45 protein-coding genes, 2 tRNA genes, 2 rRNA genes and 1 other RNA gene (1 of these 50 running past the window's edge) are annotated in these 47,478 nt (G+C 71.1%); 19 read left to right on the forward strand and 31 right to left on the reverse strand.

Annotation, left to right across the window (positions count from 1 at the left end; all coding sequences use genetic code 11):
* Together GA0070213_RS26135 and leuA are read left to right on the forward strand one after the other, a co-directional pair.
* Positions 1-806, forward strand: the 3' portion of a protein-coding gene (locus tag GA0070213_RS26135; protein ID WP_091070326.1) for an MFS transporter. 469 nt of this gene lie to the left of the window's left edge; the window shows 806 of its 1,275 coding nt (coding positions 470-1,275); the start codon falls outside the window, past its left edge; it ends in the stop codon at positions 804-806.
* Positions 807-1,043: 237 nt separating this feature from the next.
* The gene (gene leuA / locus GA0070213_RS26140) at positions 1,044-2,786 is read left to right on the forward strand and encodes a 2-isopropylmalate synthase (RefSeq protein ID WP_091070328.1); all 1,743 of its coding nucleotides are present in this window, start codon (positions 1,044-1,046) and stop codon (positions 2,784-2,786) included.
* Positions 2,787-2,918: 132 nt separating this feature from the next.
* Here the strand turns inward: leuA and GA0070213_RS26145 are convergent, their stop codons facing one another.
* The gene (locus GA0070213_RS26145; RefSeq protein WP_091070429.1) at positions 2,919-4,364 is read right to left on the reverse strand and encodes an MFS transporter; all 1,446 of its coding nucleotides are present in this window, start codon (positions 4,362-4,364) and stop codon (positions 2,919-2,921) included.
* A gap of 108 nt (positions 4,365-4,472) precedes the next feature.
* Here GA0070213_RS26145 and GA0070213_RS26150 point away from each other — a divergent pair, with 108 nt between their 5' ends.
* Together GA0070213_RS26150 and GA0070213_RS26155 are read left to right on the forward strand one after the other, a co-directional pair.
* Entirely contained in the window at positions 4,473-5,132 is a 660-nt protein-coding gene (locus GA0070213_RS26150) for an HNH endonuclease family protein (RefSeq protein ID WP_091070330.1), read from the forward strand.
* The gene (locus GA0070213_RS26155; RefSeq protein ID WP_091070332.1) at positions 5,114-5,620 is read left to right on the forward strand and encodes a hypothetical protein; all 507 of its coding nucleotides are present in this window, start codon (positions 5,114-5,116) and stop codon (positions 5,618-5,620) included. Before GA0070213_RS26150 ends, GA0070213_RS26155 begins: the two co-directional genes overlap by 19 nt.
* Before the next feature lie 47 nt (positions 5,621-5,667).
* Here GA0070213_RS26155 and GA0070213_RS26160 read toward each other — a convergent pair whose 3' ends face one another.
* From GA0070213_RS26160 to ffs, 10 genes are all read right to left on the reverse strand, one after another.
* A complete protein-coding gene (locus tag GA0070213_RS26160; protein WP_175441500.1) occupies positions 5,668-6,774 on the reverse strand; it encodes an ABC transporter ATP-binding protein in 1,107 nt (368 codons plus the stop codon).
* Entirely contained in the window at positions 6,771-7,757 is a 987-nt protein-coding gene (locus GA0070213_RS26165; protein WP_091070335.1) for an ABC transporter ATP-binding protein, read from the reverse strand. The genes GA0070213_RS26160 and GA0070213_RS26165 overlap by 4 nt, the downstream gene beginning before the upstream one ends.
* 43 nt (positions 7,758-7,800) lie before the next feature.
* Complete coding sequence (locus GA0070213_RS26170; RefSeq protein WP_091070337.1) at positions 7,801-8,841, reverse strand: ABC transporter permease; 1,041 nt, start codon at positions 8,839-8,841, stop codon at positions 7,801-7,803.
* Positions 8,838-9,845 (reverse strand): ABC transporter permease, encoded by a 1,008-nt coding sequence (locus GA0070213_RS26175; RefSeq protein ID WP_091070339.1) that lies wholly within the window; start codon positions 9,843-9,845, stop codon positions 8,838-8,840. The genes GA0070213_RS26170 and GA0070213_RS26175 overlap by 4 nt, the downstream gene beginning before the upstream one ends.
* Positions 9,846-9,949: 104 nt before the next feature.
* Positions 9,950-11,620: an ABC transporter substrate-binding protein gene (locus GA0070213_RS26180; protein WP_091070342.1), complete on the reverse strand. Its 1,671-nt coding sequence runs from the start codon at positions 11,618-11,620 to the stop codon at positions 9,950-9,952.
* 196 nt (positions 11,621-11,816) lie between these two features.
* Entirely contained in the window at positions 11,817-12,410 is a 594-nt protein-coding gene (gene recR, locus GA0070213_RS26185) for a recombination mediator RecR (RefSeq protein WP_013289050.1), read from the reverse strand.
* Positions 12,411-12,418: 8 nt separating this feature from the next.
* Positions 12,419-12,727, reverse strand: coding sequence for a YbaB/EbfC family nucleoid-associated protein (locus tag GA0070213_RS26190; protein ID WP_217628661.1), 309 nt, complete (start codon positions 12,725-12,727; stop codon positions 12,419-12,421).
* Positions 12,728-12,848: 121 nt separating this feature from the next.
* Positions 12,849-14,180 (reverse strand): TolB family protein, encoded by a 1,332-nt coding sequence (locus tag GA0070213_RS26195; RefSeq protein ID WP_217628659.1) that lies wholly within the window; start codon positions 14,178-14,180, stop codon positions 12,849-12,851.
* A 143-nt stretch (positions 14,181-14,323) separates the two neighbouring features.
* On the reverse strand, positions 14,324-17,140 hold the full coding sequence (locus tag GA0070213_RS26200; RefSeq protein WP_091070347.1) for a DNA polymerase III subunit gamma and tau: 2,817 nt from the start codon (positions 17,138-17,140) through the stop codon (positions 14,324-14,326).
* 108 nt (positions 17,141-17,248) lie between these two features.
* Positions 17,249-17,339, reverse strand: an RNA gene (gene ffs, locus GA0070213_RS26205) — signal recognition particle sRNA small type.
* A gap of 81 nt (positions 17,340-17,420) precedes the next feature.
* Here ffs and GA0070213_RS26210 point away from each other — a divergent pair.
* Positions 17,421-17,505 (forward strand) — tRNA-Ser (locus tag GA0070213_RS26210).
* Positions 17,506-17,554: 49 nt separating this feature from the next.
* Here GA0070213_RS26210 and GA0070213_RS26215 read toward each other — a convergent pair.
* Positions 17,555-18,118, reverse strand: a complete 564-nt coding sequence (locus tag GA0070213_RS26215) for a CGNR zinc finger domain-containing protein (RefSeq protein WP_175441501.1) — start codon at positions 18,116-18,118, stop codon at positions 17,555-17,557.
* Between the two features lie 55 nt (positions 18,119-18,173).
* Here GA0070213_RS26215 and GA0070213_RS26220 point away from each other — a divergent pair, with 55 nt between their 5' ends.
* Entirely contained in the window at positions 18,174-19,472 is a 1,299-nt protein-coding gene (locus GA0070213_RS26220) for an MFS transporter (RefSeq protein ID WP_091070351.1), read from the forward strand.
* 165 nt (positions 19,473-19,637) lie between these two features.
* The gene (locus GA0070213_RS26225; protein WP_091070353.1) at positions 19,638-21,413 is read left to right on the forward strand and encodes a glycosyl hydrolase; all 1,776 of its coding nucleotides are present in this window, start codon (positions 19,638-19,640) and stop codon (positions 21,411-21,413) included.
* Positions 21,414-21,473: 60 nt separating this feature from the next.
* On the opposite strand, the gene GA0070213_RS26230 is transcribed toward GA0070213_RS26225, so the two are convergent.
* The 4 genes from GA0070213_RS26230 to GA0070213_RS26245 are packed head-to-tail and all read right to left on the reverse strand — an operon-like array spanning position 21,474 to position 24,968.
* Positions 21,474-22,118, reverse strand: coding sequence for a response regulator transcription factor (locus GA0070213_RS26230; protein WP_091070436.1), 645 nt, complete (start codon positions 22,116-22,118; stop codon positions 21,474-21,476).
* Positions 22,119-22,132: 14 nt separating this feature from the next.
* Complete coding sequence (locus GA0070213_RS26235) at positions 22,133-23,458, reverse strand: sensor histidine kinase (protein WP_091070356.1); 1,326 nt, start codon at positions 23,456-23,458, stop codon at positions 22,133-22,135.
* Positions 23,459-23,475: 17 nt separating this feature from the next.
* The gene (locus GA0070213_RS26240) at positions 23,476-24,246 is read right to left on the reverse strand and encodes an ABC-2 transporter permease (protein WP_091070358.1); all 771 of its coding nucleotides are present in this window, start codon (positions 24,244-24,246) and stop codon (positions 23,476-23,478) included.
* The gene (locus GA0070213_RS26245) at positions 24,243-24,968 is read right to left on the reverse strand and encodes an ABC transporter ATP-binding protein (RefSeq protein WP_091070361.1); all 726 of its coding nucleotides are present in this window, start codon (positions 24,966-24,968) and stop codon (positions 24,243-24,245) included. The genes GA0070213_RS26240 and GA0070213_RS26245 overlap by 4 nt, the downstream gene beginning before the upstream one ends.
* 163 nt (positions 24,969-25,131) lie before the next feature.
* Here GA0070213_RS26245 and GA0070213_RS26250 point away from each other — a divergent pair, with 163 nt between their 5' ends.
* The 4 genes from GA0070213_RS26250 (at position 25,132) to GA0070213_RS26265 (ending at position 27,536) form a co-directional block, all read left to right on the forward strand.
* Positions 25,132-25,746: a hypothetical protein gene (locus tag GA0070213_RS26250; RefSeq protein WP_091070363.1), complete on the forward strand. Its 615-nt coding sequence runs from the start codon at positions 25,132-25,134 to the stop codon at positions 25,744-25,746.
* Positions 25,747-25,778: 32 nt separating this feature from the next.
* The gene (locus GA0070213_RS26255) at positions 25,779-26,273 is read left to right on the forward strand and encodes a hypothetical protein (RefSeq protein ID WP_425412864.1); all 495 of its coding nucleotides are present in this window, start codon (positions 25,779-25,781) and stop codon (positions 26,271-26,273) included.
* A gap of 70 nt (positions 26,274-26,343) precedes the next feature.
* On the forward strand, positions 26,344-26,955 hold the full coding sequence (locus tag GA0070213_RS26260; RefSeq protein WP_091070368.1) for a permease-like cell division protein FtsX: 612 nt from the start codon (positions 26,344-26,346) through the stop codon (positions 26,953-26,955).
* Positions 26,952-27,536: a SigE family RNA polymerase sigma factor gene (locus GA0070213_RS26265; protein ID WP_245716554.1), complete on the forward strand. Its 585-nt coding sequence runs from the start codon at positions 26,952-26,954 to the stop codon at positions 27,534-27,536. Before GA0070213_RS26260 ends, GA0070213_RS26265 begins: the two co-directional genes overlap by 4 nt.
* Positions 27,537-27,838: 302 nt before the next feature.
* On the opposite strand, the gene GA0070213_RS26270 is transcribed toward GA0070213_RS26265, so the two are convergent.
* Positions 27,839-28,432 (reverse strand): hypothetical protein, encoded by a 594-nt coding sequence (locus GA0070213_RS26270; protein WP_139128725.1) that lies wholly within the window; start codon positions 28,430-28,432, stop codon positions 27,839-27,841.
* Positions 28,433-28,743: 311 nt separating this feature from the next.
* Here GA0070213_RS26270 and GA0070213_RS26275 point away from each other — a divergent pair, with 311 nt between their 5' ends.
* Positions 28,744-29,643 (forward strand): hypothetical protein, encoded by a 900-nt coding sequence (locus GA0070213_RS26275; RefSeq protein ID WP_139128726.1) that lies wholly within the window; start codon positions 28,744-28,746, stop codon positions 29,641-29,643.
* A 759-nt stretch (positions 29,644-30,402) separates the two neighbouring features.
* Positions 30,403-30,603, forward strand: a complete 201-nt coding sequence (locus GA0070213_RS26280; RefSeq protein WP_139128727.1) for a ScoMcrA-related endonuclease — start codon at positions 30,403-30,405, stop codon at positions 30,601-30,603.
* 69 nt (positions 30,604-30,672) lie between these two features.
* On the opposite strand, the gene GA0070213_RS26285 is transcribed toward GA0070213_RS26280, so the two are convergent.
* From GA0070213_RS26285 to GA0070213_RS26295, 3 genes are all read right to left on the reverse strand, one after another.
* Positions 30,673-31,767 carry a three-Cys-motif partner protein TcmP gene (locus GA0070213_RS26285; RefSeq protein ID WP_091070379.1) on the reverse strand — a complete coding sequence of 365 codons (1,095 nt, stop codon included), beginning with the start codon at positions 31,765-31,767 and terminating at the stop codon, positions 30,673-30,675.
* Positions 31,768-31,849: 82 nt separating this feature from the next.
* Positions 31,850-32,626 (reverse strand): DUF5131 family protein, encoded by a 777-nt coding sequence (locus GA0070213_RS26290; protein ID WP_091070381.1) that lies wholly within the window; start codon positions 32,624-32,626, stop codon positions 31,850-31,852.
* Positions 32,627-32,897: 271 nt separating this feature from the next.
* Positions 32,898-32,984, reverse strand: a tRNA-Ser gene (locus GA0070213_RS26295).
* Positions 32,985-33,059: 75 nt separating this feature from the next.
* Between GA0070213_RS26295 and deoD the strand changes: the two genes are divergently transcribed.
* Positions 33,060-33,767, forward strand: a complete 708-nt coding sequence (gene deoD / locus GA0070213_RS26300) for a purine-nucleoside phosphorylase (protein ID WP_091070383.1) — start codon at positions 33,060-33,062, stop codon at positions 33,765-33,767.
* Between the two features lie 105 nt (positions 33,768-33,872).
* On the opposite strand, the gene GA0070213_RS26305 is transcribed toward deoD, so the two are convergent.
* The 4 genes from GA0070213_RS26305 to GA0070213_RS26315 all read right to left on the reverse strand — a co-directional run bounded on the left by GA0070213_RS26305 (position 33,873) and on the right by GA0070213_RS26315 (position 35,755).
* Positions 33,873-34,316: a nucleoside deaminase gene (locus tag GA0070213_RS26305; RefSeq protein ID WP_175441510.1), complete on the reverse strand. Its 444-nt coding sequence runs from the start codon at positions 34,314-34,316 to the stop codon at positions 33,873-33,875.
* A gap of 154 nt (positions 34,317-34,470) precedes the next feature.
* Positions 34,471-34,995, reverse strand: coding sequence for a tRNA adenosine deaminase-associated protein (locus tag GA0070213_RS26310; RefSeq protein WP_091070390.1), 525 nt, complete (start codon positions 34,993-34,995; stop codon positions 34,471-34,473).
* A 121-nt stretch (positions 34,996-35,116) separates the two neighbouring features.
* Positions 35,117-35,287, reverse strand: coding sequence for a hypothetical protein (locus GA0070213_RS31695; RefSeq protein ID WP_175441502.1), 171 nt, complete (start codon positions 35,285-35,287; stop codon positions 35,117-35,119).
* Positions 35,288-35,359: 72 nt separating this feature from the next.
* Entirely contained in the window at positions 35,360-35,755 is a 396-nt protein-coding gene (locus GA0070213_RS26315) for a hypothetical protein (protein WP_175441503.1), read from the reverse strand.
* Positions 35,756-35,990: 235 nt separating this feature from the next.
* Here GA0070213_RS26315 and GA0070213_RS26320 point away from each other — a divergent pair, with 235 nt between their 5' ends.
* Together GA0070213_RS26320 and GA0070213_RS26325 are read left to right on the forward strand one after the other, a co-directional pair.
* Positions 35,991-36,620 (forward strand): M23 family metallopeptidase, encoded by a 630-nt coding sequence (locus tag GA0070213_RS26320; RefSeq protein ID WP_425412865.1) that lies wholly within the window; start codon positions 35,991-35,993, stop codon positions 36,618-36,620.
* Positions 36,621-36,676: 56 nt separating this feature from the next.
* Positions 36,677-37,747, forward strand: a complete 1,071-nt coding sequence (locus GA0070213_RS26325; RefSeq protein WP_091070394.1) for a PHP domain-containing protein — start codon at positions 36,677-36,679, stop codon at positions 37,745-37,747.
* 4 nt (positions 37,748-37,751) lie between these two features.
* Here the strand turns inward: GA0070213_RS26325 and GA0070213_RS26330 are convergent, their stop codons facing one another.
* Positions 37,752-38,729, reverse strand: a complete 978-nt coding sequence (locus GA0070213_RS26330) for a DMT family transporter (protein ID WP_175441504.1) — start codon at positions 38,727-38,729, stop codon at positions 37,752-37,754.
* Between the two features lie 49 nt (positions 38,730-38,778).
* Here GA0070213_RS26330 and GA0070213_RS32600 point away from each other — a divergent pair, with 49 nt between their 5' ends.
* Positions 38,779-38,913, forward strand: a complete 135-nt coding sequence (locus GA0070213_RS32600; protein WP_281182329.1) for a hypothetical protein — start codon at positions 38,779-38,781, stop codon at positions 38,911-38,913.
* A 52-nt stretch (positions 38,914-38,965) separates the two neighbouring features.
* Positions 38,966-40,636, forward strand: coding sequence for a DUF885 domain-containing protein (locus GA0070213_RS26335; RefSeq protein ID WP_091070399.1), 1,671 nt, complete (start codon positions 38,966-38,968; stop codon positions 40,634-40,636).
* A 75-nt stretch (positions 40,637-40,711) separates the two neighbouring features.
* Here GA0070213_RS26335 and GA0070213_RS26340 read toward each other — a convergent pair whose 3' ends face one another.
* The 3 genes from GA0070213_RS26340 to nudC all read right to left on the reverse strand — a co-directional run bounded on the left by GA0070213_RS26340 (position 40,712) and on the right by nudC (position 44,244).
* Positions 40,712-42,238: a DUF6114 domain-containing protein gene (locus GA0070213_RS26340; RefSeq protein ID WP_091070401.1), complete on the reverse strand. Its 1,527-nt coding sequence runs from the start codon at positions 42,236-42,238 to the stop codon at positions 40,712-40,714.
* 80 nt (positions 42,239-42,318) lie between these two features.
* A complete protein-coding gene (locus tag GA0070213_RS26345) occupies positions 42,319-42,906 on the reverse strand; it encodes a DUF6230 family protein (protein ID WP_091070403.1) in 588 nt (195 codons plus the stop codon).
* A gap of 414 nt (positions 42,907-43,320) precedes the next feature.
* Positions 43,321-44,244 (reverse strand): NAD(+) diphosphatase, encoded by a 924-nt coding sequence (gene nudC / locus GA0070213_RS26350; RefSeq protein WP_245716555.1) that lies wholly within the window; start codon positions 44,242-44,244, stop codon positions 43,321-43,323.
* Positions 44,245-44,430: 186 nt separating this feature from the next.
* On the opposite strand from nudC, the gene GA0070213_RS26355 reads away from it, so the two are divergent.
* Positions 44,431-46,245 (forward strand): VanW family protein, encoded by a 1,815-nt coding sequence (locus GA0070213_RS26355; RefSeq protein WP_175441505.1) that lies wholly within the window; start codon positions 44,431-44,433, stop codon positions 46,243-46,245.
* Positions 46,246-46,301: 56 nt separating this feature from the next.
* Here the strand turns inward: GA0070213_RS26355 and GA0070213_RS26360 are convergent, their stop codons facing one another.
* From GA0070213_RS26360 to GA0070213_RS26370, 3 genes are all read right to left on the reverse strand, one after another.
* Complete coding sequence (locus GA0070213_RS26360; protein ID WP_091070444.1) at positions 46,302-46,928, reverse strand: NADPH-dependent F420 reductase; 627 nt, start codon at positions 46,926-46,928, stop codon at positions 46,302-46,304.
* Positions 46,929-47,138: 210 nt separating this feature from the next.
* A 5S ribosomal RNA gene (gene rrf, locus GA0070213_RS26365) occupies positions 47,139-47,255 on the reverse strand.
* An 83-nt stretch (positions 47,256-47,338) separates the two neighbouring features.
* A 23S ribosomal RNA gene (locus GA0070213_RS26370) occupies positions 47,339-47,478 on the reverse strand; the annotation flags it as partial.

Consider the following 47,478-nt stretch of genomic DNA (forward strand, 5'->3'; position numbering starts at 1 on the left):
TCGGGCTGGGCGCGCTGATCAGCGGCCTGGTGCTGGCCGTCGACACGATCTGGGCGTACCGGGGCATGGTCTTCTTCATCGCGGCGGTATACCTGGTGACCGCCGGCTTCGTGCGGCGGCTGCCCCGGCTGCCGCAGGTGACCCGGCCGACCGAGCCGATGAGCCGGCTCGCGGTGCTGCGGGACCGCCCGTTCATGGCCGTCTCGCTGCTGTCCGGGCTGCTCAGCGCGCACCAGACGCTCTACCTCACGGTGATGCCGCTGTGGATCCTCACCCACACCGACGCGCCGAAGACGATCATCGCCGCGCTGGTGCTGCTCAACACGGTGCTGATCGTGCTGCTCCAGGTCCGGGCCAGCCGGGGCGCGGACACCGCGCCGGGCGCGGCCCGGGCGTCCCGCCGGGGCGCACTGCTGATCTCCCTGTTCTGCGTGGTCCTGCCGATCTCCGGGCAGACCCGGGGGCTGCTCACCGTCGGGGCGCTGGTGGTCGCCGCGACGCTGCTCATCCTGGCGGAGCTGATCGAGTCGGCGGGCACCTGGGGGCTCACCGCCACGCTTCCGCCCGCCGCCCAACGCGGCGCGTACGTGGGCGCGTTCGGGCTCGGCTCACAACTCCAGTTCCTGATCGCGCCGGCGGGGCTGACCGCGCTCGGGGTGAGCACCGGCGGCTGGGGCTGGTACCCGGCGGCGGGGATCTTCGTGCTGGTCGGGCTGGCGATCGTGCCGGCGGTGGCCCGGGCCGAGCGGACGCCCCGGCTGGGCGAGGCGCCCGAGGCCACCCGCACGGTGACTCCGGTCCCATAGTCCGGACCGGCCTTCCCACCACCCGTCCCACCACGTAGGGTGACTCTGTCATGTGGCAGGCGTCTCTTCTCCTTGGCTGCCGCGACGAGGCCTGACCGGCCGGCACCTCGTCGCGGAGTTGAACCGCGCCGTCCAGCACATCCGAACTTCCCCTCGGCACCGCCGCGCACCGTCGCCCGGCACCTCGCCGACACCTTCCGATCTGCTGACGCCACATGTTCCAGGGAGCACTCCGAGATGGCTCAACCCGTCACCGAGACCGATCCGTTCGCCCGGCAGCGCCCGAGCCGGATGCCGGTCCACCGCTACCTCCCGTACGACAGGCAGTTCCGCGTCGAACTGCCGGACCGCGCCTGGCCGACCCGCCGCGTCGAGGCCGCGCCCCGCTGGTGCGCCGTCGACCTCCGCGACGGCAACCAGGCGCTGATCGACCCGATGTCGCCCGAGCGCAAGCGCCGGATGTTCCAGCTGCTGGTGCAGATGGGCTACAAGGAGATCGAGGTCGGCTTCCCGTCGGCCAGCCAGACCGACTTCGACTTCGTCCGCCAGCTGATCGAGCAGGACCTGATCCCGGAGGACGTCACCATCCAGGTGCTGACCCAGTGCCGGGAGCACCTGATCGAGCGGACGTTCGAGTCGCTGCGCGGCGCCCGCCGGGCCATCGTGCACTTCTACAACTCGACCTCCACGCTCCAGCGCCGGGTGGTCTTCGGCCTCGACCGGGACGGCATCACCGACATCGCCACCCAGGGTGCCCGGCTCTGCACCAAGTACGCGGAGATCCACACCCCGGACACCGACATCCACTACGAGTACTCGCCGGAGTCCTACACGGGCACCGAGCTGGACTACGCGCTGGAGGTCTGCGCGGCGGTGATCGAGGTGATCGACCCGACGCCGGACCGCAAGCTGATCGTCAACCTGCCGGCCACGGTCGAGATGGCGACGCCGAACGTCTACGCCGACTCGATCGAGTGGATGCACCGGCACCTGCCCCGGCGGGACAGCCTGGCGCTGAGCCTGCACCCGCACAACGACCGGGGCACCGGCGTGGCCGCCGCCGAGCTGGGGCTGCTGGCCGGCGCCGACCGGATCGAGGGCTGCCTGTTCGGCAACGGCGAGCGCACCGGCAACGTCGACCTGGTCACGCTGGGCCTGAACCTGTTCTCCCAGGGCATCGACCCGATGATCGACTTCTCGAACATCGACGAGGTCCGGCGCGCCGTCGAATACTGCAACCAACTGCCGGTGCACGAGCGCCACCCGTACGCGGGCGACCTCGTCTACACCGCGTTCTCCGGCTCCCACCAGGACGCCATCAACAAGGGCTTCGCCGCGCTGCACGCCGACGCGGCAGCGGCGGGGGTGCCGGTCGACGACGTCACCTGGGCGGTGCCCTACCTGCCGGTCGACCCGAAGGACCTGGGTCGCACCTACGAGGCGGTCATCCGGGTCAACTCGCAGTCCGGCAAGGGCGGCGTCGCGTACATCATGAAGTCCGAGCACCAGCTCGACCTGCCGCGCCGCCTCCAGATCGAGTTCTCCGGCGTGGTGCAGGCCGTCACCGACCACGACGGCGGCGAGGTCGAGCCGGGCACCATGTGGGAGATCTTCGCCCGCAACTACCTGGTCGACCACCAGGTCGACCCGGCGGTCACGCTGGCCGGCTACACCATCGGCACCGTCGACGGCAAGGTCGAGATCGACGCCCGGGTCGGCTTCGACGGCGCGACGCGGGCGCTCACCGCGGTCGGCAACGGCCCGATCGACGCGTACGTCAACGCGTTGCAGTCGCTGGGCGTCGCGGTCCGGGTGCTCGACTACCACGAGCACGCGCTCTCCTCCGGCGGTGACGCGCAGGCGGCCGCGTACGTGGAGTGCGAGGTGGACGGCCGGACGGTGTGGGGCGTCGGGGTGGACGCCAACATCGTCACCGCCTCGATCAAGGCGGTCACCAGCGCCGTCAACCGTACCCGCTGACGTGAAAGGCGGGGGCCCCTCTTAACGCCTGAGGTATAGGAGGGGGCCCCGCTTAACACCGCACGCCCGCCCGCTGCCCACGCCGCCCGCGTCGCGTGGTGTTAACAGGGGGCCCCTCCTCTACCTCAGGCGTTAAGAGGGGGCCCCGCCTTTCGCCGGCGGGCGGTGGATGAGCACGGCGGCGAGCAGGGCACCGGCGAGCAGCAGCCCGGCGCACCACGCCAACGCGCCCCGGTAGGCGTCGGCCAACGCGCCCTTCTGCTCGTACCCGGTGCCGGAGAGCCCGACCAGCAGCGGCAGCGCGGCCACCGCGAGCAGGCCGCCGGCCCGGGAGGCGGCGTTGTTGAAGCCGCTCGCCACCCCGGCGAAGCGGTCCGACACGGCGCCGAGCACCGAGGTGGTCAGCGGCGCGACCACCAGTGTGAGCCCGGCGCCGAACAGCACCACGCCGGGCAGTACGTCCACCCAGTACGACGCGCCCGGCCCGACCCGGCGCAGCAGCAGCAGACCGGCCGCGGCGATCACCGGGCCCACGGTGAGCGGCAGCCGGGGGCCGATCCGGGCGGAGAGCGCGCCGGCCCGAGGCGAGCCGACCAGCAGCAGCAGCGTCATCGGCACCGTGGCCAGGCCGGTGAGCAGCGCCGACCAGCCGACCACGTTCTGCAGGTAGACGGCGAGGAAGAAGGTGAACCCGCCGAGCGCCGCGTACACCACCACGGTGAAGACGTTGAGCACCGAGAAGAGCCGGCTGGAGAACAGGCCGGTGGGGAGCATCGCGTGGTCGCCGCGCCGCCGCTCGACCAGCACGAAGACCACCACGGCGGCCAGCCCGACCACCGCCGCGGCGAGCACCGCCGGGGCGGCGCCGTGCGCCGGGGCGTCGATCAGCGCGTACGTGACGCCGCCGAGCGCCAGCGCGCCGAGCAACGCGCCGGCCACGTCGAACCCGTGGTGCTTCCCACCGGTACGCGAGATCGACTCGTCCCGGCTCTCCGGCACCCAGCGCATCGCGGCGAGCACCACGCCCAGGGCCAGCGGCAGGTTGACGAAGAAGATCCACCGCCAGGAGAGCGCGTCGATGAGCCAGCCGCCGACCAGCGGCCCGAGCGCGGTGGACACGCCGGAGAGGCCGGACCAGGTGCCGATCGCCCGGCCCCGGTCGTCCGGGTGGAAGCTGGCCTGGAGCACGGAGAGCGAGCCGGGGGTGAGCAGCGCCCCGCCCGCGCCCTGGAGGAACCGGGCGGCGATGAGCCAGCCGGTGCCCTGGGCCAGCCCGCAGAGCACCGACGCCGCCGCGAACCAGAGCACCCCGAGCAGGAAGATCCGCCGCCGGCCGAACCGGTCGCCCAGCGCGCCGCCGAGCAGCACGAACGCGGCGAGCATCAGCAGGTAGCCGTTCACGGTCCATTGCAGACCGGCCACCGTGGCGTCCAGTTCGGCGCCGAGGCGGGGCAACGCGACGTTGACCACGGTGCTGTCCAGGAACACCATGCCGGAGGCGAGGACCGCCGCGAGCAGCGTGCCGCGCCCGGCGGCGGTTCCGGTACGTAGCTGGGGCGCGGAAGCGGGTGAGGTCACGTCCATCCACTCTGCCCTCGATCCACGGCCGACGCCACGAATCAGAGAAACCGCCGCCGGGTACTGTGCGGACTCGCCCGGAGCCCGCAAGCTGGAGAGGTGTCGTCTGTGCGTACGAGTTCAGGAGTCCGAGCCGGGCTGACCGCCGCGCTCACCGCGGTGCTCGCCCTCGGCGCGGCCGGCTGTGACCCCGCGGTCACCGAGCCGGACGCGCCGCCGAGCGCTTCGGGGAACGTGAATCAGCAGCTCGGCCAGCTCACCGTGGCCGCTGCCGGGTCGATGAAGGGTTACAGCCGCACCCGGTTCCCGCACTGGCGGGACACCGGGAAGAACTGCGACGTGCGGGACAGCGTCCTCCAGAAGGACGGTGAGGGGATCAAGCTCTCCGGCTGCAACGTGGTCGGTGGGCGGTGGGAGAGCGTGTACGACGGGGTGGAGCTGACCGACCCGTCGGACGTGGACATCGACCACACCGTGCCGCTGGCGAACGCCTGGCGTTCCGGCGCGGACGAGTGGGACGACTCGAAGCGCGGCGACTTCGCCAACGACCTGACCCGACCGCAGCTCATCGCGGTTTCCGCGCGCTCCAACCGGGCAAAGGGTGACCAGGATCCGTCGCAGTGGAAGCCGGCGAACCGGTCGTACTGGTGCCAGTACGCCGCCGACTGGGTGACGGTCAAGCACTACTGGCGGCTGACGGTGACCACTGCCGAGAAGGCCGCCCTCACCGACATGCTGGAGGGCTGCACATGGGCGAGCAAGCCGTGACCGGGGCGGGTGGCGCGCCGGCCCCGGAGAGGACGCCGGACGCCACCGGCGACGACGCCGCGGCGGCCGGCACCGACCCGACCCCGACCGGTCCGACCGCGGGCGGTCCGGCGCCGACCGGTCCGGCCTCGGCCGGGATGACCGCGGACGGCCGGCCGGCGGCACCCGCCGACGTCTCCGGCGCGGGCATGGCCGCCGACGCGGCGCCGGGTGCGCCGGCCGGGGGCGCGCCGTCCGGGGCGGCGGCGCGTACCGCCGACATCACGGCCGGCCCGGGCGGGGTGATGACCGACGAGGTCGGCGTGGTGACCGGCGAGCTGACGTTGCGCACCGAGCACGCCGACGGCAAGGTGACGCTGCGGGTGCAGTACAAGGACGCCGACGAGTGGTACGCGGTCACCGGTGGCAGCGCGCCGCTGGCCGACCCGGCCGCGCTGGACGCGGTGCACACGATCGCGGTGGGGCTGCTCAACCGCCCCGAGGGCTGAAACCGAGCGGACGCGTCGGCCCCGGGCGGGGCCGACGCGTCCTCGGGTCACGGGGTGGGGATGAGTTCGCCGGTCTCGCCCGGCGCCGCGCCGTCGTCCGGCCGGACCAGCTCCGGCTCCACCTCGTGCGGCCGGATCTTGCCGGCCGCGATGTCCTCGGCGTAGTGGCAGGCGACCCGGTGCCCGTCGAGCACCTCGCGCAGCGCGGGCCGCTCGTCGGCGCAGCGGGTGGGCTGGGCCCACGGGCAGCGGGTGTGGAACCGGCAGCCGGCCGGCGGGTTCGCCGGCGACGGCAGGTCGCCGGCGAGCAGGATCCGCTCCCGCCGGTCCTCGACCTGCGGGTCGGGCACCGGCACCGCCGACATGAGCGCCCTGGTGTACGGGTGCATCGGCTCCCGGTAGAGGTCGTCGCTGGACGCCTCCTCCACCAGGCCGCCGAGGTACATCACCCCGACCGTGTCGGCGATGTGCCGGACCACCGCCAGGTCGTGCGCGATGATCAGGTACGTGAGGCCCCGCTCGTCCTGGAGTTCGTCCAGCAGGTTGAGCACCTGGGCCTGGATCGACACGTCCAGCGCGGACACCGGCTCGTCGGCGACGATCAGGTCCGGTTCGAGCACCAGCGCCCGGGCGATGCCGATGCGCTGGCGCTGCCCGCCGGAGAACTCGTGCGGATACTTGCTCAGCGCCGACGCCGGCAGGCCGACCGCGGCGAGCGCCTCGCGGAGCCGCTTGTCGACGGCGGCCTTGTCCTTCGCCAGGCCGTGCGCCTTGAGGCCCTCGACCAGCAGCGACTCCACCGACTGCCGGGGGTCGAGGCTGGACAGCGGGTCCTGGAAGATCATCTGGATCCGGCGGCGGATCCGGCGCATCGGCTCGTCCTTGAGCGCGCGCAGGTCGGTGCCGTCGAAGACGATCTCACCGTCGGTCGGCTCGACCAGGCGCAGCAGACCTCGGCCCAGCGTGGACTTGCCGCAGCCCGACTCGCCCACGAGCCCGTACGTCTCGCCCCGGTTGATGGCGAGCGACACCCCGTCGACGGCGTAGACGTGCCCGATCGTCCGGTCGAAGAGCACGCCGCTCTTGATCGGGAAGTGGACCTTGACGTCGCGCAGTTCGACCAGGGGTCCGGTCGGCTCGGTCGGCTCGGTCACGGGACCGCCACCTCCTCGGAAACGGGGTTGTTGCAGCGCAGGTCGCCGCCGTTCGCGGTGGGCTCCAGCGGGGGCGTGCCGTCGAGGCAGGCGTCCACCACGTTGTCGCACCGGGGCGCGAACGCGCAGCCCTCGGCCCACGGGATGTTGTCGGCCACCGAGCCACGGATGGCGTGCAGTCGCTCGCCGCGCGGCGAGTCGAGCCTCGGCACGGAGTTGAGCAGCCCGTGCGTGTACGGGTGCCGCGGTCGGGCGAACAGCTCGTGCCGCTCCGCCCGCTCCACGATCTTGCCGCCGTAGAGGACGTTGACCGTGTCGCAGAGCCCGGCCACCACACCCAGGTCGTGCGTGATCATGATCAGCGCGGTGCCGGTCTCGTCGACGAGTTCCTTGAGCAACGTGAGGATCTGCGCCTGGATCGTGACGTCCAGCGCGGTGGTCGGCTCGTCGGCGATCAGCAGCCGCGGCTTGCAGGCCAGCGCGATGGCGATCAGGGCCCGTTGCCGCATGCCGCCGGAGATCTGGTGCGGGTATTCCTTCAGCCGCCGGGTCGGGTCGGGGATGCCGACCGCGTCGAGCAGCTCCCGGGCCTCCTTCAGCGCCGCCTTGTGGTCCATGCCGCGGTGCCGTTCGAGCACCTCGGCCACCTGGGTGCCGATCGGGATGACCGGGTTCAGCGAGGAGAGCGGGTCCTGGAAGATCATGCCGATGTCCCGGCCGCGCCGGTCCCGCAGGTCGTCCGGGCGCAGCTTCAACAGGTCGGCCCCGTCGAAGTTCACCTCGCCGGTGACCTTGTTGCCGCGCTGCGGCAGCAGGCCCATGATCGCCAGGCTGGTGACGCTCTTGCCGCAGCCGGACTCGCCGACCAGGCCCACCGTCTGCCCCGGCTCCACACTGAAGCTGACCTCGTCGACGGCGGTGAACGGTCGCTCACCGCGGCGCTGGAACACGACGCTCAGGTCGCGTACGTCGAGCAGGCTCATCGGGTCACTTCCTCACCGTGCTGGTCGTTGGTCCGCACCGCCGTCACCGCCGGCTCTTCGGGTCGATCGCCTCGCGCATGCCCTCACCCAGCAGGGTGAAGCCGAGCGCGACCACGATGATCGCGACGGCCGGGAAGTAGGCGAGTTCCGGCCGCACCTCGAAGTAGCGCTGACCGTCCACACCGAGCATCAGGCCCCACTCCGCGCGGTTGATGTCCGGGTCACCGAGGCCGAGGAAGGACAGCGACGCGGCTTCCAGGATGGCGGTGGAGAGCGTCAGGGTCGCCTGCACGATCACCGCGGTCATCGCGTTGGGCAGCATGTGCCGCAGTACGATAGCGCCCCGCTTGACGCCGAGCGCGCGGGCGGCCAGCACATGGTCGCTCTCCCGCTGGGCGAGCATCGAACCGCGCAGCAGCCGGGCGAAGATCGGTACGTTGACGATGGCCACCGCGAGGATGACCGTCCACTGGCTGGACCGGCTGGCCATGGCCACCAGGCTGATCGCCAGCAGCAGCGCCGGCAGGGCCAGCATCACGTCGGTGAAGCGCATCAGGATGTTGTCGACCCAGCCGCCGAACGCACCGGCGAGCGCGCCCACCAGCACGCCCAGGGCCAGCCCGATCAGCGTGGCGAGCACGCCGACGAAGAGCGTCTGCCGGCTGCCGTGGATCATCCGGGACAGGAAGTCCCGGCCGAGCGGGTCGGAGCCGAGCGGGAACTCGCTGCTGGCGCCGGGGATGCTGTCGACGGTCAGGTTCTTCGTCAACTCGTCGAAGCGCTGCGCGGGGTCGTGCGGCGCGAGCAGCGGCGCGAAGATCGCGACCAGGACGAAGAGCGCCACGATGGACGCGCCGACCATGGCGGTCGGGTTGCGGCGCAGCCGGCGGAACGCGTCGCGGACCAGGCTGACCCCGCCCTTGTCCGCGGTGGCCTGGGCCAACTGCTCCAGCCGGGCGCGCTTGCGCTCGCCGAGCCGGTCGAGGCCGCGGGGCAGCGTGCCCTCACGCTTCTCCGTGACGGCCGAGGGGTCCACGCTCTCGCGCTGGGCGCCCACGGTGGGCTGGATGATCGGATCGCTCATCGCACACGCACCCTCGGGTCGATGAAGGCGTAGGAGAGGTCGACCAGGAGGTTGACCAACACGAAGACCAGCGCGGCCAGCAGGATCAGCGCCTGGAGCACCGGGTAGTCGCGGCCGCCGCTGATCGAGTCGTAGATCAGCGTGCCGAGGCCACCCCAGTTGTAGACCCGCTCGGTGAGCACCGCGCCGGAGAGCAGCGCACCGGTCTGCAGGCCGATGGTGGTGACCACCGGCAGCAGGCCGTTGCGCAGGATGTGCCGGCCGCGGATCGTCTTGTGGCGCAGGCCCTTCGCCTCGGCGGTGCGGACGTAGTCCTCGTTGAGGACGTCGAGCACGCTGGCCCGGGTGATCCGGACGATGACCGCGAGCGGGATGGTGGCCAACGTGATCGCCGGCAGGATGAGGTGCCACAGCGCGTCGCCGGTGGCGTCGAACTCGCGGGTGAGCAGCCCGTCCAGCACGAAGAAGCCGGTGATGTCGGTGTTGTCCAGCCCGGTGCTGATCCGGCCGGACGGCGGGAACAGGTGCATGTTCTGGGTGAAGACGTCCTTGAGCAGGTAGCCCAGGAAGAAGATCGGGATCGAGATGCCGAGCAGGGTGCCGCCGATGCTCAGGTTGTCGAGCAGCCGGCCGCGGTGCCGGGCGGCGAGGTAGCCGAGCGGCACGCCGAGCCCGATCGCGATGATCATGGCCGCGGCGGCCAGCTCCACGGTGGCCGGGAAGGCCCGGCCGATCACCTCGGTGACCGGGTCGCCGCTCCGGATCGAGTTGCCGAAGTCGCCGGTCACCAGCCGCTGCATGAATTTCGCGTACTGCACCAGGATCGGCTGGTCGTAGCCGAGGGCCTTGGTCAGCAGGGCCCGCCGCTCCGGCGTGGCCCGCTCACCGAGCAGCGCCTCGATCGGGCCGCCGGGAAGGTTCCGCAGCCAGATGAAGACCAGCGCGGACAGCCCTATCAGGGTCACCACCAGCTGCAGCAGGCGGCGAACTATGACTCGCAACATCTCTCACACACCAGATTTCTCGTTGAACAGCGGGTCGGCCCGGGCCGGGAGAGAGAGCCCGGCCCGGGCCGATTCCGCGTGGGGCGTCAGCGGTGGGTGACGCCTCAGCCGACGCTGACGGTGTTGAACCGCTCGTCGGTCAGCGGGCTGGCGACGAGACCCTTGACGTCCTTGGTGACCACGATGGCCGGCGGAGCGTGCCAGACCGGCACGGCCGGCAGCCACTTGGCGGCGATGTCGCGGTTGACCTGCTCCCAGGCGGCCTTCTTGCCGGCCTCGTCCACAGTGCCGTCGGCCTTGCCGATGGCGGCGAACATGTCGGTCATGGCCTGGTCGCCGAACTCGACCTTGCCGCGCCCGAAGAAGGTGCCGACGAAGTTGCCCGGGTCGTTGTAGTCACCGGTCCAGCCGAGCAGGTGCAGGTCGTGCTTGCCGAACTGCTGCACGTCGTCCTTGTAGCCACCGTTCCACGGGCGAGCCACACCGTTGACCTTGATGCCGACGGCCTGCAGGTCGTTGGCGAGGACGGTGAAGATCTCCTGCGGGTTCGGCATGTACGGCCGGGAGACGTCGGTCGGGTAGTAGAAGTTGAGCGTGAGGTTCTCCGCGCCCGCCTCCTTGAGCAGCTGCTTGGCCTTGTCCGGGCTGTACTCGTACTTCTGCACGTCCTGCGCGTAGCCGAGCACGGTGTCCGGCATGAACTCGTCGGCGACCTTGGTGCCACCCGGGCCCTTGGTCTGGACGAGCTGCTGGCGGTTGAGCGCGTAGGCGATCGCCTGGCGCACCTTCAGGTCCTTCAGCTTCGGGTTCTTCTGGTTGAAGCCGAGGTAGAGGATGTTGAACGCCGGGCGGTCGAGAACCTGGAAGCCCTCACCGGCAAGCGCCTTGCGGTCGGCCGGGGCGGGGAAGTCGATGCCCTGGACGGTGCCCGCCTTCAGCTCCTGCTTACGGGTGTTCTCGTCCTTGATGATCTTGATGATCAGCTTGTCGACCTTGGCCTTCTCGCCCCAGTAGTCGGGGTTCCGGTCCAGGGTGATCTCACCCTTGGCCTTGTCCCAGCCGACGAACTTGAACGGGCCGGTGCCGACCGGGTGCTCGTTGGCGAACGCGCTGTACTCGAACGAGTCGCCGTTCTGCTTCACCGTGTCGGCATCGTACTTCTTCAGCGCCTCGGGGCTGGCGATCGAGAGCGCGGTCAGCGCGAAGGCACCCGGGAAGGCGCCCTTGTACTGGTTCATCGTGATGACGGCGGTGCCGTCGTCCTTGGCCTCACACTTGTTGTAGACCGGGTCGCCGGCACCCTCGGCCTCGTTCTTGGCGAAGCCGCCGAACGTGTCCGAGTAGTAGATCATCTGCGACTGGGCGGCGGCGCCCTTCATGTTGAACCAGCGGTCGAAGTTGAAGCAGACCGCGGCGGCGTTGAAGTCGGTGCCGTCGTGGAACTTCACGCCCTTGCGGAGCTTGAAGGTCCAGACCTTGCCGTCCGGGTCGTGCTCCCAGCTCTCCGCCAGGGCACCCTGCAGCTCGGCGGTGCCGGGCTTGTTCTGCACGAGGGTGTCGTACATCTGGCGGATCGGCCGGAACGACTCACCGTCGTCGTTGAAGATCGGGTCGAAGTTCTTCGGGTCCCCGGCACCGGCGAAGACGAAGGTGCCGCCGGTCTTGGCGTCACCACCGCCCTCTTCGCGGTCGCTCTTGGCGCAGCCGGACGCACCGACCGCCAGGGCGGCCACGGCCGCGAGGGCCACGGCCGTTTTCAGCCTGCTCGCCTGCATCTCTCACCTCTGTCATGCGCATGTGTCCACGCCGAGCTGTGACTCAGTCCGTGAGCGGGAGGTTATGGCATGTCACACAGAAGTGGAAAGAGCCGAGGGCAATCGCTACCAAGCCGACACCTTCCGAGGCTTCCTCGCACCGCGCGGCCGGGAGCGGCCCGGCGGCGGGCACACCGCCCGCCGCCAGGCCGGTGACTCAGACCGCCCGGCGCCCCTCGAAGGCGCGGCCCAGCGTGATCTCGTCGGCGTACTCCAGGTCGCCACCGACCGGCAGGCCGCTGGCCAGCCGGGTCACCGCGATCCCCATCGGCTTGACCATCAGCGCCAGATAGGTCGCGGTCGCCTCACCCTCGGTGTTCGGGTCGGTGGCGAGGATCAGCTCGCGGACCTCGCCACCGCCGAGCCGGGTCATCAGCTCGCGGATCCGCAGGTTGTCCGGGCCGATGCCCTCCAACGGATTGATCGCGCCACCGAGCACGTGGTAGCGCCCGCGGAACTCGCCGGTCCGCTCGATCGCCACCACGTCCTTCGGCTCCTCGACCACGCAGAGCACCTCGTCGGTGCGCCGCGGGTCGCGGCAGATCCGGCACTGCTCGGACTCGGCCACGTTGTAACAGGTCGTGCAGAACCGCACCAGGTCCTTGACCTTGCGCAGTGCGCCGGCCAGCCGATTGACGTCGGCCGGATCCGCGGACAGGACGTGGAACGCGATCCGCTGGGCGCTCTTCGGGCCCACGCCCGGCAGCCGACCCAACTCGTCGATCAGATCCTGGATGGCACCTTCGTACATCTGCCGGCTCAGAAACCGGGCAGGCCGAGGCCGCCCATCCCGCCCGCGACCGGGCCCATCTTCTTCTCGGTCAGCTCGCGGGCCGCCTCGGCGGCGTTGTGCACGGCGGCGACGACGAGATCCTCCAGGGTCTCCACGTCCTCAGGGTCGACCGCCTTCGGGTCGATCTTGATCGCCTTCAGCTCACCGGTGCCGGCGACCGTGGCCGTGACCAGGCCACCACCGGCGGTGCCGGTCAGCTCCGCGTCGGCCAGCTCGGCCTGGGCGGCGGCGATCTGCTGCTGCATCTTCTGCGCCTGCTTCAGCATCTGCTGCATGTTCGGCTGTCCACCTGGGCGCACGGACCGCTCCTTCTTCGCACTCGTCTGCTCGGCCGCCGCTCAGCCTATCCGCTGTGAGCAGCCGGTCCCGCGCGGCGGCCCGCCCGCCGGTCCGCGATCACCGCGACGGCGGGCGACCACCGGCCCCGTCGGCGGCGGCGACGAAGACGTCGAGCATGTCGTTGGTGTCGCCGGGCACCAGGTTCGTCGCGTTCGAGGTGAACGACACGTACCGCCCCCGGTGGTCGATCGAGGGGTCGTTGCTGAAGCTGTCGGCCTGAGCGCCCTCGGCCGACACGCTCAGCCGGGTGGTTGTCCCGGCCCGCCATCGGACCAGGAAGACGTCCTCGGTCCCGTTGGTGTCCCCCGGCACCAGGTTGGACGCCCCCGAGACGAACGCGACCCGCCTCCCGTCACCGCTGATCGCGGGCTGGTAGCTGCTGCTGTCGCCCTGGACGCCACCGGCGGTCACGCTCACCCGACGGGTCACGCCGGTGGCCAGGTCCCGGACGAAGACGTCCTCGACGCCGTTGGTGTCGCCCGGCACCAGGCTCGGCGACCAGGAACTGAACGCGGCGTACCGGCCGTCGGCGCTGATCGCCGGATCGCTGCTGACACCCTGGCCCTGCGCCCCGGTGGAGGAGACGCTGACCCGGGAGGTGACCGCCCGCCTCAGGTCGCGCAGGAAGACGTCCGGCGCGTCGTTGGTGTCGCCGGGCACCAGGTTGGACGCCGTCGACTCGAAGACCACCCACCGTCCGTCGCCGCTGATGGTCGACGACGAGAAGCCGCTCGGACCGTTGCCCTGGCCGCCCGTGGCGGGGACGCTGACCCGGCTGGTGGTGCCGCGCCGCAGGTCCCGGACGAACAGGTCGGCGAACCTGTTGGTGTCCCCCGGCACCAGGTTGCTGGCGAACGAACTGAAGACGACGTACCGGCCGTCCTGGCTGATGCTCGGCACGGTGCTGGCGTCGTTGCCCTGCCCGCCGCCGTCGGGCACGCTCACCCGGACGGTCGTGGACGCGACCCGGTCCCGGACGAAGACGTCGACCACGCCGTTGGTGTCCCCCGGCACCAGGTTCGACGCCGCCGAGATGAAGGCGACGTACCGGCCGGTGCCACTGGTCGCCGGACCGGTGCTGTAGGCGTTGCCCTGGACGCCGGTGCTGGAGACGCTGACCCGGCTGGTGGTCGCCGTCGTCCGGTCCCGGACGAAGACGTCGTCGACGCCGTTGGTGTCGTCCGCCACCAGGTTCGACGCGCGGGAGGCGAAGGAGACGAAGCGGCCGGTGCGCGACGAGCTGCTGCTGGAGCTGCGCTCGTTCGCCTGGGCCCGGCCGCTGGAGACGCTGACCCGGGCCGTCGCCGGATCGGGTTGGGGCACCGGGGCGGCGCCCGAGGGCACCGGCGCCAGCACCGTGGTCAGGGACAGGGCAGCCCCGAGAACCACCCCCAATGGAACAAGTCTCACTTTGCTCACCGACCCCTCTGAACGGCATCAAGCCGACATCGATGGTCACCAGGCAATTCTGCCGACGTCAAGGCCCTGAGCAGGGAGAACGCCTATTGGACAGGGTGGAGTGCGGTATGTGGCTACCGCGCGTCCACCTCACCGATCTGTTCCGCGCCGAACGCCTCGCGGAGCAGCCGTACCGCCTGCTCCTGACTGGACTCGCGCGCGGTCCGCTCGTCGATGACCTCGTCCAGCGGCTCGTCGCCCGGGTCGAAGCCCTCGAGGGTCGCCGCCGGCGCACCGCCGGGGCGGCCCGCACCGCTGCGCACCGGGCCGTCGAAATCCGGATCGTACGGCGGCTCGCCGGCCCAGTCGGCGTCCGCCGTCTTGCGCGCCCCCGCCCCGGTACGCGGACCCCGCCCCGCCGCGGCCGCCCGCGCCGCCGCGATGGCGCTGCTGACCGGCGGGCCGCTGGGCGCGGGCGTCGAGGACGCGCCCGGCTGAGACCCGGTCGCCCGGGTCACCGGCGCTGCCGGCGCGGTGACTGCCGCCGGCGTGCCGCCGCCGGACGTGCCGTTCGCCGTCGCGCCGCCCACCGGCGCGCCGCTGGCGGCTGCGCCCGGCTCGCCACCCGGCCGAGCCGGTTCCGGCCACTCGTCCGCGGTCGCCGTCGCGCCACCCGGACGGGCCGGCTCGGGCCAGTCCTCGGCCTCGCCGGCGGCGGGAACCGCACCCGAGGCGTCGGACCCCGACCGGCCCGGGCCACCGCGGTCCTCCTGACTCCTGAGCCCACCTTGGCCGCCCTGGCCGCCCTGGCCGCCGGCATCGTCGCCCGCGCGCCCGGCGCGACCCGGGTCGGTCGGGCCGCCGCGGTCCGGGCGGGCGGGGGCCTCCGCAGGCGGGGACGGCGGCCGGGCGGCGGCACGCGGCGGACCGCCGAGCGTCGCGCCACCCCGCTCGCCAGCCACCTCGCAGCGGATCTGCCAGCGACCGCCCAACTCCTCGTAGAGCGCGTCGGTGAGCACCGCGGCGTGGTCCGCCATCATCTTCGCCAGCACCGTCGACTTCACGGTCAGCACCAGCGTGTCGCCGTCCAGGTCCCGGACCACGGCGTCACGCATCAGCGCGGCGATCCGCTTGTTGCTCCGGTTGACCTTGCCCACCACCTCCGGCCAGACCCGGCGCACCGCGACCGCGTCCAGCGCGCCCGGGTTCGCCGTGCCGGGACGGGGCGGCTCGGGGGTGGCCGGATCGGGCATCACTACCGGCGGCGCGCTGCGGCGGACCGCCGCGGCCGGGCCGTCGGCACCCGCAACCGGGCCGGCCGGGCCGACACCGAGGGCATCCGGCGTGGGACCGACGCCGGCGACGGGAGCGGCCGCTACGAGACCCGCGCCGGCGACGGGAGCGGCCGCGACGAGACCCGCGCCGGCGACGGGAGCGGCCGCTACGGGACCCGGGCCGGCGGCGGGAGCGGCCGCGACGGAGCCCGGGCCGGCGGCGGAGGCACCCGCGCCGGTGTCGGCGCCGGCCGGCCCGGTTGCGCCCGGGCCGGAGGTCGGAGCGGCGGTGGAACCGGACCGGTCGGCGGCGACCGGACCGGACCGGGAACCGGACCCGGGGGCGCCACGGGACCCGGATGCCGCCGCGGCAGCGGCCCGGGCGGCGGCGGCGCCGGTCGGGCCGTCGGCAGCCGCCGGCGTGCCGCCGGACTCCGGGTGGATCGCGGCGGCAGCCGCGCCCGGGGCGGGAGCCGCCGGGCGTACCTCATGGGTGGCGGCGGGGTCGGCGGCGCCGAGGGTGAGCCGGCGTTCCATCCGCTCCAGACGCTGGAGCAGGCCGCCGGACGAGTCGTCGACGCCGGGCAGGAGCATCCGGGCGCAGATCAGCTCCAACAGCAGGCGGGGCGCGGTGGTGCCGCGCATCTCCACCAGGCCGTTGTGCACGATGTCGGCGCAGCGGGACAGCGTGGCCGGGCCGAGCCGCTGGGCCTGCGCGGCCATCCGCTCGATCTGGTCGGCCGGACCGTCGATGAGGCCCTTGGTCGCGGCGTCCGGCACCTGCTGGAGCACGATCAGGTCGCGTAGCCGCTCCAACAGGTCGGAGGCGAACCGGCGCGGGTCATGGCCGGCCTCGGCGACCCGGTCGACGGTCGCGTACGCGGCCGCGCCGTCCCCGGCGGCCAGCGCGTCGCACATCTCGTCGATCAGCGCGGAGTCGGTGACGCCGAGCAGCGCGGCGGCCCGGGCGTAGCCGACCCCCTCCGGGCCGGCGCCGGCGATGAGCTGGTCGAGCACGGAGAGGCTGTCCCGCGCGCTGCCGCCACCGGCGCGGACCACCAGCGGGAAGACCGCCGGTTCGATCTTGACGCCCTCGGCCTCGGCCAACTGCTCCAGGTAGGGACGGAGCACCTTCGGCGGCATCAGCCGGAACGGGTAGTGGTGGGTCCGCGACTTGATCGTGCCGAGGACCTTTTCCGGCTCGGTGGTGGCGAAGATGAACTTGACGTATTCCGGTGGCTCCTCGACCAGCTTGAGCAGGGCGTTGAAGCCGGCCGACGAGACCATGTGCGCCTCGTCGATGACATAGATCTTGAAGCGGCTGCGAGCCGGCGCGAAGAACGCCTTCTCGCGCAGCTCGCGGGCGTCGTCGACGCCGCCGTGGCTGGCCGCGTCGATCTCGATGACGTCGATCGAGCCGGCGCCGTCGGTGGCCAGCGAGCGGCAGGATTCGCACTGCCCGCACGGCTCGGGCGTGGGGCCCTGCTCGCAGTTGAGCGAGCGGGCCAGGATCCGGGCGCTGGAGGTCTTGCCGCAGCCGCGGGGGCCGGAGAAGAGGTACGCGTGGTTCAGCCGCCCGCTGCGCAGCGCCTGCGACAACGGCTCGGTGACGTGCTCCTGGCCGATGACCTCGGCGAACGTACGGGGCCGGTACTTGCGGTAAAGGGCCAGTGCCACCCGTCCCGCCTCCTCTCGACCGAGCCATTCTGCGCCGGTCGGCCGCCGGTGACCACTCACCACCTGAGTGACCTGACCCGCAACGACGTTACCGGTACCCGGAGACAGAAAGGCCCCCCGTGCACCCGTCAGAGCCCGCTTATCCTTGCTGCCTTCCGGCCCTGGGGAGGTTCACGAGATGCACGCCGCACGGGGGGTGCCGCCAAGCCTACCCGAAGCCGTGTGGATCTTCCGGGAGGGTGGGGTGGCCCGCCGTCGCGGGACCTGTATCCTGGCTCGCGGAGGATTCGCCTAGAGGCCTAGGGCGCACGCTTGGAAAGCGTGTTGGGTTTACACCCTCACGAGTTCGAATCTCGTATCCTCCGCCGTCGAAGAAGGGCCGGCACCTCGCGTGCCGGCCCTTCTTCGTTCCCGTCATCCGGCCTCCCGGCGACGCCCACGCCAGGCCTCCTGCTTGGCCCGGTTGCCGCACAGCTGCATCGAGCACCACTTGCCGGTGCCGGAGCGGGACGAGTCGTAGAACGCCCACCGGCAGGCGTCGCTCGCGCAGATCTTGAGCCGGGGCCAGGTGCCGTCGGCCATCGACCCGGTCACCCGGAGCACGAGTTCCCCCGTCGCCCCGTCGACGCCGGTCGCGCCGGCGGTCGCGAGCCAACCCCGGTCGGGCGTGAAGGAGATCCGCACCCCGGCCCGCTCGGCGGCGGCGTCCAGGACCGCCAGCACGGGCGGGGGCAACGCGGCGCGGTCGTGGTTGGCGACGGCCGCCGCCCGCAGCGCCTCCCGCAGCTCGCGCGCCCGGCGGAGGTCGTCGTCGGTCACCGGCGCGTCGCCGCGCCACAGGCCGGATGCCGTCAGCCACGTCGCCAACCCGGCCGGGTCGGTGATCGCGTCGGTGCCCGCCTCAATGTCGAGCGTGTTGAGGAACCGCCGGACCGGTTCGAGCCGGTCCGGCGCCGCCATGGCGGGACCGGTGGACATGCCGACATCGTAACCGTCTTGCGCGCATAACGGGTTATCAATAACCTCCATAAGCATGATGACGGTTAGCGCCGACCGGACCACGCCGCCTGCGTGGAGTAACCCGAACTTCCGCCGGCTCTGGCGCGGGTCCGCCGCCTCCGCACTGGGGAGCGAGGTCGCCGAACTCGCGTTGCCGCTGTTCGCACTGCTCACGCTCTCCGCCTCGGCGGCGCAGGCGAGCACTCTGCGGGTGGTGCAGTTCCTGCCGTTCCTGCTGGCCACCCTCCCGGCCGGGCTGCTGGTCGACCGGCTCGGACCGGGCCGGCTGCGGCTGATGGTCGGCGCCGACCTCGGGCGCGCGCTCCTCGTGCTCCTCATTCCGGTGGCCGCTTGGACGGGCACCGCCACCATGACCGGCCTCTACGTCGTGGTGTTCGTCGTCGCGACGTTGACGGTGCTGTTCCAGGTCGCCGACTTCGCGGTCCTGCCGGCGATCGTCGACGAGGGCCAACTCGTGGACGCGAACGGCAAGATCTCCGCGGCCCAGTCCGCCGCCGAGATGAGTGGTCGGGGGCTCGGCGGGCTGCTGGTCCAGGCGGTCTCCGCGCCGGTCGCGCTGCTCTGCAACGCGCTCGGCCACGTCGCGTCGGCGGTGTCGCTCGGCCGGATCCGCCTGGCCGGCGCCGACCGGCAGCCGGCCGCGCTCCGACCGTCGGGCCACCGCTCGGCGCTGCGCGAGGCGGCGCAGGGCGTCGTCGTCGCGATCCGACACCGGTACGTGCGTCCACTGCTCGGCGAGGCGGCCACGTTCAACCTCTTCAACGAGGTATTCGTCCTCGGTCTGCTGCTCTACGCCGTCCAGGTGGCGCGGCTGGGCCCGGTCGCGATCGGCGCCGTCTTCACCGCGGGTGGGATCGGCTCGTTCGTCGGCGCCTGGTTCGGCGCCCGGCTCACCGGCCGCTTCGGATACGGCCGGGTGCTGCTGTGCACGCTCGCCGTGGGCAACGGCGCACCGCTGGGCGCGCTGCTCGCGAACCGGGCCGGGGCCGGGTTGCTGCCGCTGCTCGGCGCCGTCTTCGCGGTCATGGGCGTGGGCATCGGCATCGCCAACGTGCACGCGGTGAGCCTGCGCCAGACCGCCACGCCGGAGAGGCTGCGCGGCCGGGTCAACGCCGCGTACCGGCTGATCTCCTGGGGCTGCGTGCCGGTGGGCGCCGCCCTGGGCGGGGTGGTGGCGACGCAGGCGGGCCCGTTCGCGGCGATGTCGATCGGCGCGGTGGGCGTCTCGCTCGCCACGCTCTGGGTGGTCTTCTCCCGGGTGCCGGCGCTGGCTGCCATCCACGACGCGGCCGCACCCTTGACCGGTTCATAATCCTTACCGTTCGACAGGTGTTCGACAGGCATTGACAAAGTTAACCGGTTAAGAAGACCATCATGGATATCTTCGCCGGGTCGGGCCGTCGGAAGGGCAACCGACGGCCCGACCCGTCCGGGCGGCGAGGGCTCCCCGCAACCATCACCCCTACGGGAGTTCCTCATGATCCAGCGCACCCGCACGCGGGCGTGCCTGGCCGGGGCGGCGGCAGCCGTCACCGCGCTGGCCACCGCCCTCGTCACCACGCCACCCGCCCAGGCCGCCGCCGGGGCATGCTCGGTGGCCTGGCAGGTCACCAACGAATGGAGTGGCGGCGCCACCACGAACGTCACCATCACCAACACCGGCGCCGCCGTGAACGGCTGGACGCTGGGCTGGACGTTCCCCGGCAACCAGGTGATCGGCGACATGTGGAACGCGACCAGGACCCAGTCCGGCGCGAACGCCACCGCCACCAACGTCTCCTACAACGCGAGCGTCCCGGCCGGCGGCACGGTCAGCTTCGGCTTCAACGTCACCTACACCGGGTCGAACGCGGCCCCGAGCGCGTTCACGCTCAACGGCGCGGCCTGCGGCGACACCACCCCGCCCAGCCCGACGCCGACGGGAAGCCCGAGCCCGACCGCAAGCCCGAGCCCCACCGCCAGCCCGACGCCGGACCCGACCAGCACCCCCACCGGCAACCTTGCGCTCAACCGGCCGGTCACCGCGTCGTCGACGGAGAGCCCGAACGCCGCCGCCCAGGCGGTCGACGGCAACGGCGGCACCCGTTGGTCCAGCCTCTACGCCGACCCGCAGTGGATCCAGGTCGACCTCGGCGCCACGTACCCGATCAACACGGTGCGGCTGCGCTGGGAGGCCGCCTACGGCAGGGCGTACCAGATCCAGACCTCGACGGACGGCACCACCTGGACCCCGGTGTTCAGCACCACCACCGGCGACGGCGGCACCGACGACGTGACGCCGGCCGGCGCGAGCGGCCGGTACGTGCGGATGTCCGGCACCGCCCGCGGCACCGCCTGGGGCTACTCGCTCTACGAGTTCGAGGTGTACGCGGTGAAGCCGCCCACCCCGCCCGGCCCGGACTGCGGCCAGGCCCCGGCCGACCCGCAGGCGAACTCGAAGGCCCGCAACCTGATCTGCTACCTGCGCACGCACACCTACGTCAGCGGCCAGACCGACCTGCCGGACGCGGACAAGGTGCAGCAGCTGACCGGCCGCTACCCGGCGATCGTGGCGTTCGACTTCATGGAGTACACCCGGGGCAGCATCCAGACCCAGCAGGTCATCGACTGGGCCAAGGCGCGCAACGGCATCGTGGCGTTCCAGTGGCACTGGTACTGCCCGCGCGGCGGCAACTACTCCGCGCCGTGCGACTTCCAGCCCGACCTGAGCAACCCGTCGTCGAAGCTCTACCAGGACATCGACCTGGTGGTGCGCGAGCTGAAGAAGATGGGCGACGCCGGTGTCCCGGTGCTGTTCCGCCCGCTGCACGAGGCGAACAACAACTACATGTGGTGGGCGAAGAAGGGCCAGGACGCCTACAAGCAGCTCTGGCGGCTGATCTACCAGCGGGCCCAGCTCGCCGGCGCGCACAACATCGTCTGGGTGTTCAACGGCATGGCCAGCGGCCAGGGCACCTCGCTCGCGTCCTGGTACCCGGGTGACGGCTACGTCGACCTGGTCACCTCCGACTACTTCCAGAGCAGCGGCGACTTCGCCACCACCAAGGCGGTCAGCGGCGCCAAGACCACCGGCGTGGCGGAGACGTTCAGCCCGCTCAACCCCAACTCCGACCCGGCCTGGCCGTACTTCGTGGTCTGGGCGTCGCGCGACTGGAACGGCAGCGGCAAGGACGTGGCCGGGCTGTGGCGCACCGCGATGGCCAACCCCAGGACCATCTCGATCGACCAACTGCCCGACATGTCCGCGTGGTGACGACCTGATCGCCAGGGGGCCGGCCCGTCGAGGGCCGGCCCCCTTCCGCGTACGCGGATGTCAGCCGCCGATGTGGCGCAGGACGGCCAGGACCCGGCGGTTGTCGGTGTCCGACGACGGCAGGCCCAGCTTGGCGAAGATGTTCGCCACGTGTTTCTCCACCACCCCGGGCGTGATGACCAGCGCCGCCGCGATCCCGCTGTTGGACCGCCCCTCGGCCATCAGCGACAGCACCTCGCGCTCGCGCGGCGTCAACGACGCCACCCCGGTAATGCGCTGCCCGGCGCGCATCAGGTGACCGACCACCTCCGGGTCCAGCGCGGTGCCGCCCGACGCCACCCGGGTCAGCGCGTCCACGAAGTCGGCGACGTCGGCGACCCGGTCCTTGAGCAGGTAGCCGACGCCGGTCGGCCGGTCGGCGAGGAGGCGGGTCGCGTAGCGGGTCTCCACGTACTGGGAGAAGACCAGCACGCCGACGTCGGGGTGGTCGCGCCGGATGTCGAGCGCGGCGCGCAGCCCCTCGTCGGTGTGCGTCGGGGGCATCCGGATGTCGACCACCGCCACGTCCGGCAGGTGGGCGGCCGTCGCGGACCGCAGCGCGTCGGCGTCGGCCACCGCGGCGCACACCTCGAAGCCGCGGTCGGTGAGCAGCCGGACCAGTCCTTCGCGCATCATCGCGGCGTCCTCCGCGATCACCACCCGCATGTCGTCGCCTCCGTTCACGCGTGTGTGGGCAGGTCGATCTCGACCCGGGTGGGACCGCCGGCCGGGCTGTGCACGCGCATCCGCCCGTCCACGACGCCGACGCGACGGGCCAGGCCGGCCAGGCCCGGGCCGTCCGGGTCGGCCCCGCCCACGCCGTCGTCGGTGACGGTCAGCGTCAGGCGCGCGCCGGCGCCGGCGACGCCGAGCCCGACCCCTCTCGCCCGGCTGTGCTTGGCCGCGTTGGCGAGCAGCTCGGCGGCGCAGAAGTAGGCGATGGTCTCGATCGCCGGGGCCGGACGGTCGGGCAGGTCGACGGAGACCGCCACCGGGACGGCGCTGCTCGTGGCGAGCGTCGCCAGCGCGTCGCCGAGGCCGTTGTCGAGCACCGGCGGGTGGATCCCGCGCACCAGGTCGCGCAGGTCGGCGAGGGCGTCCTTCGCGCCCCGGTGGGCGAGCGCGACCAGTTCACGGGCCTGCCGCAGGTCGGGTGGCGGGCCGTCGGCACCGAGCTTCTCGGTCGCCATGCCGAGGTTCATCGCGAGCGTGGCCAGCCGGATCTGCGCGCCGTCGTGCAGGTCGCGTTCCAGCCGGCGCATCATGGTGGCCGCGTCGTCGATCGCCCGGGCGCGGCTGGCCTGGAGTTCGCGTACCCGTTCGGCGAGCCGGCGCGGGCCGAGCAGCCGCCGCATCGCGGCCAGGTCCGGTGCGGTGCCGGCGCGCATCAGCCACGGCGCGACCAACAGCATGGCGAGGCCGGCCGCGGCGATCAGGAACGTGCCGGCGAACGTCCGCGTGCCGAGGAGGCCGAACGGCGTCAACGCCCACACCGGCCCGAGGCGGGTACCGGGCGGGTGGTTGCGGAACAGCGGCCACCACAGCGGATAGCTGAGGTTCACCGGGCCGAGCACGTAGCAAAACAGGCCGTAGCCCTGCGGGATGGCCAGGGGCACCTTGAGCAGGCCGTATCCGACCGCGCGCCAGCCCGGCCCGTCGGCGACCAGCGCGCCGAGCCGGTTCGAGGATCGCGGTGGTGGGGCGTCCACGTGTACGCCGAGCAGCCGGCCGGCGAGCCGGCGGTGCATGCCGCCGGTGACGCGCCCGAGCGGGGCGGCCAGCACGACCAGGAGCGCGACGGTGAGCGGGAACAGCACCAGGAAGATCGGCGCGACGGCCGGCGCGGGCTGCCGGGACATGCCTCCGGTGGCCCGGAGGATGAGGGCGCCCAGCGCCGGCACGAGCGCCGGCACGGCCAGGATCGCCGCCGCGCTGACCACGCCGACCAGGCAGAACACCGCCCGGCGCAGGACCGCTGCGGTGAACGGGGCACGCAGTGCGGTCATCGGCCCATTGTCGCGTCTCACGCGTCGCGCCGGCGGAGCAGGACGCCGCCGCAGAGGATCGCCACTGTCGCGTACCCGCACATCAGCAGCACGCTGATCCAGCCGGCGAACAGGCCGGGTGTCGGCGTGGTCACCGCGACGGAGTTGAGCAGCATCAGCAGCGGGACGAAGCGGCCGACGGCGATGCCGTCCTCCCCGAACAGTCCGATCGCGAACGACGGTACGAACACCAGCGCGAACAGCGTGCCGATCGCGGCGCCGGAGTGCCGTACGACGGTTCCGACGCCCACCCCGATCAGCGCGGCGGCGGCCAGGTAGCCGCCGGTGAGCAGCACCGCGCGCAGGATCTGCGGGTCGCCCAGGGAGGCGGCCGGGATGGCGGTGCCGCGGATCGCGAGTTGTCCGCCCAGGTAGCCGGCGACGCTGGCGAGCAGGCCGACGACGAGTGCCGCGCCACCGCCGACGGCGACCTTCGCGGCCAGGACGGTCCGGCGGCGGGGGACCGCGGCGAACGTCGAGCGGATCGTCCCGGTGCCGTACTCGCCGGTCACCGCGAGGACGCCGAGCGCGCCGAGCAGGAGTTGGGCCAGGATGGCGCCGCTCAGGCTGTTGTTCAGGATCTGGGCGGTGGTGGCCACCGGCGTGTGGGCGCGGTAGCCGATTCCCACCCCCACGCCGGCCGCCGCCATCGAGAGCACCGCCGCCGTCGCCAGCCACCACGTCGACCGGACACTGGTCAGCTTGATCCGTTCCATCCGGGCCGCGTGCCGGAATCCGTAGCCGCTCATGACACGTCCGTTCCGCGGTGGTCGGTGACCTGCGAGGTGAGTCGGAGGAACGCGTCCTCCAGGTTGTCGCCGCCGGCCACGAGTTCGGCGACCGTCGTCTCGGCCAGCAGCCGGCCGCGGCCGATGACCACCAGCCGGTCCGCGGTCAGCGCCATCTCGGCGATCAGGTGGCTGGACACGAACACGGTCCGGCCCTCGGCGGCGAGCCCGCGCAACAGGTCCCGGATCCAGCGGATGCCCTCGGGGTCCAGCCCGTTGACCGGCTCGTCGAGCAGGAGGACGCCCGGGTCGCCGAGCAGCGCGACCGCGATTCCGAGCCGCTGCCGCATGCCCAGCGAGTAGGTGCCGGCGCGCCGGTCCGCCACATCGGACAGGCCGACCACGCGGAGCACCCGCTCGACCCGGGCGCCGGGGATGTCGTTGCTCGCGGCCAGCGCCGCCAGGTGGGCGCGGCCGCTGCGGCCGGGGTGGAACGCGCCGGCGTCGAGCAGCGCGCCGACGGCCCGCAGCGGCCAGCTCAGGTCCGCGTACCGGACGCCGTCGACCAGCGCCTCGCCGTGGTCCGGGGCGTCCAGGCCGAGGATCATGCGCATCGTCGTCGACTTGCCGGACCCGTTCGGACCGAGGAAGCCGGTCACCACGCCCGGCTGCACCCGGACGGTGAGCCGGTCCACGGCGGTCCGGTTCCCGTAGCGTCTGGTCAACTCACGTAGTTCGATCACGGGATCGACGCTAGGCACCGCGCTCGGCCGCGGTAAGCCGGAAACCATCCGACCTGATCCGGGGGTTTTCCACCCCCGGCGCCGGGCTACCGTTCCAGGGCGGCAGCGGATCCGCCGTCGTACACATGTTCTATCCACAGGCTGTGGATGCCGAGAGGATCGGATGAGTTACCAGCTCAGCGCCGTGGTCGCCGACATCGAGCTGCTGCGCGAGCAGACCGCCGACCTGGATCACGCGGTGCTGGCCGCGCTCCGGCAGGACTTCGCGCTGCTGCCGGTCACCCCGCAGCTCGTGCAGGAGCTGACCGGTCGGCCGCCGGACTTCGCCACCGACGGGCCGTGCGCCGAGCGCCCGTTCGAGCTGGTCCTGTCGCCGCCGCTGGCGGAGCTGCTGGCCCGCTGGTCGACGGGCGGCCCGGTGGCCTACCTGGAGGCGGAGTTCACCGGCGGCCTCGGCCACCAGTCGGCGGTGGTGTGGCTGGGCGGCGACGTGAGTTGGGGGCCGCGCTACGACAACGCCCTGGACCGGCCGCGCGCCGAGTGGCCGATCAACACGGCCCTGACCCGGCTGGGCGTCGAGCCGGGCGCGTGGATCGACCCGTTCGCCGAGCTGGGGCTGCACCTGGAACGCGACACGGACGGATGGTTGGCGCACGGCCGGCGCGGCCTGTCCGCCGATTACTGGGACGAGCTGGCCGACGAATGGGAACTGCGCCAATCCGGCCCGCACCAGCAACCTCTCGGCCCCGGTCCCGTTGGGGACTGGGGGAATGCATGAAATTACGACAATTCGGCTTTATAGCCACGCTGCTGGCTGCCGCGTCCGTCGCCGGGAGCGGCGTCCGTCCACAGGGGCCCGAGATGGCGGCCCGGCCGGTCGGCTCCGCCGAGGTGGTCAGCCTGGACGGCCTGCGCAACGCGGAGTTCGGCGCCACCGAGGAGGACCTCACCCGGCGCGGCCTGCTGCGCACCGACGAGGAGGCGTGCGGGCCCACGCTGGCCGGGCACGGATCGGTCAGCCCGATCTTCGTCGACGACCGGCTCGTCCTGCTCTGGCTCGACGACCCGATGACCACGCCGGAGGGCATCAGCGCCGGCACGCCGATCGGCGAGGTCCGCGCCGCGTACCCCGGCGCCGCCGCGCTGCCGGCACCGCCCGGCAGCCACCGCTTCGCCGGGCTGCTCGCCCGCGTCGGCGACCGCGCCTACCTGTTCCTGCACGACGGCGTCACCGTCCGAAAGATCATCGCCGGGTACGCGGACTGGGCCCGCCGCCTCTTCGACGAGGACTACGGCCCCTGCTGACCCAGATGTGACCGATCCGGCGCCTCGACCAGTCAGGGAGGAGGAAGCCATCGGACACCAGGAGCGAGCTGTGGATCAGAACCTGCACGTGCTCTTCGAACGGGCACTCGGCGTCGAACCCGCGCCCCCGACCGGGGACCTGGCCCGGGAGGCCATGGTCGCGGGAACCGCGCTGCGGCGCCGGCGCGGCCTCCTCGCGGGCGGCACGGCCGCCGGCCTGGTCGCGGTCGCCGCCACCCTGGTCGCCCTGAACCTCGCGCCGTCGTCGACGGAGCCGGTGTCGCCGGTGGTCGCCGCCGGCGCGCTCCTGCCCTCCGCGGACCCCACCTGTGACCGGAGGTGGGGGCGCGAGACGGTGGACGTCCGCGTCTTCCTGCGACCGGAGATCACCGATCAGCAACGCCTGGACCTGCGCGACGCGCTCCGCTCGGATCCGCTCGTGCGGAACGTGACGTTCCAGGGCCACGACGAGGCGTACGCCAGGTTCAAGGAGATGTACCGGGACAGTCCGGACCTGGTCAACGCGGTCAAACCGGAGCAGATGCCCGAGTCGTTCCAGGTCACCCTGGCCAGGGCCGCGGACTTTTCCCGGCTCGTGGCCGGTTTCCGCCACACCGGCGGCGTCGACCAGATCCTGGGCGGTCCGTGCCCGGCCCGCTCGGGCGCCGGGGAGGGCGAGTGACGAGCGGGCAGATCGACGTGTGCGCCACGCCACCCGCCGAACGTCAGGCCGGCCCGCTGGCCCGGTGGGCCAGCGCCCGCCGGCGTCAGCGCGAGATCCGCGACGAGGACTTCAGCGCGTTCGTCGCGGCGACCGCACCCCGACTGCGGCGCATCGCCTACCTCATGTGCCGGGACTGGCACCTCGCCCAGGACCTGACCCAGATCACGTTCACCCGGATGTACGCCTCCTGGGCCCGGATCCGGCAGAGCGCGAACCTCGACGCGTACAGCCGACGGGTGCTCATGAACGCCGTCTTCGATCAGCGGCAGCGGCGCAGCGACACCGAGGTGGTCTGCGCCGACCTGCCCGAACGACCGCAGCCGCCGGCGACGACGGACCTGCACGTCGCGTTGATGACCGCGCTGGCCGCGCTGCCCGTCCGGGACCAGGCGATCGTGGTGCTCCGGCACTGGGAGGACCGGAGCGTCGCCTCCGTCGCCAGGATCCTGGGCATCTCCGCCTCGGCGGTGAAGATGCGCGACGCCCGGGCGTTGGGCCGGATCCGCGCGCTGCTCGGCGACGACTTCGTCGGGAACTGAGGGCCGTAACGCGGAACGCCCGGTGTGCTCCGTACGGAGCGCACCGGGCGTTCTCGCTGTTCACGAGCGGTGGCGGCGGGATTTGAACCCGCGGAGGGCGTAAACCCTCACACGCTTTCGAGGTCTGCGAGCAGCCGTCCACCGCCGTTCAGCACCGATCTCCACTAGGCGTTGCCTCGATTGACGGCCGCCCGGGAACCTCCCTGTACCGCCGCGAATGAGACCACGACTGAGACCGCACCTCCCCTGCTGTTGCACCCTGCCCAACCTGGGGCAGCACGTCCAGGGCTGCACTGGTCCGCTTACAAGCCCGGACAGAGCCCCGCTCCGCGCACGCGCTCCACGTACGATGTTCCATAACTTGCTTGGTTTGAAATAAATTGCGAGCAGGCCAAGGAGCCAGATGTAAAGAAATCCCGGATAGTATTGCTCCATGCCACAAAACTCTCATCTTCCGCCGGGGCGTTAAGAGCAGGATATTGATCGATCGGATATCCGGAAAGGATGTAGTCGTAAAAGTCGATGAAAAAGTTCGCTAGCTGGTAGGCCCGATGGGTCTCCACCGACTCGGGGTTCTTCGCAATCGCCGCCTTGAGCTTGACTGCTTCTGGATCGCCAGCTGGTGCTCTGATCTGCCGGAACAGCAGCGGGTTCTGCATCACCACCTGACCAGCGTCTAAGGTCCGACCAAACACCTCCTGCCGTGCCGATTGGTCCAAATCTTCCCTGAGTGCTTCTGTTTGTTTGGTCATCTGACTCGTCTGCACTACGAGCAAGATCACGCCAATCACAGCGGCCACAAGGCTGGCTGCCTCAAGAGCAGGCTTGATCGTCATGAGCAACGCCATTGCCCGTTGCCACTTCGTGGGGGGCGGATCATCGGCCTCATTCGACATACCCACAGCCTAAGAGCTCTCCCCGCGGTGAGGGAATGCCTCAACACACTTGCCCTAATGCAAGTCCTAGACGCACTCAACGAGACGAGACTAAGGGCTACCAGGCTCGACAAGTTCGCCCTGCCTGCCACAGCCTATGGCGGGAATCCCACGAACACTTAGCGTCGGCAAGCCGACAATTGGGCATCGCAAAAATGCCCATAGAGGGCAAAAGTTGTAATTCGTCAGTTTGAGGTCGTCTTCCGAGCTTGACAGGAGGCAACTAAAAAGCGAATGTGATTAGGGCGAAAGGCGAGATGCCAGGGGGACGAGTGGCAATACAGAGGCGCAAGAAGTTGGTTTCATTCTTTGAAGTGAGAGATGAGTATGGAGACCCTCTCACCGAAGTAGTGGACTGGCAGGATGTTCTTGCGGAGGTGGCCAGCGCGTCTCTAAGGCGTCGGGAAAAAACAATCAAGCAGGTAATCCACTGGGCTCAGGTCTACACGCACGATGACGCATACCATCTCGTTTTTGCTCGCGCGCGGGATGAGGCGGTGTCATCGCTAGACAGAGCGACTGGGGAGATTCTCGATACGGAGGCCGACACCAACAAGCCGTGGGTCGAGGTTTCGGTGGCGAGCTTCCTTCCGGGAACCAACCGGTTTGGCTTCGTCCTCGGTACAGGCGCATCCCCCAGGTCCTCGACCCTTGCAGCCTGGCTGAATCACTTCGGTGCATTCGAGGAGCAGATTTCCGTCGGACCAGTCCTGAGCAAGGACGTCGTCGGCAAGATTAACAGTGCTGCCGAGGCAAGTCTGGTAAGGGCTAAGTTCGATTCTGAGAGCGCCGCCACCGCGGACGGATCCTCTCTCTTCGGAGCCAGAAAGGTGCTGCAGGAGGGGTTCGGGGATGTGGAAGTCGAGCTGGTCATCAAGGTGAAGGGAAGGATCAATTCCCGCCGCGAGGATGAGCGCCGCCGGGTCGCCTCAGCCGCCAAGCATCTTATCGGCAAAGACTTCAAGCATGCTGTTGCGCAGATTGTTAATTATGATGATGAGGGAAACGCCCACAGAGAGGACGTGGATTTTCTCAATAACCGGATTACTAAGCGGAAGTATATAGATGTAACGGACGAAGAGGGCAGGTCGGTGCGAATCAAGTCGGCTGTCCAGGCGATCAATCAGGCGGCGGACGCACTTAAGTCTGAATTGTACGACCTCGATCGTTGACGGCTCTGTCGTACCTTGCCGCTACGCTGCACCCAGACAGAGAGGCGGTGACGCGTGGCTGCGGAGATTCGGATCGACGCGAACTGGCGGCAACTCTTCTGGGCTATGATCCGCCATCCAGCCGGTTTTTGGTCCGATCATCCTAGCGTCGACCTTGCCCTCTGCGCCTTGCTAGTAGGGGGCCATGCCACCCTGGTCTACCACTTTGGGCATGGCAACGTCTTGCACTGGGCGGATCAGGGACAACGGCTAGCTGTCTATTCGGCAGGAGCGGGCGTCATGGCTCTTATTGCAGGGTTCGCAGGCACTGCGATAGCCACGTACGGTAGTTCGTCAGGGCCGACTGTCACAGAGTTGCGCGCCAGGTTCGGCCGAAGAATTCGAAAGAACTGCCGCAGCCTTATGCGCTATCTTCTCACCTCAGCGGTACTATGTATCATGGCAATGACCGTTGACGCTAAAGCAACGCCCCGCGGTTCGCAATGGATCTTCGAAATTGCATTAGCGATCTCCGTCCTTAAATTTTGGCGCCTCTCCTTTCTATTCGACCTGATCTTGACCGTGGTTGACGCGCCTGCTGAGAATCCTCCGCCCAGACGGGGTCTTACGAGGCGTCGCCGCCGTAGTGCAGAAACTGACGAACTTGCACCCGAGTACCAACCTAACTAGCGCTATCTACATTGGTTGATGGCGGCCCGCCATTAGGGCTTTCGCGCATTGCTGGCCCGCCGTATCGTGTCGGACGTAACTCTCGCCAACGTGACTCGTGCTGGTGTGCTCGCGGCCATCAAGGAATTCGACCGGCTCGGGCGTGACGCTTTCCTCAAGGCCACGGGCTTCGGTCGGTCCCGAGCCTACTACCTGGACTATCAGGGAAAACTCTACGACTCCAAGCCAATTACCGGCTACGCGTATGGCCTGAGCACGGGGCTCTGGGATACCGAAGACCCCGGCGACTAGCAGAAGGGCGGTGGCCTGGGCTAGCACAACGCTGCCAGCCCAGGCCGCCGGAGCGGTAACGACTACGGCCTAGCGGGAGGGTGCCGGCGCCATCGAGACCAACGACGCTATCCGCAACGGACCCCCACCATCGACGTTGAGCCCACCTCGGTCCCGAAGCGGCTTCAACGCCTCGATGACATGCTCCGGCCGGTAGACGGTCTCAAACAGTGCGAAGTCACGCAGCTCTTGGACTCGGAGAGGTCCGCCCTCCCGCAGCTTGTGAGCAAGCAGTCGGGTCAGTGGGCCGAGCTGCGGTTCATCCAGGTTGAACAACGTCTCAGCCTGCTCGTCCCGAGGATCGCGGAAGCCGACGCCTTGGGTACGGTCAACCTCCCAGAGGCTGTCCTTCATCTTCTGCACCCCGAGACGGTGGCGAGTGCCGAAGACGAGATAGAGAGGTTGCCCCTTCTGAGGGATGAGCTCGAAGTCCAGTAAGTACGGAAAGCCCGCCTTGTGCAGTGCTTGACGATAGCAGGTGAGGATATGCCGGCTCTTTGCTGCGGGGGCCAGGTCGGCGACCGTACGCCAGCTCGGGTCTCCACCGAACACCTCATCAGCCGCTTCACCTTGGGTGCTGACGAAACGGACGAAGTGTTGAGGGAACAGGGTGACGATGACCTCGCTTGAGACGTTCGCGGCGAGACGTCGTAGAAGCCGATACGGCACAGGGGCGTTGCCCCAGGAGTCAAGGTTCGCAAAAATCGGCTGACCCCATGCCTTCATGCTGTCGAGGGTCGCCTCCAGATGCGTGGCGCACGTCCCCTTGACGATCTTCACTGGCATCGCCGTGTCCGGCCGCGGACGGTCAGGGAAGACGGCCCTGAGGGTGTCCCATAGCATCGCGACACAGCGCTCGTCGTCGTCGACGAAGGCAAAGCGAGCAACGCCCCTGGTCGGCGGGACCTTCTCAATGAGCGCCCGCATCGCGATGACGGGCGAACCGTCTTCGCCGCCGCTGTAGACGCCTGGGCCAGAGAAGCCCTCCGCATAGGTGACCGACGGGTATGCGTTAGAGCCGGCGAGCAGGATCGGGAACCATCTCTCAAGATAGCGGCGGTAGATGTCGTGTTTGGCACCCGTATGCGGCGCACATGGCCATGGAACCTCACCGCTGACCGGCATCAGCCCTCCTGACTACCCAAGGTCATGGATCAGTGTCCCACCGCGACCGTCCCGATGGAACTCCCGATTAGGGCTGCACGTCTCAGCTGCGGGCAGGCTCCATCTCCTGCCCACCCCGACAGCCAGCCGCGGGCATCGCGGAGTGTTCACGCCCATCGAGGCGCCGGCCACCGGCCTTCGGCGTGCGGCCACCCCACTGCTTGAAGAAGAAGGCCGTGCCTGCTGCGACGCACTGATCCCTCAGCGCTCGCACCCATGCCGCGTTCACCGGACGGCAGTTGAGCCCAGACTCACCACCGGCGATCAGCCAGTCGATACCGTCCAGGTTCAGATGGGGGAGCGGGCCGAGCAGGGGCTCGGCTGAGACGAAGCGCACGGCGGCGGGCACTTCCCGCAAGTCATCAATGCGACCCACCTCGTTGGCGTCCTCGACGCTAACGCCCATCCAAACGTTTGGGGGCCAGTCGAGCTGGTCGGCCACCTTGGCCAGCCTTGCAGCCCGCTTGGTGAGCACTTGATAGGTATGGCGAGGAGTCTCGCGCATGACCTCGAACACCTGCTGCACGTAGCTCAACGGCACTCGGGCGTGAAACAAATCAGACATCGAATTGACGAACACGAGCCGCGGGTCTCGCCATCGGCGCGGGACGTCCAACGCGTCCGCATGGACCGCCACGCCAAATCCTGGCCCAGATGTTCGCGGATCGCCATCAGTCTGATACTTGGCCGAGCCCATGGCCTTCAGGCGCTTGGACAGGGCGAGGGCGTAGCAGTTGTCGCAACCCGCGGAGACGCGATCACACCCGGTCGTAGGGTTCCACGTAGCTTCGGTCCACTCGATGGAACTACGATCCGCCACGTCATCACCTCCCTCTGTTCAGACATCTTGTCGAACATCCGTACGGCACGGAAGGGTTACCTACCGTCACGTCCCAAACGGGTGTGAGATCGCTTATGTCATCCGTACAACGCCTCGCAGGGCCCGAGGGCAGCGCGTTCGACCGGACTAGCCGTACGGCCGACGGAAGCAGCAGGGGGCGGGGTCCGGCGCCGACGGACCCAACTGAGACCACAAGCAGAACGCCCGGCCGGTCCGTCAGGACCAACCGGGCGTTCTCGCGTTTCACGAGCGGTGGCGGCGGGATTTGAACCCGCGGAGGGCGTAAACCCTCACACGCTTTCGAGGCGTGCTCCTTAGGCCACTCGGACACGCCACCGCCGACGAGGGTACAGGACCACCGGTACGGACGCCGAACCGGTATCCCGCCGGCCGGCCTGGCAGGATCTTTGCCATGAGTACGCACATCGGCGCTGAGCCGGGAGAGATCGCCGAGCGGGTCCTGATGCCGGGCGACCCGCTGCGGGCCAAGTGGATCGCGGAGACCTACCTCGAGGAGGCCCGCTGCTACACGACGGTTCGCGGGATGCTGGGCTTCACCGGGCGGTGGAACGGCGTCGACGTCTCCGTCCAGGGCTCCGGCATGGGCATGCCGTCCGCCTCCATCTACGCCCACGAGCTGATCAACGACTACGGCGTGAAGACGCTGATCCGGGTCGGCTCCTGCGGCGCCCTCACCGAGGACCTGCAGTTGCGCGACGTGGTGGCGGCCATCGGCTCGTCCACCGACTCGAACATGAACCGGATGCGCTTCGACGGGCTGATCGACTACGCCCCGGTGGCCGACTTCGGCCTGCTGCGTACCTCGGTCGAGGTGGCCGAGCGGCGCGGCATCACCATGCGGGTCGGCCCGATCCTGGCCGCGGACGCCTTCTACACCGACCGGCCGGACCTGTACGACACGCTCGCCGACTACGGCGTGCTGGCGGTGGAGATGGAGTCGGCGGCGCTCTACACCATCGCGGCCCGGTTCAAGGCGCGCGCGCTGACCGTGCTGACCGTCAGCGACCACATCAAGACCGGCGAGAAGACCACGTCGCAGGAGCGTGAGCAGACGTTCGGCCAGATGGTCGAGATCGCCCTCGACACCATCATCGCCTGACCCGCGGTTCCTTCCACCCGCCCCCGTCACCGCCCGGTGCCGGGGGCGGCGGCTTGTTAAGAAGGGGCCCCGCCTCTACCGAATCCGTTAACAAGGGGCCCCGCCTTACCTGAAGAACGCGCGCAGCAACGCGGCGCTCTCCGTTGCCAGGACACCGCCGTACACCTCGGGCCGGTGCGGGAGGCGGCGGTCGCGCAGCACGTCCCAGAGCGAGCCCACCGCGCCCGTCTTCGGCTCCCACGCCCCGAACACCACTGTCGGTACGCGGGCCAGCGCGATCGCCCCGGCGCACATGGTGCACGGCTCCAGCGTCACCACGAGCGTGCAGCCGTCCAGCCGCCACCGGCCCAGCCGCCGCGCGGCGCGGCGCATCGCCAGCACCTCGGCGTGCGCGGTGGGGTCGCCGGTCAGTTCCCGCTCGTTGCGCCCGATCGCCAGTTCCGTGCCGTCGGGTCCGTAGAGCACCGCGCCGACCGGCACGTCGTCGACGCCCTCGTCGGGCGGCCCGCCGGCCGGGCCGGTCACCGCGACCTGCAGGGCGCGGCGCATCCACAGTTCGTGCCGTTGCCGGCGGCCCAGCGCACCCGCGTCGGCCAGCCCTTCGTCGGCCCCGGGGCCGACGCGCGACGATCCGCAGGTCTCCAACGCCGGGTCGGTGGCGTCGGCCGGTTCGGCGGCGCCGGGCGCCACCGACTCGCCGGGCTCAGACCTCACGCAGCTCCTCGACCTCGTCCACGCAGCCGAGCACCTGGCAGATCTCGGCCGTCACGTCGGCCGGCATGCTGCCCTCGTGCGCGCAGAGGGCGAGCAGCTTCTGCGCCGGGATCCCCAGGTCGGTGAGGAGGTCGGCGTCACCCACCGGGTCGGCCTCCGGGTCCACGGCCGGCTGCTCGGTCTCGTCGTCGCCGCCGGACGGCCGCGGCTCGTCGACGTCCTCCAGCCCGGTGACCGACGTCTTCAGGTCACCCACCAGCAGCGCGCCCAGCCGGGACTCCTCCGCGTACGCCGAGTCGGAGCCGAAGATCCGCAGGTCCTCGCCCTCGTCCAGGCGCAGCAGCACGAGGTAGGTGTCGTCGGCCTCGACGAAGAGCAGGGAGAGGTCCGCGTCCGGCTCGACGTCGCGCAGTCGGTCGGCGACCTCCTCGATGTCGGTGACACCCCGCAGGCTCACCTCACCGGCGGTCCAGCCGCCGTCGACGCGCGCCACGGCAGCAGCGAAGTACGACACGGTCCCCCCAAATTGGCCTCGGCAGCACGCCGACACGTCACGCGATGCACGTTAACCGGTCGGGTCGGCAGGCGACCGGTCAACGCCCCGTAAGGGGCCGGCCGTTCCTGGAGAAAGTCGGTCAGCCGGCGACGCGCCGGCGGGTGGCGATCAGCTGGCGCAGACGTTCGCTGCGCGCCCGCTGCGGCCGTTCGCGCTGCTGTACCGCTCGGGCGCCGGCCAACTCGGCGAGGAGTTGCAGGCGGCGGCGGCTCCGATCGGGGTCGAGCCGCGGCGGTGTGGTCCAGGCCATACGGCGAGCGTGAACCGTCACCGCCCGTACGTCAAGATGGTCTTCGCTACGCAGCGAAACCGGCACCCAAGGTCACCAGAGCGGCCACTCCCCGGCCTGCGCCCAGCGCACCGCGACGATCGCCGCGGCGATGCTCCACCCGCCCGCGGTGACGATCGCGACGCCGGTCGCCACCCCCCGGTCGCCGTGGCGGACCAGCACGGCGGCGGCCGCCCAGGCGAGCCCGCCGGCCAGCAGCGTCCACCACGCGTAGCCCGGCACGTCGCGGCCGACCAGCCCGAACAGCAGCAACCAGGCGAACGTGACCACCGCGCCGATGGCGACGCCGCCGCCGGTGACCGGGTTCGGCTCGCGATAGCTGGGCCGGATCGGGCCGCCGGACGGGAAGAGCCCCGACGGGGTACGCGGCGGCGGCGTGAACGCCCCCGCACCCGGCCCGTCCCCGCCGCCGTGCCACCCGTTCGTCACCGCTGCCCCCTTCCCCGGATCACCCACTCCACCATTACGCACAGTGACCAGACGGTGCGGGCGGGTCTCGGCTGTCGTCCCTACGGTAGTGGTCTGCCAGGATGACCGGATGCGCTCGCCATCGATCGGACGCCGCGCGCGTCCGGCGTACCCGGTCCTGCTGCTCGTCGCGGCGCTGGCCGCCGGTTGCGACCGTCCCGCCGGGCCGACCGACGCGTGGCAGGACCCGAGTCCGATGGTGACCGCGGCGCAGCCGGCCGAGCCGACGGCGAGCCCGGTCCCCTCCGTGGTGTCCTCCGCCGCGCCCACCCCGACGCCGACGCGCGCGGCGGTCCGGCGGGTCTTCCCGGTGCGTTCCGGCAACGTCGACTACCACCCGACGCATGGCGGCTACCCGGGCACCGACCTCTTCGCCGACTGCGGGGAACCCGTCGTGGCGGTCACCGACGGGGTGGTCCTGGAGGTGAGCCGGGTGGACCGGTTCGACAAGCGCGGGCCGCTCGGGCCGAACAACGGCGGGCTGTCCGTCTCGCTGCTCGGCGACGACGGGGTGCGCTACTACGGCTCCCACCTGAGCGCGGTCACGGCCGGCGTCGACGCCGGCGTCCGGGTCCGCGCCGGGCAGCAGCTCGGCAGGGTGGGCCGCACCGGCAACGCCAACAACGTGTGCCACGTGCACTTCGGGCTCTCCCCGAAGTGCACCGGCCACGACGACTGGTGGATCCGCCGGGGCGTGGTCTGGCCGGCGCCCTATCTCAACTCCTGGCGTAAGGGCGGCAACCGCTCACCGGCCGCCGAGGTCACCGCGTGGCAGCGCAAGCACGGCTGCCCGACGTCGCCGGGCCGGTCCGTCGCGGGTGGCTGACCCGACGCGCGCCCGCCGGCTCCCGGCGGGCCGCCGGAGCGCGTAGGTTCCAGGGCATGACTGCCCGGGATCCCATCGCCGACCTGCGCCGGATCGCGTTCCTGCTGGAACGGGCGAACGAGGCCACCTACCGGGTCCGGGCGTTCCGGTCGGCGGCGAACGCCCTGGGGGCGCTGCCGGCCGGCGAGGTGGCCGAGCGGGCCCGCACCGGAAAGCTCACCGAGCTGGCCGGCGTCGGTGACGTCACCGCCCGCTGCGTGGCCGAGTCGCTGGCCGGTGCGGAGCCGGTCTACCTGCGCCGGCTGCTGGCCACCGAGGGCACCGACCTGGACGAGGAGGCGGCGAGGCTGCGCGACGCGCTGCGCGGCGACTGCCACAGCCACTCCGACTGGTCCGACGGCGGTTCGCCGATCGAGGAGATGGCGCTGGCCGCGGTCGAGCTGGGCCACGAATACCTGGTGCTCACCGACCACTCGCCGCGACTCAAGGTGGCCCGGGGTCTCACCGCGGACCGGCTCCGCAAGCAACTCGACCACGTGGCCGCGGTGAACGAGGCGCTGCCGAAGGGCTTCCGCATCCTCACCGGCATCGAGGTGGACATCCTCGCCGACGGCTCGCTGGACCAGACCGACGAACTGCTGGCCCGGCTGGACGTGGTGGTCGGGTCGGTGCACAGCGGGCTGGGCGACGACCGGGCGAAGATGACCCGCCGGATGCTGGCCGCGGTCGCCAACCCGCACCTGGACATCCTCGGTCACTGCACCGGCCGGATGGTGTCGTCCCGCCCGGCCGGCGTGACCGGGCCGGGCGACAAGGGGCACCGGGCGCGCACCCGCAAGGAGAGCGACTTCGACGCGGACGCCGTCTTCGCCGCCTGCGCGGAGCACGACGTGGCCGTCGAGATCAACTCGCGGCCGGAGCGGCAGGACCCGCCGAAAAGGCTGATCCGTCGGGCCCTGGAGGCGGGCTGCCGGTTCGCCATCGACACCGACGCGCACGCCCCCGGTCAGCTCGACTGGCAGCGTTTCGGCTGCGAGCGGGCGGCCCGCTGCGGCGTGCCGGCCGACCGGGTGGTCAACACCTGGACGGCCGAGCGCCTGGTGACATGGGCGGCGAGCCGGGGCTGAGCGGTCAGGCCCGGGCGGCCGGCTCGACCGGGCGGGCGGCGGGCGCCACCGGTGCCGGGCCGGGGCGACGCCGGGCGAAGAGCCCCTGGGCGACCGCCACGCCGACGAGCACCACCAGCGCACCCACCGGCTGGTGCCAGTTCATCCGCTCGCCGAGGACGACGGCGCCGACCAGCACCGCGAACACCGGGATCAGGTAGGTCACGGTGGACGCGGTGCTGGCGCCGGCCAACCGGATGTTGCGCATGTTGATCACGAAGGCCAGCCCGGTGCCGAGCGCACCGAGCGCGAGCACGCTGGCCACCACCCGCAACGAGAGCCCGGTCGGCACCGGCGGCGCGCCCGCGACCAGCGGCGCGACCAGCGCGAGCTGCGCGGTCGCCACGAGCAGCTGCGCCGCCGACAGCGACAGCCCCGAGTAGGCGCTGCCCGCGATGAACTTCTTCTGGTACGGGATGGCCAGGCCGTAGCAGGCCGCCGCGCCGAAGCACATGAGCTGGCCGGTGAAGTGGGCCCCGCCGACGCCCTCCCAGACGCCGAGCACCACCAGCACGCCGGCGAAGCCCAGGGCCAGCCCGATCGCCCGCCGCGCGGTCAGCCGCTCGGTGCGGAACACCAGCACCGCCAGCGGCAGCACGATCAGCGGCGTGGTGGCGTTCCAGATGCCGGCGAGCATGGACTCGACCCGTTGCTCGCCGAAGCCGAACAGGGTGAACGGCAGCGCGACGCCGAACGCGGCCACCACCAGCAGGTGCGCCCAGACCCGGGGGTCGCGGGGCAGCCGGTCGCGCAGCACCGCCAGCACCACCAGCAACGTGGCGGCACCGGTGGCCACCCGGTAGAGGGTGAGGTGCACCGGGTGCAGCTCGGTCACCCCCACCTTGATGAAGAGGAAGCTGGAACCCCAGATCGCGGCCAGGGCGACGAAACCCGGCAGCCAACTCCGCAGCGCTGCCCGGTCAGGAGTGGTATCGACGTTCACCCCTGACACTCTGCCCCTCGGGTACGACGCTGTCGCGCGAAATTCGGACGTGGTGTCGACCGCCACAGCAACCGACTCACAGTGGAGGCGTCGACCGGTCGAGGAGCACGGCACAGGCGGTCAGCGGCTCAAGCTGGACCTGCCGTTCCCGATCGACGTCGACCCCGCCGACCTGCTGCCCTGAACACGGCAAACACGATCGACACCGGGGCGGCCCGGTCACGTAGTCTCGTTCGGTGGGACGAATCGATGACCTCGCCAACCGCTACGTGGCGGAGTGGGCTCCGCTGAGCCCGACCGGTGCCACCTACGTCGGCATCGCCGGCTACGACGACCAGCTCGACGACCTCTCGCCCGACGGCTACGCGGCCCGCGCCGACCTGGTCCGGCGCACGCTGACCGAGCTCGACGTGACCGAGCCGGCGACCGAGGCGGAGCGCACCGCCCAGGAGGCCATGCAGGAACGCCTCGGCCTGGAACTCGCCCGGTACGACACCGGCGAGACCACCAGCGAGGTCAGCGTGATCGAGAGCGGGCTGCACGAGCTGCGGATGGTCTTCGACCTGATGCCGACCGACGGCGAGGAGGCCAAGGCCAACGTGGCCGCCCGGCTCAACCGCTTCGCGTCGGCGCTGGACGCCTACAAGCGCACCCTGCGCGAGTCCGCCGCCGCCGGTCGGGTCAGCTCGCAGGTGCAGCTCGTCGAGGTCGCCAAGCAGTGCGACATCTGGGTCGACCCGGACGGCGACAACTTCTTCCACGGTCTGGTCGAGCGCCTCGACGCGGACGGCACGCTCGGCGCCGAGCTGCGCAAGGGCGCCGCCGCCGCGACCGCCGCGACCGCCGAGTTCGGGCAGTTCCTGCGCACCGAACTGGCCCCGGTGGGGCGGCAGAAGCAGGCCGCCGGCCGGGAGCGCTACGAGCTGGCCTCGCAGTACTTCCTCGGCGCGAAGGTCGACCTGGACGAGACGTACGCCTGGGGGTTCGCGGAGCTGGCCCGCCTGGAGGCCGACATGCGGATGGTGGCCGGCCGGATCGCCGGCCCCGGGGCCACCATCGACGAGGCGGTACGCGCGCTCGACGCCGACCCGGCGCGGACGGTCCACGGCAAAGAGGCGTTCCGCGACTGGATGCAGGCGCTCGCCGACAAGGCGATCACCGAGCTGGACGGCACCCACTTCGACATCCCGGAGCAGGTCCGCCGGATCGAGTGCTGCCTCGCGCCGACCAGCGACGGCGCCATCTACTACACCGGCCCGAGCGAGGACTTCTCCCGGCCAGGGCGGATGTGGTGGGCGGTGCCGCAGGGCATCACCGAGTTCTCCACCTGGCGCGAGGTGACCACGGTCTACCACGAGGGCGTGCCCGGCCATCACCTCCAGGTCGCCCAGACCGCCGTCCGGGCCGACCTGCTGAACCGCTGGCAGCGGCTGCTCTGCTGGGTGTCCGGGCACGGTGAGGGCTGGGCGCTCTACTCCGAGCGGCTGATGGACGAGCTGGGCTACCTGGAGGACCCGGGTGACCGGCTCGGCATGCTCGACGGGCAGGCGTTGCGGGCCGCCCGGGTGATCGTCGACATCGGCATGCACCTGGAGTTGGAGATCCCGGCGGACAATCCGTTCGGCTTCCACCCGGGCGAGCGGTGGACGCCGGAGCTGGGCTGGGAGTTCATGCGGGCGCACTGCCGGGTGCCGGACGAGAACCTGCGTTTCGAGTTGAACCGCTACCTCGGCTGGCCGGGGCAGGCCCCCTCGTACAAGGTGGGCGAGCGGATCTGGTTGCAGGCGCGCGAGGAGGCGAAGGCCCGCAAGGGTGCCGACTTCGACCTGAAGGAGTTCCACCGCCAGGCGCTCGACCTGGGTGCGCTGGGGCTGGACCCGCTGCGCCGGGCGCTGGCCCGGCTCTGAGTCTCCCGGCAACGGCGACGGCCGGGAGTCGGAGGTGTTCCCTCCGGCTCCCGGCCGTTTCGTCGGTGCGGCCGGTCAGGCCAGGTCGAGCCGGAGCACCGGCTTGGCGGTGAGCGACTTCGAGTGCTCGTAGGCCAGCTCGATCACCGGGTCGTCGAAGCTGATCGGGATCGGCGAGGTGATCGGGATGCCGTCCGGGAAGGGCAGGTCCGGCGTCAGGGTGATCTTGATGCCGAGCAGATGCCCGACGAACCGGGTGGCGTAGAACGCCACGTCACCCTCGACCGTGAGCCGGTCGGTGACGTACCGCTGCTTCTTGCCCGCCGGGCCGCTGGCCAGCAGCGTGAAGTCGTCCGTGACGGCCTTGTCCATGGTGAACTTCAGGCACTTGAGCTTGCCCTTGTCGGTGGGCAGCTCGACGATGCCCTCGAAGCGCAGCCCGGTCATGGTCACCTTGGAGCCGGTGAGCCGCGACGGCGGGTCGGCGACGAGGGGCTGGTCGGGGTCGGCGGCGAGCTTGGGCAGCGGCTTGCCCTCCTCGACCGGCTTCGGCTTGGTCGGCGCCGGTTCGGCGCAGTCGTCGCCCGGCGTCGCCGAGGCGGACGGCTCGGCGCTGCCGCTGGGCTCCGGCGTGGCGCTGCCGCTGGGTGCGGCGGCGGCCTTCGCCGCGGTGGAGGGTGACGGCGACGGCGACGCCTCGGTCTTGTCCTTGTCGCCGGTGAACAGGCCGGTGATGCCGTCGACGAGGTCGGTCAGCAGGTTGCCGTCCGACTCCGCGGCCGGCTCGGCCGGCGGTGTGGTGCTCGGGCTCGCCGACGGGGAGGCCGAGGCGGTGGTCTTCGAGGCGGACGGCTTCGGCGCGGGCGCCGACGCGGTCGGGCAGGCCGCCGGCGCGGCGACCGCCGGCCGCACGTCCCGGACCGCGATCAGCCCGGCCGCGGAGACCGCGGCGACCAGCAGGATCGCGTACGCCCTGGGCGGGTGCCCGGGACCGCCCGGCCGGTACGCGGGCGGCGCCTCCACGGCAGGTTCCGCGGGTGCCGACTCCCGCAGCGGGTTGCGCGGCTCCGGGAGCGTGTCGGTGAGGACCCCGGTGGTGTCCTCCTCCCGCTGCCGCGGCAACAGTTCGTCCACCAGGGCGGGCTCCGGCTCGTCGGCCGGCTGCTCCGTCACCGGCTCGTCGGTCGGCTCCCCCGGCGTCGCCTCGGCGGCCTTGCGAGGCACCCAGGCGAAGCCGAGCGCGCTGCCGACCATGCCGAGCAGCAGCCCGATGAAGAAGCCGCCGAGGTTGACCCCGATCAGCGAGTAGAGCGCGGTGATCGCCGCGACCACCGCGTAGAACATCCGCTGGGCCGGGCTGAACCAGAGCAGCATTCCGCAGGTCACGAGGATGGTCGGGACGAGCCAGGACAGGAAGCCGGTGGGCCCCATCTGGAAGGTGAGGCCGTTGAGGCTCATCTGGGTGGTGGCGAAGATCTCCAGACCGGCCAGGGCGGTGAAGAGACCGCCCCAGAACGGCCGCTCCCGGCGCCACCGGCGGAAGCCACGCCACGCCTGGCCGAGCCGACCGGGCCGGGCCTGCTGCGTTTCGGCGGTTGTCACGTACTCCTCCTGGCGGTGCTGACGGGGTGCGACATGGTTGAGGCCCGCGGAGGGCGCCCTCCGCGGGCCTCGCCATCAGATCAGAAGCATTCCTTGGCGTCCTTGCCCACGTTGACCTTCAGCTTCAGGCCGTTGAGGGTGAAGACGCCGGCGCTGGTGGAGCGGGCCACCTGCTGCAGCTTCGTGATGGTCACCGAGTCGGCGCTCTGCCCGAACGCGCCGGGCTGACCCTTCGTCGGGTTGAGGTCGTTGGCGTCCCGGCCGATCTGGATGTTCTCGAACGTGGCGTCACCCTCGAGCGACTCCATGTCGATGAGCAGGTTGGTCGCGGTGGCCGGCTTGCCGCCGCCACCGGCGTTGATGGTCAGCACGATCGGCACGCCGGGGATGCTGGCGTTGACCGACTGGCACAGGTCGTAGAGCTTGGCGTCGGCGATCTCCGAGACGGCCACCGGGTGCTGGGTCTTGTCCCGCTCCTGGACCAGGCCGCCGTACTGCTTGAAGCCGTTGCCCTCCAGCTTCGAGGCGCCGACCTTGAAGGTCTGGCCCGACACCGCGAACGAGGCCGCGATGGCGCCGTTGGCCATGCCGAACACGATGCCGCCGGCCACCAGGGTCGCCGGCACCATCATCGCGGCGAAGCGCCGCCAGCGGGTGCCACCACTCATCTGGCGGTTCTCCGATTCACTCACAAGGTCCTCCTCGACGGGGGTGCGTCTCCGGACGCGGGACGCGTCGCGGGACGGGAAAGCTGCGGGGCGGCGCGGAGGCCGTTGTGCCGAACGGGCCGCGCGGGTCGCGGATTGGATGCTCTCGCGAAGCGACAGACCTCACAAGTCCCTTGCTACTGGCGGGTAACACAGTTGTGGTATCAAGATCGCCTACGGTTACCAACGGTTAACGTCCCGGCAGCAAGGAGCCCCGGACAAACCGCCGTCATTACGACACGATGGCGGAGAGGTTTCACCTGTGGTAGCCGTCACCGGCAAACATCACAGTTCGATAACGGCGAGCTGACAAGCCGCTGAGGGTGAGGGGCCGCTCACCCGTCCGGTCAGGCCCGGCCGCCGACCGGAGCCGGGTCAGCCCCGCCCGTCCAACCACGACCCCAGCAGGAGGCGGTCGATCGAGTCGATCCGGCCGAGCGGACGCCCGGCGGCGACCCGGGCACGCAGCTCCGCCCGGGTGAACCAACGCGCCTCCACCACTTCCTCGTCGTCGACCCGCACCCGCGTCGACGTCGCGCTCGCCCGGAAGCCGACCATCAGCCCGGCCGGGAATGGCCACGCCTGCGAGCCCTGGTAGGTCACCTCGCCCACGGCCACGCCGGCCTCCTCGGCCACCTCCCGCCGGACCGCGTCCTCCAAGCTCTCGCCGATCTCCACGAAACCGGCCAGCGTCGACCAGGAATCCTCCCCCGCCCCACGGTGCCGGGCCAGCAGGCACCGCTCCGGCTCACCGGGTGCCTCGATGAGCATGATGACCGCCGGCTCGATCCGGGGGAACAGCAGTCGGCCGCAACCCGCGCCGGCGCAGGACCGGGTCTGCCCGCCCGGCCCGGCCACCGTCGCCGTGCCGCAGCTGCCGCAGAACCGCTGGCCGCGGTGCCAGTGCAGCAACCCTTTCGCGTACGCCAGGACGGCCGCCTCGGCCGGTGCCAGCCCACCCACCAGCGCCCGGACGTCCACCGCCTCAGCCGCACCGGCCAGCGTGCGGGCCACGCTCTCCGCCCGGCCGGAGAGGTCGACGGCGAACACCGCCCGCCCCGCGTCCAGCCCGAGGAAGACCGTCTCGTCGGCGCCGGCGAGCAACTCGACCGCGTCCACCGCCGCCGGGCGCACCGGCGCCCGCCCGGCGTCGACGAGGCACCTGTCCTGCCACAGCGGCAGCACCACGCTCCCCGGGTCGCTCAGCCGCTCGGCGAGCCACTGCGGGTCGCCGCGCAGCGCCGCCGCCCGGTCCAGCCAGCCACCGCCGTACGCCAACACCCGGTTCTCCGTCCGCACCCGCCCACCGTGTCACGACCTGCGCCGGAACGGTGACCCGAAACGGGTGATCGGTGCGACACCTCCGCCGGGCCGACACGACCTCGCGGCCGGAGACTCCCGACCGGCCCGAGCGTTGGTTACCGTAGGTGTCTCCCGCGGGGGAAGCGGTCCCCGCACGCGTTTCCGATCGAGGTTGCAGTGACGATGAGCGGCGAGAAGATGCCGGCTGCCGACGACCGGCCCACCATCAAGGTGGCAGCGGTGAGCTGGCCCGGGGTCGAGCTGGAGCCGGTCGCCACACCGCCCGCCGCCGACGGGGGCAAGCCGACGCGCTCCCGGCGCGCCCGGCTGCTGCTGGCCGGCGGGCTCGCCGCTGCCCTGCTCGCCGGCGGCATCGGCGTCGGCGCCTACGCGTACGCCGGTGACGTGCCCCGCGGCACCACCGTGCTCGGCACCGAGCTGGGCGGACGCAGCCGGGCGGACGCCGCCCGGGCGCTCCGCGCCGAGCTGGAGCGCCGGGCCGCCGCGTTGAACGCCCCGATCGTCGTGACCGTGGGCGAGAAGAAGGCCGAGCTGAAGCCGGCCGACGTCGGGCTCGCCATCGACGTGGACGCCACCGTGGCGGCGGCCGCCGCCGCCGAGGCGCACGCGGTGAGCCGGCTGGTCGGCTCCCGCGCGGTCGAGCCGGTGGTGACCGTGGACGCCGCACGGTTGGGTGCCGCCCTGCGCAAGGCGGTCGGCGACCAGGGGCGCGAGATGACCATGCCGACCGTCATCTGGACCGACACCACCCCCAAGCCGGTCTACCCGAAGCCGGCGCTGACCGTCGACACGGCCGGTGCCACCGACGCGGTCACCGCGGCGTGGCTGGCCGGCCAGCCGGTCACCGTGCCGCTGGTGGAGAAGTGGCCGGCGACCACCCGCGAGGAGGTCGACCGGCTCGTCACCGAGCTGGCCCGGCCGGCCGTCGCCGCGCCCGTCACACTCACCACCGAGGGTGGCTCGGTCACCATCCCGCCCGCCGCCATCGCCCGGTCACTGCGCTTCTCCACCGACGACGCCGGCAAGGTCACCCCCCGGGTCGACGTCAAGCGGCTGCGCACCGCGCTCGGCGGCAAGCTGGCCAAGCTCGAGGTGGAACCGCGCGACGCCGGGCTGACCATCACCGGGGGCAAGCCGAAGGTGGCGCCCAGCCGCGCCGGCCGCCAGGTCGACGCCGCCGCGCTCGGCCCCGCGCTGCTCGCGGTGCTGCCGAAGTCCACCGACCGCACGGTGACCGCCCAGCTCAAGCCGGCCACGCCGGAACTGACCGAGGCGAAGCTGGCCGAGCTGGGCATCAAGGAGCGGGTCTCCACCTTCACCACCCGGTTCACCGGTGGCCTCTCCTCCCCGCGCAGCCAGAACATCGTCCAGGCGGCCAAGGACGTGGACGGCACCATCGTGAAGCCGGGGGAGACGTTCTCGCTCAACGCCCACACCGGCGAGCGCGGGTACGACCAGGGCTACCAGGACGCGCCGACGATCGTGAACGGCAAGCTCGTGCCGGGCGTGGGCGGCGGCGTCTCGCAGTTCACCACCACGCTGTTCAACGCCACCTACTACGCCGGCATGAAGGACGTCGAGCACAAGCCGCACTCGTTCTACTTCAGCCGCTATCCGGCCGTGATCGAGTCGACCATCTACTGGCCGCAGCTCGACTTCAAGTTCCGCAACGACACCCCGCACGGCGTACTGATCGACACCTCGTACACGGGCAGCTCGATCACCGTGTCGATCTGGAGCACCAAGATCTACGACAGCGTGAAGACCGAGTACGGGCCGCGGCGGAACATCACCCAGCCGAAGACCGTCTACCTCGAGCCCGGCCCGAACTGCATCTCCGCCGCCGGCGGCATCGGCTTCGCCCAGGACGCGTTCCGGGTCATCAAGAAGGACGGCAAGGTGGTCAAGCGGGAGAAGTTCAGCTGGCGCTACGACGCCGAGCCGCGCTTCATCTGCGCCCCGGACCCCGGCGCCTGACACCAGCTATGCGGAAGGCCCCGCCTCGGCGGGGCCTTCCTTCGTGCTCAGCGTCGTCAGGGCCGCGCCGCGGCCAGCCCCTCCCGGACGCCGTCCGCGTCACGGTCGGTGCCGTAGACCGGGGTGTCCGGCTGCTGCCGCCAGCTCTCGTCCAGCGTGCCGGCGTCGACCGCGTCGAAGCCCAGCTCGTCCACGAGCCCCATGACGACCTGCTTGGCGTCCGCGTCGTCGCCGGCCACCGGCAGGGCGATCCGGCCCGCGGTGCCCGCCGGCTTGCCCTGGTCCATCAGGTGCGCCGCCTGGATGTTGTTGAAGGCCTTCACCACGCGGGCGCCCTTCAGGTGGTCCGCGGTCCACCGGCTGGAGCTGAGACTGCGGTCCAGCAGTTCGGCGACGTCGCCGTCGCGCTGGGGGTAGTAGTTGTTCGCGTCGACGACCAGCTTGCCGTCGAAGAGCGCGGCCGGCAGCTGCGGGACGGCCTTCAGCGGGATCGCGACGACCACCACCTCGGCGCCCTGGACCACCTCCTCCAGGGTGCCGGCCCGCGCGCCGCTCTCGGCGGCGAGGTCGGTCAGGCTCTGCGGGCCGCGGGAGTTGGTAACCGCGACGTCGTGGCCGAGTGAACTCAGACGACGGGTGAGGGTGCCCCCGATGTGCCCCGACCCGATGATTCCGATCTCCATGACCACTCCTGTACCCCGGCGGGTCCGTCCCGATCACAGACCGGCCGTACGCCATGTCACGTTTCTGGATCCGCCAGGCCGGCGGGGGACGCGCAGGGGCGGTCCCGGCTCGACGGTACGAGATGCGGTGGCTCGGTCGTGGTGATTCCGCCGTAACGGCGGAAACGCAACGAGGGCCACCCCGTCAGGGGTGGCCCTCGTCGAAAGATTGTCCGGCGGTGTCCTACTCTCCCACACCCTCCCGAGTGCAGTACCATCGGCGCTGGAGGGCTTAGCTTCCGGGTTCGGAATGTGACCGGGCGTTTCCCCTCCGCCATGACCGCCGTAACTCTATGAACATGTCAAACACACACACACTCTCGTGGGGTGTTCGCTGGTTCAGAGTTGCACAGTGGACGCGTAGCAGCTTGGTAGTCAAGTCCTCGGCCTATTAGTACCGGTCAACTGAACCCGTTACCGGGCTTACATTTCCGGCCTATCAACCCAGTCGTCTAGCTGGGGGCCTTACCCCACAATGTGGGTGGGATACCTCATCTTGAAGCGAGCTTCC

This window comes from Micromonospora humi (assembly GCF_900090105.1).
GTDB lineage: Bacteria > Actinomycetota > Actinomycetes > Mycobacteriales > Micromonosporaceae > Micromonospora > Micromonospora humi.

Excerpts from the sequence above, each read along its gene's own strand:
- GA0070213_RS26345 (WP_091070403.1), bottom strand. The coding sequence starts at position 42,906 with ATGAGTGGTGGCACCCGCTGGCGGCGCTTCGCCGCGATGATGGTGCCG.
- GA0070213_RS26235 (WP_091070356.1), bottom strand. The coding sequence starts at position 23,458 with ATGACCGCACTGCGTGCCCCGTTCACCGCAGCGGTCCTGCGCCGGGCG.
- GA0070213_RS26325 (WP_091070394.1), top strand. The coding sequence starts at position 36,677 with ATGACTGCCCGGGATCCCATCGCCGACCTGCGCCGGATCGCGTTCCTG.
- GA0070213_RS26360 (WP_091070444.1), bottom strand. The coding sequence starts at position 46,928 with ATGGAGATCGGAATCATCGGGTCGGGGCACATCGGGGGCACCCTCACC.
- GA0070213_RS26155 (WP_091070332.1), top strand. The coding sequence starts at position 5,114 with ATGGGCGAGCAAGCCGTGACCGGGGCGGGTGGCGCGCCGGCCCCGGAG.
- GA0070213_RS31695 (WP_175441502.1), bottom strand. The coding sequence starts at position 35,287 with ATGGCCTGGACCACACCGCCGCGGCTCGACCCCGATCGGAGCCGCCGC.
- GA0070213_RS26175 (WP_091070339.1), bottom strand. The coding sequence starts at position 9,845 with ATGTTGCGAGTCATAGTTCGCCGCCTGCTGCAGCTGGTGGTGACCCTG.
- deoD (WP_091070383.1), top strand. The coding sequence starts at position 33,060 with ATGAGTACGCACATCGGCGCTGAGCCGGGAGAGATCGCCGAGCGGGTC.
- GA0070213_RS26230 (WP_091070436.1), bottom strand. The coding sequence starts at position 22,118 with ATGCGGGTGGTGATCGCGGAGGACGCCGCGATGATGCGCGAAGGACTG.
- GA0070213_RS26285 (WP_091070379.1), bottom strand. The coding sequence starts at position 31,767 with ATGCCGGTCAGCGGTGAGGTTCCATGGCCATGTGCGCCGCATACGGGT.
- GA0070213_RS26270 (WP_139128725.1), bottom strand. The coding sequence starts at position 28,432 with ATGTCGAATGAGGCCGATGATCCGCCCCCCACGAAGTGGCAACGGGCA.
- GA0070213_RS26305 (WP_175441510.1), bottom strand. The coding sequence starts at position 34,316 with ATGCGCCGCGCCCTGCAGGTCGCGGTGACCGGCCCGGCCGGCGGGCCG.
- GA0070213_RS26355 (WP_175441505.1), top strand. The coding sequence starts at position 44,431 with ATGAGCGGCGAGAAGATGCCGGCTGCCGACGACCGGCCCACCATCAAG.
- GA0070213_RS26320 (WP_425412865.1), top strand. The coding sequence starts at position 35,991 with ATGGTGACCGCGGCGCAGCCGGCCGAGCCGACGGCGAGCCCGGTCCCC.
- leuA (WP_091070328.1), top strand. The coding sequence starts at position 1,044 with ATGGCTCAACCCGTCACCGAGACCGATCCGTTCGCCCGGCAGCGCCCG.
- GA0070213_RS26165 (WP_091070335.1), bottom strand. The coding sequence starts at position 7,757 with ATGAGCCTGCTCGACGTACGCGACCTGAGCGTCGTGTTCCAGCGCCGC.
- GA0070213_RS26215 (WP_175441501.1), bottom strand. The coding sequence starts at position 18,118 with ATGTCCACCGGTCCCGCCATGGCGGCGCCGGACCGGCTCGAACCGGTC.
- GA0070213_RS26190 (WP_217628661.1), bottom strand. The coding sequence starts at position 12,727 with ATGCAGCAGATGCTGAAGCAGGCGCAGAAGATGCAGCAGCAGATCGCC.
- GA0070213_RS26170 (WP_091070337.1), bottom strand. The coding sequence starts at position 8,841 with ATGAGCGATCCGATCATCCAGCCCACCGTGGGCGCCCAGCGCGAGAGC.
- GA0070213_RS26220 (WP_091070351.1), top strand. The coding sequence starts at position 18,174 with ATGATGACGGTTAGCGCCGACCGGACCACGCCGCCTGCGTGGAGTAAC.
- GA0070213_RS26225 (WP_091070353.1), top strand. The coding sequence starts at position 19,638 with ATGATCCAGCGCACCCGCACGCGGGCGTGCCTGGCCGGGGCGGCGGCA.
- GA0070213_RS26180 (WP_091070342.1), bottom strand. The coding sequence starts at position 11,620 with ATGCAGGCGAGCAGGCTGAAAACGGCCGTGGCCCTCGCGGCCGTGGCC.
- recR (WP_013289050.1), bottom strand. The coding sequence starts at position 12,410 with ATGTACGAAGGTGCCATCCAGGATCTGATCGACGAGTTGGGTCGGCTG.
- GA0070213_RS26240 (WP_091070358.1), bottom strand. The coding sequence starts at position 24,246 with ATGAGCGGCTACGGATTCCGGCACGCGGCCCGGATGGAACGGATCAAG.
- GA0070213_RS26250 (WP_091070363.1), top strand. The coding sequence starts at position 25,132 with ATGAGTTACCAGCTCAGCGCCGTGGTCGCCGACATCGAGCTGCTGCGC.